Origin of the sequence: Rhizobium sp. 1399 (assembly GCF_031455475.1) — a bacterium.
Lineage (GTDB): Bacteria > Pseudomonadota > Alphaproteobacteria > Rhizobiales > Rhizobiaceae > Rhizobium.
This window is the reverse complement of the sequence record NZ_JAVDSU010000007.1, coordinates 280,437-338,107: the sequence shown is the minus strand read 5'-3', so window position 1 is coordinate 338,107 and position 57,671 is coordinate 280,437. Positions and strand designations below refer to the sequence as shown.

51 protein-coding genes (2 of these 51 cut by a window edge) are annotated in these 57,671 nt (G+C 59.8%); 37 read left to right on the top strand and 14 right to left on the bottom strand.

Features of this window, described 5'->3' with window-relative positions; all coding sequences use genetic code 11:
• The 13 genes from J2X71_RS23125 to J2X71_RS23065 all read left to right on the top strand — a co-directional run.
• Nucleotides 1-111 carry the 3' end of a dipeptidase gene (locus J2X71_RS23125; protein WP_310385433.1) on the top strand. Its footprint begins 948 nt before the window's first position, so the window shows 111 of its 1,059 coding nt (coding positions 949-1,059); its start codon lies off the left edge, out of view; it ends in the stop codon at nt 109-111.
• Nucleotides 112-155: 44 nt separating this feature from the next.
• Complete coding sequence (locus J2X71_RS23120) at nt 156-1,796, top strand: ABC transporter substrate-binding protein (protein ID WP_310385431.1); 1,641 nt, start codon at nt 156-158, stop codon at nt 1,794-1,796.
• A gap of 21 nt (nt 1,797-1,817) precedes the next feature.
• Nucleotides 1,818-2,885 (top strand): ABC transporter permease, encoded by a 1,068-nt coding sequence (locus J2X71_RS23115; RefSeq protein WP_113319862.1) that lies wholly within the window; start codon nt 1,818-1,820, stop codon nt 2,883-2,885.
• Complete coding sequence (locus J2X71_RS23110) at nt 2,882-3,817, top strand: ABC transporter permease (RefSeq protein ID WP_310385427.1); 936 nt, start codon at nt 2,882-2,884, stop codon at nt 3,815-3,817. The genes J2X71_RS23115 and J2X71_RS23110 overlap by 4 nt, the downstream gene beginning before the upstream one ends.
• Complete coding sequence (locus J2X71_RS23105) at nt 3,814-4,647, top strand: ABC transporter ATP-binding protein (RefSeq protein ID WP_310385425.1); 834 nt, start codon at nt 3,814-3,816, stop codon at nt 4,645-4,647. Before J2X71_RS23110 ends, J2X71_RS23105 begins: the two co-directional genes overlap by 4 nt.
• A complete protein-coding gene (locus J2X71_RS23100) occupies nt 4,644-5,393 on the top strand; it encodes an ABC transporter ATP-binding protein (RefSeq protein WP_310385423.1) in 750 nt (249 codons plus the stop codon). Before J2X71_RS23105 ends, J2X71_RS23100 begins: the two co-directional genes overlap by 4 nt.
• Nucleotides 5,394-5,555: 162 nt before the next feature.
• Complete coding sequence (locus J2X71_RS23095; RefSeq protein WP_310385421.1) at nt 5,556-5,744, top strand: hypothetical protein; 189 nt, start codon at nt 5,556-5,558, stop codon at nt 5,742-5,744.
• Between the two features lie 132 nt (nt 5,745-5,876).
• Nucleotides 5,877-6,041, top strand: coding sequence for a hypothetical protein (locus tag J2X71_RS23090; RefSeq protein WP_310385419.1), 165 nt, complete (start codon nt 5,877-5,879; stop codon nt 6,039-6,041).
• 550 nt (nt 6,042-6,591) lie between these two features.
• Nucleotides 6,592-15,111, top strand: a complete 8,520-nt coding sequence (locus J2X71_RS23085; protein WP_310385417.1) for a GH36-type glycosyl hydrolase domain-containing protein — start codon at nt 6,592-6,594, stop codon at nt 15,109-15,111.
• A gap of 81 nt (nt 15,112-15,192) precedes the next feature.
• A complete protein-coding gene (locus J2X71_RS23080; protein ID WP_310385415.1) occupies nt 15,193-16,425 on the top strand; it encodes an OpgC domain-containing protein in 1,233 nt (410 codons plus the stop codon).
• A 236-nt stretch (nt 16,426-16,661) separates the two neighbouring features.
• A complete protein-coding gene (locus tag J2X71_RS23075; RefSeq protein WP_310385413.1) occupies nt 16,662-17,432 on the top strand; it encodes a hydratase in 771 nt (256 codons plus the stop codon).
• Between the two features lie 28 nt (nt 17,433-17,460).
• The gene (locus J2X71_RS23070; protein WP_310385411.1) at nt 17,461-17,619 is read left to right on the top strand and encodes a hypothetical protein; all 159 of its coding nucleotides are present in this window, start codon (nt 17,461-17,463) and stop codon (nt 17,617-17,619) included.
• Entirely contained in the window at nt 17,619-17,858 is a 240-nt protein-coding gene (locus J2X71_RS23065; RefSeq protein WP_113319854.1) for a hypothetical protein, read from the top strand. The genes J2X71_RS23070 and J2X71_RS23065 overlap by 1 nt, the downstream gene beginning before the upstream one ends.
• Before the next feature lie 137 nt (nt 17,859-17,995).
• On the opposite strand, the gene J2X71_RS23060 is transcribed toward J2X71_RS23065, so the two are convergent.
• Nucleotides 17,996-19,759: a glucan ABC transporter ATP-binding protein/ permease gene (locus tag J2X71_RS23060; RefSeq protein ID WP_113319853.1), complete on the bottom strand. Its 1,764-nt coding sequence runs from the start codon at nt 19,757-19,759 to the stop codon at nt 17,996-17,998.
• Nucleotides 19,760-20,079: 320 nt separating this feature from the next.
• Here J2X71_RS23060 and J2X71_RS23055 point away from each other — a divergent pair, with 320 nt between their 5' ends.
• The 3 genes from J2X71_RS23055 (at nt 20,080) to J2X71_RS23045 (ending at nt 25,142) form a co-directional block, all read left to right on the top strand.
• The gene (locus J2X71_RS23055; RefSeq protein ID WP_113319852.1) at nt 20,080-20,820 is read left to right on the top strand and encodes a LuxR family transcriptional regulator; all 741 of its coding nucleotides are present in this window, start codon (nt 20,080-20,082) and stop codon (nt 20,818-20,820) included.
• 117 nt (nt 20,821-20,937) lie between these two features.
• Nucleotides 20,938-24,402: a pyruvate carboxylase gene (gene pyc / locus J2X71_RS23050; protein ID WP_310385406.1), complete on the top strand. Its 3,465-nt coding sequence runs from the start codon at nt 20,938-20,940 to the stop codon at nt 24,400-24,402.
• A gap of 167 nt (nt 24,403-24,569) precedes the next feature.
• Nucleotides 24,570-25,142: an NAD(P)H-dependent oxidoreductase gene (locus J2X71_RS23045; RefSeq protein WP_310385404.1), complete on the top strand. Its 573-nt coding sequence runs from the start codon at nt 24,570-24,572 to the stop codon at nt 25,140-25,142.
• A 42-nt stretch (nt 25,143-25,184) separates the two neighbouring features.
• On the opposite strand, the gene J2X71_RS23040 is transcribed toward J2X71_RS23045, so the two are convergent.
• The 4 genes from J2X71_RS23040 to J2X71_RS23025 all read right to left on the bottom strand — a co-directional run bounded on the left by J2X71_RS23040 (nt 25,185) and on the right by J2X71_RS23025 (nt 28,525).
• Nucleotides 25,185-25,946 (bottom strand): amino acid ABC transporter ATP-binding protein, encoded by a 762-nt coding sequence (locus J2X71_RS23040; RefSeq protein WP_113183627.1) that lies wholly within the window; start codon nt 25,944-25,946, stop codon nt 25,185-25,187.
• The gene (locus tag J2X71_RS23035) at nt 25,943-26,623 is read right to left on the bottom strand and encodes an amino acid ABC transporter permease (protein WP_007827548.1); all 681 of its coding nucleotides are present in this window, start codon (nt 26,621-26,623) and stop codon (nt 25,943-25,945) included. Before J2X71_RS23035 ends, J2X71_RS23040 begins: the two co-directional genes overlap by 4 nt.
• Before the next feature lie 104 nt (nt 26,624-26,727).
• Nucleotides 26,728-27,501 carry an amino acid ABC transporter substrate-binding protein gene (locus J2X71_RS23030; protein WP_310385398.1) on the bottom strand — a complete coding sequence of 258 codons (774 nt, stop codon included), beginning with the start codon at nt 27,499-27,501 and terminating at the stop codon, nt 26,728-26,730.
• Between the two features lie 154 nt (nt 27,502-27,655).
• Entirely contained in the window at nt 27,656-28,525 is an 870-nt protein-coding gene (locus J2X71_RS23025; RefSeq protein ID WP_310385396.1) for a DMT family transporter, read from the bottom strand.
• 209 nt (nt 28,526-28,734) lie between these two features.
• On the opposite strand from J2X71_RS23025, the gene J2X71_RS23020 reads away from it, so the two are divergent.
• From J2X71_RS23020 to ispG, 3 genes are all read left to right on the top strand, one after another.
• Nucleotides 28,735-29,511 carry a DeoR/GlpR family DNA-binding transcription regulator gene (locus J2X71_RS23020; RefSeq protein WP_310385394.1) on the top strand — a complete coding sequence of 259 codons (777 nt, stop codon included), beginning with the start codon at nt 28,735-28,737 and terminating at the stop codon, nt 29,509-29,511.
• A gap of 61 nt (nt 29,512-29,572) precedes the next feature.
• Complete coding sequence (locus tag J2X71_RS23015) at nt 29,573-30,766, top strand: MFS transporter (protein ID WP_310385392.1); 1,194 nt, start codon at nt 29,573-29,575, stop codon at nt 30,764-30,766.
• Between the two features lie 95 nt (nt 30,767-30,861).
• Nucleotides 30,862-32,109: a flavodoxin-dependent (E)-4-hydroxy-3-methylbut-2-enyl-diphosphate synthase gene (ispG, locus tag J2X71_RS23010; protein ID WP_007827555.1), complete on the top strand. Its 1,248-nt coding sequence runs from the start codon at nt 30,862-30,864 to the stop codon at nt 32,107-32,109.
• Between the two features lie 60 nt (nt 32,110-32,169).
• Here ispG and J2X71_RS23005 read toward each other — a convergent pair whose 3' ends face one another.
• A complete protein-coding gene (locus tag J2X71_RS23005) occupies nt 32,170-33,084 on the bottom strand; it encodes a farnesyl diphosphate synthase (protein ID WP_310385390.1) in 915 nt (304 codons plus the stop codon).
• Nucleotides 33,085-33,218: 134 nt separating this feature from the next.
• On the opposite strand from J2X71_RS23005, the gene mtgA reads away from it, so the two are divergent.
• From mtgA to J2X71_RS22980, 5 genes are all read left to right on the top strand, one after another.
• Complete coding sequence (gene mtgA / locus J2X71_RS23000) at nt 33,219-33,956, top strand: monofunctional biosynthetic peptidoglycan transglycosylase (RefSeq protein WP_310385387.1); 738 nt, start codon at nt 33,219-33,221, stop codon at nt 33,954-33,956.
• A 95-nt stretch (nt 33,957-34,051) separates the two neighbouring features.
• On the top strand, nt 34,052-34,774 hold the full coding sequence (locus J2X71_RS22995; RefSeq protein WP_310385385.1) for a DUF1868 domain-containing protein: 723 nt from the start codon (nt 34,052-34,054) through the stop codon (nt 34,772-34,774).
• Nucleotides 34,775-34,786: 12 nt separating this feature from the next.
• Nucleotides 34,787-35,434 carry a glutathione S-transferase family protein gene (locus J2X71_RS22990; RefSeq protein WP_310385383.1) on the top strand — a complete coding sequence of 216 codons (648 nt, stop codon included), beginning with the start codon at nt 34,787-34,789 and terminating at the stop codon, nt 35,432-35,434.
• A gap of 155 nt (nt 35,435-35,589) precedes the next feature.
• A complete protein-coding gene (rpmF, locus tag J2X71_RS22985) occupies nt 35,590-35,775 on the top strand; it encodes a 50S ribosomal protein L32 (RefSeq protein WP_003543812.1) in 186 nt (61 codons plus the stop codon).
• 146 nt (nt 35,776-35,921) lie between these two features.
• On the top strand, nt 35,922-36,329 hold the full coding sequence (locus J2X71_RS22980) for a hypothetical protein (RefSeq protein ID WP_007827565.1): 408 nt from the start codon (nt 35,922-35,924) through the stop codon (nt 36,327-36,329).
• On the opposite strand, the gene phaR is transcribed toward J2X71_RS22980, so the two are convergent.
• On the bottom strand, nt 36,324-36,896 hold the full coding sequence (gene phaR / locus J2X71_RS22975) for a polyhydroxyalkanoate synthesis repressor PhaR (RefSeq protein WP_007827566.1): 573 nt from the start codon (nt 36,894-36,896) through the stop codon (nt 36,324-36,326). The genes J2X71_RS22980 and phaR overlap by 6 nt on opposite strands.
• 233 nt (nt 36,897-37,129) lie before the next feature.
• Between phaR and J2X71_RS22970 the strand changes: the two genes are divergently transcribed.
• Together J2X71_RS22970 and J2X71_RS22965 are read left to right on the top strand one after the other, a co-directional pair.
• Complete coding sequence (locus J2X71_RS22970; protein ID WP_310385229.1) at nt 37,130-38,311, top strand: acetyl-CoA C-acetyltransferase; 1,182 nt, start codon at nt 37,130-37,132, stop codon at nt 38,309-38,311.
• Between the two features lie 67 nt (nt 38,312-38,378).
• Entirely contained in the window at nt 38,379-39,104 is a 726-nt protein-coding gene (locus J2X71_RS22965) for a beta-ketoacyl-ACP reductase (RefSeq protein ID WP_310385227.1), read from the top strand.
• Nucleotides 39,105-39,106: 2 nt separating this feature from the next.
• On the opposite strand, the gene J2X71_RS22960 is transcribed toward J2X71_RS22965, so the two are convergent.
• The 4 genes from J2X71_RS22960 to J2X71_RS22945 form a co-directional block, all read right to left on the bottom strand.
• On the bottom strand, nt 39,107-39,232 hold the full coding sequence (locus J2X71_RS22960) for a hypothetical protein (RefSeq protein WP_310385225.1): 126 nt from the start codon (nt 39,230-39,232) through the stop codon (nt 39,107-39,109).
• A 66-nt stretch (nt 39,233-39,298) separates the two neighbouring features.
• Nucleotides 39,299-39,445, bottom strand: coding sequence for a hypothetical protein (locus tag J2X71_RS22955; RefSeq protein ID WP_310385223.1), 147 nt, complete (start codon nt 39,443-39,445; stop codon nt 39,299-39,301).
• 194 nt (nt 39,446-39,639) lie between these two features.
• Nucleotides 39,640-39,894, bottom strand: coding sequence for a YMGG-like glycine zipper-containing protein (locus J2X71_RS22950; RefSeq protein ID WP_310385221.1), 255 nt, complete (start codon nt 39,892-39,894; stop codon nt 39,640-39,642).
• A gap of 25 nt (nt 39,895-39,919) precedes the next feature.
• A complete protein-coding gene (locus tag J2X71_RS22945; RefSeq protein ID WP_007825451.1) occupies nt 39,920-40,075 on the bottom strand; it encodes a DUF3309 family protein in 156 nt (51 codons plus the stop codon).
• A gap of 860 nt (nt 40,076-40,935) precedes the next feature.
• On the opposite strand from J2X71_RS22945, the gene J2X71_RS22940 reads away from it, so the two are divergent.
• The 5 genes from J2X71_RS22940 (at nt 40,936) to J2X71_RS22920 (ending at nt 47,219) form a co-directional block, all read left to right on the top strand.
• The gene (locus J2X71_RS22940; protein ID WP_310385218.1) at nt 40,936-44,064 is read left to right on the top strand and encodes a helicase-related protein; all 3,129 of its coding nucleotides are present in this window, start codon (nt 40,936-40,938) and stop codon (nt 44,062-44,064) included.
• 2 nt (nt 44,065-44,066) lie between these two features.
• On the top strand, nt 44,067-44,471 hold the full coding sequence (locus tag J2X71_RS22935) for an RNA-binding S4 domain-containing protein (RefSeq protein WP_310385216.1): 405 nt from the start codon (nt 44,067-44,069) through the stop codon (nt 44,469-44,471).
• A gap of 195 nt (nt 44,472-44,666) precedes the next feature.
• Nucleotides 44,667-45,005 (top strand): ferredoxin FdxA, encoded by a 339-nt coding sequence (gene fdxA / locus J2X71_RS22930; RefSeq protein WP_007825445.1) that lies wholly within the window; start codon nt 44,667-44,669, stop codon nt 45,003-45,005.
• A 397-nt stretch (nt 45,006-45,402) separates the two neighbouring features.
• The gene (locus tag J2X71_RS22925) at nt 45,403-45,975 is read left to right on the top strand and encodes a CarD family transcriptional regulator (protein ID WP_007825443.1); all 573 of its coding nucleotides are present in this window, start codon (nt 45,403-45,405) and stop codon (nt 45,973-45,975) included.
• Between the two features lie 380 nt (nt 45,976-46,355).
• Entirely contained in the window at nt 46,356-47,219 is an 864-nt protein-coding gene (locus J2X71_RS22920) for an RNA polymerase factor sigma-32 (protein ID WP_007825441.1), read from the top strand.
• Between the two features lie 53 nt (nt 47,220-47,272).
• Here J2X71_RS22920 and J2X71_RS22915 read toward each other — a convergent pair whose 3' ends face one another.
• A complete protein-coding gene (locus J2X71_RS22915) occupies nt 47,273-48,817 on the bottom strand; it encodes a M48 family metalloprotease (protein WP_310385213.1) in 1,545 nt (514 codons plus the stop codon).
• Between the two features lie 382 nt (nt 48,818-49,199).
• Complete coding sequence (locus J2X71_RS22910) at nt 49,200-50,744, bottom strand: MDR family MFS transporter (RefSeq protein ID WP_310385211.1); 1,545 nt, start codon at nt 50,742-50,744, stop codon at nt 49,200-49,202.
• Nucleotides 50,745-50,861: 117 nt separating this feature from the next.
• Between J2X71_RS22910 and J2X71_RS22905 the strand changes: the two genes are divergently transcribed.
• The 6 genes from J2X71_RS22905 to J2X71_RS22880 all read left to right on the top strand — a co-directional run bounded on the left by J2X71_RS22905 (nt 50,862) and on the right by J2X71_RS22880 (nt 56,057).
• Entirely contained in the window at nt 50,862-51,386 is a 525-nt protein-coding gene (locus tag J2X71_RS22905; protein WP_113319833.1) for a MarR family winged helix-turn-helix transcriptional regulator, read from the top strand.
• Nucleotides 51,387-51,478: 92 nt separating this feature from the next.
• A complete protein-coding gene (locus tag J2X71_RS22900; RefSeq protein WP_310385210.1) occupies nt 51,479-52,153 on the top strand; it encodes an OmpW family protein in 675 nt (224 codons plus the stop codon).
• Nucleotides 52,154-52,282: 129 nt separating this feature from the next.
• The gene (locus tag J2X71_RS22895; protein WP_310385208.1) at nt 52,283-52,933 is read left to right on the top strand and encodes a thiamine diphosphokinase; all 651 of its coding nucleotides are present in this window, start codon (nt 52,283-52,285) and stop codon (nt 52,931-52,933) included.
• Nucleotides 52,934-52,936: 3 nt separating this feature from the next.
• On the top strand, nt 52,937-54,763 hold the full coding sequence (locus J2X71_RS22890; RefSeq protein ID WP_310385206.1) for an ABC-F family ATP-binding cassette domain-containing protein: 1,827 nt from the start codon (nt 52,937-52,939) through the stop codon (nt 54,761-54,763).
• Nucleotides 54,764-54,867: 104 nt separating this feature from the next.
• Nucleotides 54,868-55,266, top strand: coding sequence for a VOC family protein (locus tag J2X71_RS22885; RefSeq protein WP_007825426.1), 399 nt, complete (start codon nt 54,868-54,870; stop codon nt 55,264-55,266).
• Nucleotides 55,267-55,427: 161 nt separating this feature from the next.
• Nucleotides 55,428-56,057: a DUF5666 domain-containing protein gene (locus J2X71_RS22880; RefSeq protein ID WP_310385203.1), complete on the top strand. Its 630-nt coding sequence runs from the start codon at nt 55,428-55,430 to the stop codon at nt 56,055-56,057.
• Nucleotides 56,058-56,112: 55 nt separating this feature from the next.
• Here the strand turns inward: J2X71_RS22880 and J2X71_RS22875 are convergent, their stop codons facing one another.
• Nucleotides 56,113-57,671 carry the 3' portion of an ABC transporter ATP-binding protein/permease gene (locus J2X71_RS22875; RefSeq protein ID WP_310385201.1) on the bottom strand. It continues 283 nt past the right edge of the window, so the window shows 1,559 of its 1,842 coding nt (coding positions 284-1,842); its start codon lies beyond the right edge, outside the window; its stop codon occupies nt 56,113-56,115.

The following is a 57,671-nucleotide window of genomic DNA, read 5'->3' as shown; positions in this document are numbered from 1 at the left end:
CTGATTGCCGCTCTCCGGCAAGCTGGCTATGGTGAGGAGGACTTGACCAAAATGGCCAGCGAAAACTGGCTTCGCATTCTGGCTTCGGCGTGGAGGGAAGAGGACGCCTGAAACCAAATAATACTTAGTAATCAATCAAAACAGGGGAACAAACCATGATGATTACCAAACTCAACCGCAGCTTCCGCCTTCTTTCCGCAGGGGCTGCCCTTTCGCTCCTGATGGTAGCAGCGCCCGCTGCCTTCGCAGAGACGCCAAAGGACACGCTCGTTGAAGGTTTTGCCATCGATGACATCATCACGATGGATCCGGGCGAAGCTTTCGAGCTTTCGACTGCGGAAGTCACCAGCAACACCTACAGCCTGCTTGTTCGTCTCGACATGAACGACACGTCAAAGATCAAGGGGGATCTCGCCGACAGCTGGACGGTTTCCGATGACGGCCTGACCTATACGTTCAAGTTGAAGCCGGGTCTGAAGTTTGCTTCCGGCAACCCGATTACCGCCGAAGACGTTGCCTGGTCCTTCGAGCGTGCCGTCAAGCTCGACAAGAGCCCGGCCTTCATTCTCACCCAGTTCGGCTTGACCGGCGACAACGTCACCGAAAAGGCAAAGGCCGTCGATCCGACCACCTTCACCTTCACTGTCGACAAGGCCTATGCGCCGAGCTTCGTACTGAACTGCCTGACGGCAACGGTGGCTTCTGTCGTCGACAAGAAGCTAGTTCTCGATCATGTGAAACCGGTCACCGTCGATGCCGACCACAAATACGACAACGACTTCGGCAACGAGTGGCTGAAGACGAATTATGCCGGCTCCGGCGCTTACAAGCTGCGTGAGTGGCGCGCCAACGAAGTCGTCGTCATGGAGCGTAACGACAATTATTACGGCGAGAAGGCAAAGCTTAATCGCGTCATTTACCGCTACATGAAGGAAAGCTCCGCTCAGCGCCTGGCGCTTGAGGCCGGTGATATCGATATCGCCCGCAACCTGGAGCCCGGTGACCTCGACGCCGTGACCAAAAATGCGGATCTGGCGACGACCAATGCGCCGAAGAGCACGGTCTATTATGTCAGCCTTAACGGGAAGAACGAGAATCTGAAGAAGCCTGAGGTCCAGGAAGCCTTCAAATATCTGGTCGACTACGATGCAATCGGCGCGACCCTCATCAAGGGCATCGGCGAGATCCACCAGACTTTCCTGCCGACCGGCCAGCTCGGTGCGCTGAATGAGAACCCCTACAAGCTCGATGTTGCCAAGGCGAAGGAACTGCTCGCCAAGGCCGGCCTGCCGGATGGTTTCTCGGTCACCATGGATGTGCGCAACACGCAGCCGGTCACCGGCATTGCCGAATCCATGCAACAGACACTCGCCCAGGCCGGCGTGAAGATGGAAATCATCCCCGGTGACGGCAAGCAGACGTTGACCAAGTACCGCGCTCGCACGCACGATATATATATCGGCCAGTGGGGCTCGGACTATTTCGACCCGAACTCCAACGCCGACACGTTCACATCCAACCCGGACAATTCCGACGCCGGTACGGTGAAGACGCTCGCATGGCGCAATACCTGGGAAGCGCCCGAGCTCGACAAGGAAACGAAGGCTGCCCTTCTTGAACGTGACGCCGCTAAGCGTGCGGCCATGTATGAGGATGTCCAGAAAAAGTTCCTGGCCAACAGCCCCTTCGTCGTCATCTTCCAGCAGATCGAAGTGGCTGGCTATCGCAAGAGCCTCAAGGACTTCAAGCTGGGTCCCAGCTTCGACACGAACTATGTAGGCCCGATCTCGAAGTGATGAGCCGGCTAGGCTGATCCAGTGAGCATCGTCGAAACAAGACAGGAGGCGCGGCCCCGCAAGGGCCGTGCACTCTCCTTTGCGAAGGCGCTGGGGCGTTTCCTCTTCGCCGCCGCCACCACCTATCTCGGCCTTCTGGCCGTCACCTTCTTCATCGGCCGCGTTGTGCCGATCGATCCCGTGCTCGCCATACTCGGCGACCGCGCGCCGACCCATGTCGTGGAGCGAGTCCGCCGCGAGATGGGCTTTGACCTGCCGCTCTACGAGCAGTTCTATATCTATCTAAAAGGCATCCTTTCCGGTGATTTCGGCAATTCCGTCCTGACCACCAATCCGGTCATGGTCGATATTCGCCGCGTCTTCCCTGCGACGCTGGAACTTGCGACCGTCGGCACGATCATCGGCTCTGTTGTCGGTGTGCCGCTTGGCGTTCTCGCTGCCGTGCGCCGCGGCAGCATTGCCGACCAGGTCGTGCGCGTCATCGGCCTCGTCGGCTATTCGGTGCCGATCTTCTGGCTGGCGCTGATCTCGCTCGTCATCTTCTATGCGCGGCTGCGCTGGGTGGCTTTCCCCGGCCGTATCGACATCGTCTATGAGTACAGTTTTACGCCGGTCACCGGCTTCTATCTCCTCGATAGTGCCTGGCAGGGGCAGTGGGATGTTTTCTATGACGTCTTCCGCCACATCATCCTGCCGGCCTCGCTGCTGGGCTATTTCTCGCTCGCCTATATCAGCCGTATGACCCGCAGCTTCATGCTGAACGAGTTGTCGCAGGAATATGTGGTGGCAGCCCGCGCCAAGGGCCTATCGGAAACGCGGGTGATCTGGGGTCATGCGCTGAGAAATGCGGCGGTGCCGCTCGTCACCGTCATAGCGCTTTCCTATGCGGGCCTGCTTGAAGGCTCGGTGCTGACGGAAACGGTCTTCTCCTGGCCGGGCATCGGCCTCTACATCACCAACTCGCTGCAAAACGCCGACATGAACGCCGTACTTGGCGGCACGATCGTCATCGGCACGGTCTTTGTCGGCATCAACCTTATTTCCGATCTTCTCTATCGGATACTCGACCCGAGGACGCGCAACCGATGACGGTTCCGACCACGCCTTCCACGCCCTTGAGCCGCCGTGACTGGTTGCTGTCCGACCGGCCGCAGTCACGCATGCAGGCCCGGCTCGGCCGCGCCTACGTTACCTGGCGGCAGTTTACGGCAAACCGGCTTGCCGTCGTCGGCCTGCTGATCATCGTGGCGCTGCTACTGATTGCTGCCTTTGCCAATCTGATCGCCACCCACAATCCCGTTGTCGGCGATCTCATGAATGCCCGCCTGCTGCCGCCCGGCAGCGCCGGCTATCTGCTCGGCACCGACGATCAGGGCCGCGATATCTTCTCACGCCTCGTTTATGGCTCGCGGCTGACATTGCTGGTGGTCGTGCTGGTCGCCATCATCTCCGCGCCTGTTGGACTCATCGTCGGCACTGTGTCGGGCTATGCCGGAGGATGGGTGGATGCGACGCTGATGCGTATCACCGATATCTTCCTTGCCTTCCCGAAGCTCGTGCTGGCGCTTGCCTTCGTCGCAGCCCTCGGGCCCGGCATCCAGAACGCCATCATCGCCATCGCCATCACCTCCTGGCCACCTTATGCGCGCATCGCCCGCGCCGAAACACTAACGGTCCGGCGCTCCGACTATATCTCGGCGGTCAAGCTGATGGGCGCCTCGCCGCTGCGCATCATTATCAGGCATGTCATGCCGCTTTGCATCTCCTCGCTGATCGTGCGCGTGACGCTCGACATGGCGGGCATCATCCTCACGGCCGCCGGCCTCGGCTTCCTCGGCCTCGGCGCACAGCCGCCACTGCCGGAATGGGGTGCAATGATCGCCTCCGGGCGCCGCTTCATCCTCGACCAGTGGTGGGTCGCGGCCATGCCCGGCATTGCCATCCTCGTCGTCAGCCTCGGCTTCAACCTGTTGGGTGACGGCCTGCGCGATGCGCTCGATCCGAAGGAGGCCGGCCAATGAGCTCGCTTCTGACCGTCGAAAACCTGCGTGTCAGCTATCCGACCCGCACCGGTGTTATCGAGGCCGTGCGCGGCGTGTCTTTCATGCTCGGCAAGGAGCGTCTCGGCATCGTCGGCGAATCTGGCTCCGGCAAGTCGCAGACCGGCCGCGCCATCATGGGGCTGACACCGACGCACGGTGTGGTCACCGCCGACACGCTGGATTTCAGCGGCCTCGATCTCCTCAAGGCTTCGGCTGCCGAACGGCGCAGGCTGCGCGGCAAACGTATCGCCATGATCCTGCAGGATCCGAAATATTCGCTCGATCCCGTCATGACCATCGGCAAGCAGATCTGCGAAACATTGCGCACTCATGAGAAGGTCGGCAAAGGCGAGGCGCGAGACCGTGCGCTCGACATGCTGGAAGCGGTACAGATCCGCGATCCCAACCGCGTCTTCGATCTTTATCCGCATGAGGTTTCGGGTGGCATGGGCCAGCGCGCGATGATCGCCATGATGTTGATCGCCGGCCCGGAGCTGCTGATCGCCGACGAACCCACTTCGGCCCTCGACGTAACAGTCCAGCTCGATGTCTTGAGGATCATGGACCGGCTGGTGTCCGAGCGCGGCATGGGGCTGATCTTCGTCTCCCACGATCTGAGGCTCGTCTCCTCTTTCTGCGACCGTGTCATCGTCATGTATGCCGGTCGTATTGTCGAAGAGATCGCCGCATCCGAGCTTCGCAACGCGAAGCATCCCTATACGCAGGGCCTGCTGAATTGCATGCCGCAGATCGGTGAAGACAGGCATCCGCTGCCGGTTCTCGACCGCAAGCCGGAGTGGGCTCTATGAGTACGGCGCTGTCTGCAGACCATCTGGGTGTCGTCTACGACCATTTCCATGCGTTGAAGGATGTGAGCGTTTCCATCGAAAGCGGCGAATCCTTCGGCCTTGTCGGTGAGTCCGGCTCGGGCAAGTCGACGCTGCTGCGCGCGGTCGCCGGGCTTGCGCCTGTCAGCGAGGGAGCGATCCGCATTCATGGCGAGCCGCTGAAAGGCTCGAAACGTAGCAAAGGCTTCTATCGAAGCGTCCAGATGGTCTTCCAGGATCCCTACGGTTCGCTGCATCCTCGCCAGACCGTCGACCGGCTGCTGCTGGAGCCGCTCGCCATTCACGGCATTAGCGACAGCGAGAAACGCATCGCCCGGGCGCTCGACGAAGTCGGGCTCGGCAATGGTTTTCGCTTCCGCTACCCGCATCAGCTTTCCGGAGGCCAGCGGCAGCGTGTGGCGATCGCCCGCGCATTGATTGTCGAACCATCCATCCTGCTGCTCGATGAGCCGACATCGGCGCTCGACGCCTCCGTACAGGCGGAGGTTCTCAATCTCCTTGAGCAGATCCGGCGGGACCGGAAACTGACATTCGTCATGGTCAGCCACGATCTTGGGGTCATCACCCATATGTGCAAGAGGCTTGCCGTGATGCGCGGCGGTGCTGTTGTTGAACGGCTGACATCGGCCGAACTTGCCGCCGGGAGCGTTCACGAGGAGTACACGCGAAATTTGATGATCGCGAGCAAAGGTTTCGTGAAGGCTTGAAAGCCAATATTTTCAAGCCTTTGAAAATTCTCGCATGCTGTCGGCGTTAAGGATAATGTTTCCCTAAAACACGACCATTCGACTAGACTATTGACAGCTGCCTTAGTTCTGTCATGATCCCGTTAACGACCGTTAGCTTTCGTGATCGATGGAGGTTGAGGCATGTTCTTTCTCGGTGGGATGACCATGGGTTACCTCGATCCTCCTGTTAAGGTCGAGCGGAGGGATACCACCTCCGTGACTATCCCGGCGGAAAAGGATCGCCGGTTGATCGAAACATCCCCCAATGCACCCCAGAGCGACAGCGCCGTCGAGCGTTCCTGGATCTGGGCATGGCGCACGCTCTGCTGAGTTGACGCCTGGGTGGATTTTCTCTTCCGTCTGCTCTGGACGGAATTTTATCTCTACCTACCTTATAGGGAATATAAGAATATAAATGCGAGCTGGCAATTCGGCCGCAAAACAAACAGGCGGAGGCGACACATGGCAAATCTGGGTATTTCACATACTCATGTGAACCAGTACGGATCCGTACCGGCAAAGAAGCCGGTCACCACGCGGCACAGAATCCAGACCGCGATCCATGCAACATTTTTTACGGCGGCATTCCTTTTTGTCGTCGCTATGGTTTGCGGCATCGTCGGCTGACGCCTGCGCGTTCGAGGCGCTAACTGATGGCGCCTATTTGATTGAATATTTTCCTGTCCGGAACAATTGGGATGCGCTGGCATTCTCCTGACACTTCGGTGTTGTTCAGGGAGAGAGTGTTATGAAAGGCATCTTGCGGTATCCCAATCCCCATCATCCTTCTTTACCTGTTCCACGCAGTCTAGCCCATTCCGGAAAGTAGGCGTGAGGCGCTGATAGTGCCGTGAACGCCGTGCGAGGCGCATGGATATGTCTATGCGCCTTTTTCACGCCGGCGGAAGGGCAGCGGAGAAACAGTTCCTTTGACTTGAATTATCGCAAGAATGTCCAACTTTCCCGGGTGGCTTCGCAGGGAGGGCATAAGTCGGCCATGAGCGGTCGCAAAGTTACGTCCGAAGCCGGTCGGTCCGTTGCTCCAGAGCGCGCCGACCGTCCGTTTATCTTGCTTTTCCCGACTTCGAAGATGATCGGCCCGTTCATGCGAGAGTCATCATAAGCAATGCAGAACCTAGCCGAAATCATAACGTCGTTTGGATCCAGAACCGAACCCATGGCCATTTCAAGTCCGTCTCCGAGCCCGCCGCACGAGCCTGAGAACAAGCAGATCGACCACAGTGATTCGATCCGCTCAACTTATCTGTCCAACGAGGACATCAGGGCCATGGGCGAAAGCGTCGCCTGCGGCACCGTGAGCGAGTTGCCAGGCTTCGCAGCGTTCGATTTCTTCGCGCGCCACAAGGAAAATGAGAAGGAAATCCTGCGCGTCTACCGCACGACTGCGACCGATGCCGAGGCCGGGGAGGCGATCACGCCGGCTGCCGAATGGCTGCTGGACAATCACTACATCGTCGAGGAGGCAATTCAGGAAGTCCGCCGCGACTTTCCGCGCCGGTTCTATCAAGAGCTACCACTCATGAAAGTCAGCGGCGTCGAAATCCCGCGCACGCTCGTATTGGCCTGGCTCTATGTCGCCCATACTCACGGCACTATTTCACAGGAAAGCCTGACAGCACTGGTCGACGGCTTCCAGCAGCACGAAACCCTCAAGATTGGTGAGCTCTGGGCGCTGCCGTCGCTGGTGCGCTACGTGCTGGTTGAAAACCTCCGTCGTATTTCGAGCCGCGTCGAGCGCAGCCGCCGCCTGCGCCGTCGCGCCAACGAGGCCGCCAACGAATTGGTGCGTCTCGCCGACACCGCAAAGGCTGCCGCCTATCTGAAGACGCTGGAAGAGCTTGCTGAGGATAACACTTTCTCGACCCAATTCCTCTACCGCATGCGTGATGGTTCGCAGACTTCGAGCCTGGCGATCTCCTGGCTCGACGAGCGCTTGGAAAAGCTTGGGCGTGACAGCGAGGAAGCGATGATGGCGGAGCATAGCCGCCTCTCCGCCGGCAATGTCACGATGGGTAACATCATCCGCAGCCTGCGCGAGATCAACGATGCGGAGTGGTCGGTCTGGGTCGAGCAGGTCAGCCACGTCGACAGGCTGCTCTGGGATCAGTCCCAATACGGTGCTCTCGATTCCGGTTCGCGCAACAGCTATCGCCGGCAGATCGAAAGGCTTGCCAGGCGCTCGCCGCTGAGCGAGGTGCAAATCGCCCAGCTTGCTGTCGATATGGTGTCTGAGGCCAGGCTTTCCGATGAGCCGCGGCCGCATGAGCCTGATATTGGGGGCTTCATTGCGGGCGCTCAACGCCTAAAATTCGAAGAGCGCGCAGACTACCGCCCGACGTTGGCGCAGCACGTCATTCGCGCGGTGCGCAAATTCAATTGGATGGCGATCGCCATTCCGGTCGCGCTGATCACGATCATCGCCATCGGGATCGTCGGCGGGTTCATGGCCAATGCCGGCATGGGATCGGTTGAAATCGCGCTGCTGCTCATCCTGTTCGCGTTGCCGGCCTCGGAAGGTGCGAGCGGGCTTTTCAACACTGTTCTCTCTTTCTTCGTCACGCCGGCGCGGCTTGTCGGTTATGAGTTCAAACAGGGCATTCCGGAGGATGCGCGCACGCTCCTCGTCGTGCCGTGCCTGATTTCTGATCGCGATAGCGTCGATGAGATGGTCCGTAATCTCGAGGTCCATTATCTCGCCAATCCGCGCGGCGAGATCTATTTCGCGCTGCTCAGCGACTGGCCGGATAGCGAGGTTGAGGAAACTTCCGCCGATCTCGAAGTGTTGGAATATGCACGCCGGGAGGTCGCTAATCTCTCAGCCCGCTATGCCCATGACGGCAAGACGCGCTTCTATCTGCTGCATCGCCGCCGCCTCTACAATCCATCTGAAGGGGTGTGGATGGGCTGGGAGCGCAAGCGCGGCAAGCTGCACGAGTTGAACCTGCTGCTGCGCGGCGACCGCGATACGACCTATCTGCCAGGCGCCAACACCGTGCCGGCCGACATAGAATATGTCATGACGCTCGATGCCGATACGCGCCTGATGCGCGATACCGTCACGAAACTCGTCGGCAAGCTCCATCATCCGATCAACCGCCCGGTCATTAACCCGGAAAGCGGGCGTGTCGAAAGCGGCTACGGCATTCTGCAGCCGCGCGTCACACCGTCGCTGACGACGGGCAAGGATGCGTCAGTCTTTCAACGCGTCTTTTCGATCAATCGCGGTCTCGATCCCTATGTTTTCACGGTTTCGGATGTCTATCAGGATCTTGCCGGCGAAGGCACATTCACCGGCAAGGGCCTCTATCATGTCGATGCCTTCGAGGCTTCACTGAAGGGGCGTATCGAGGAGAATTCGGTGCTCAGCCATGACCTTCTCGAAGGTTCGATGGCACGTTGCGCACTCGTCACCGATCTCGAACTCGTCGAGGACTTTCCGGTACGCTACGAGGTCGAAACCTCGCGCCAGCATCGCTGGGTGCGCGGCGATTGGCAGCTTCTGCCCTATATGTTCAGTCCGAAACACGGCGTCACCGCGCTCGGGCGCTGGAAGATGTTCGACAATCTGCGCCGGTCGCTGACACCGATCGCCTGGTTCCTCGCTTCCGTGCTCGGCTGGTATCTGATGGAGCCATTTGGGGCGCTGATCTGGCAGATCCTGCTGATTTTCTGCCTGTTCGTGGCGCCAACCCTTTCGCTCATCAATGGCATCATTCCGCGCAGCAGCGATATTGTCGCCAGTGCCCATCTTTATACTGTCTGGTCGGATATTGCGGCTGCCGATGCCCAGGTGGCGCTGCGCATCATCTTCATCGCCGACACCGTCAGCATGATGGTGGATGCGATCGGCCGATCGCTCTATCGTCTCTTCGTCAGCCGCAAGTTGCTCTTGCAGTGGCGCACTGCGGCCAGCGTCGGGGCCGGCAGGCAGGGTACCATCCTCTCCTATTATAGAGCGATGTGGCATGCTCCGGTTCTGGCTATTCTGTCGGTCGCTTTCGCCGCGTTGTCGGGAAATGACTCATTCCTCGTCGGCGTTCCCTTTGCGCTCCTCTGGATCTGTTCGCCCGTCGTCGCCTGGTACGTAAGCCAGTCGGCCGAGACGGAAGACCGGCTCGACGTGCCGGATGGGGTCTCCAGCGAGCTGCGCAAGATCGCGCGCCGCACCTGGCGCTACTTCGAAACCTTCACGACGGCGGAGCAGAACTATCTGCCGCCCGACAACGTCCAGGAAACGCCCCACGTCATCGTGGCGACGCGCACTTCGCCCACAAATATTGGCGTCTATCTCCTGTCCGTCATTTCCGGCCGCCATTTCGGCTGGTTCTCCTTCGAGGAGACGATCGAGCGCCTGGAGCAGACAATCGCCACGGTCGACCGAATGGAAAAATTCCGTGGCCATCTCTTCAACTGGTATCACACCGATACGCTGCAGACGCTTGGACCTCGCTACGTTTCGGCGGTCGACAGCGGCAATCTCGCCGGTCACCTGATTGCCATTTCCTCGGCCTGCCGCGACTGGGCGGAAGCACCCTCAGCACATGTCCAGGGCAATCTCGACGGTGTTGGTGACACGGCCGGCATTCTTGGTGAAGTGCTTGCCGACCTGCCTGACGACCGCAAGACCGTGCGGCCGCTGCGCCGCCGTCTGGAAGAGCGTATTGCCGGTTTCCAGAATGCGCTTGCCGCTGTCAAGCGCGAGCACGAATTTGCCTCGATCCGTGTCATCAACCTTGCCGTTCTGGCGCGCGACATCCAGCACCTTGCCGGCAACCTGCATCACGAGGTGAAGTCGAAGCAGACGGAAGAGGTCACGTTGTGGGCGGCCTCGCTGGTCAAGGTCTGCGAGGCACATATCTCCGATAGTACCTTCGACCTTTCCAATATCGATGCGTTGCGCCCCCGTCTGGTCGCGCTCCGCGACAAGGCCCGCGATCTCGCATTTTCGATGGATTTCGGCTTTCTATTCCGTCCGGAGCGTCGCCTGCTGTCGATCGGGTATCGCGTGGAAAGCGGCGAGCTCGATGCGGCCTGCTACGATCTTCTGGCCTCGGAATGTCGGCTAACCTCGCTCTTCGGTATTGCTAAGGGCGACCTGCCGACGGAGCATTGGTACAAGCTTGGCCGCCAGGTTGTTCCGGTCGGCTCTCGGGGCGTGCTGGTTTCGTGGTCCGGCTCGATGTTTGAGTATCTGATGCCCCCGCTCGTCATGCAGGAGCGCGGCGGAGGCATCCTTAATCAGACCAACAATCTCGTCATTGTCGAACAGATGAACCATGCCCGTAAGCTCGGTACGCCCTGGGGCATTTCGGAAGCGGCCTTCAATGCCCGCGACCATAACCTCAACTATCAGTACACGAACTTCGGCGTGCCGACGCTCGGCCTCAAGCGCGGTCTCGGCCACAATGCCGTCATCGCACCTTATGCATCGCTGCTCGCCAGCCAATATGACCCGGAAGCATCGCTCGAAAACCTGCAGAGGCTTCGCAAGCTCGGCGCTCTCGGCAAGTTCGGCTTTCACGACGCCGTCGACTTCACGCCGACACGCGTACCTGAGGGCAAGACGTGTGCAGTTGTCTACAACTACTACGCCCACCATCACGGCATGTCGATCGCGGCCGTCGCCAACGTCGCCTTCAACGGCCATCTGCGTGAACTGTTCCACTCGGATCCGGTCATCGAAGCGGCCGAACTGCTGCTGCAGGAAAAAGCGCCGCGCGACATCCCGGTCATGAGCGGCAAGGATGAATCCGATACACCCGCCAGCATCCAGGACGAGTTGATGCGGCCCGTCATCCGTAAAATCGCCGATCCTGCATCGCGCGAACGAGAGCTCGTCTTCCTGTCGAACGGCCATTATTCCCTGATGCTGACGGCAACGGGCGCGGGTTATGCCCGCTGGAACGGTCTATCCGTCTCCCGCTGGAAGCCAGATCCGACCGAAGACCGCTGGGGCAATTTCATCTTCCTGCGCGATACGGTGACCAATGAATGGTGGTCGGCAACATCAGAGCCGAAGAGCGTGGAGGGCGAAACGGTTCGAGTGGAATTTGCTGACGAGAAGGCCGTGTTCAGCAAGGTTCTTGGCGAACTTATGAGTGAGGTTGAATGTATCGTTGCCACCGAGCATGATGCGGAAGCCCGCCGCCTGACACTGTTCAACATAGGTGCGGAAGATCGCTTCGTCGAAGTGACGTCCTATCTAGAACCGGTCATCACATCCGACGACACGGACAACGCGCACCCGGCTTTCGCCCGCATGTTCGTCAAAACGGAGATCGACACGCGCGGCGACGTCATCCGCGCCGAGCGCAACAAGCGTGATCCGAACGAAGCGAATATGAGTATCGCACATCTGATCGTCGACAACGCCGGGAATACGCGACATACGGAATTCGAAACCGAGCGGAGGACGTTCATCGGTCGTGGCCGCAGCCTTTCGAATGCTGCTGCTTTTGATCCGGGTGCCAGCCTTTCCGGCACCGATGGTTTCACGCTGGATCCTGTCCTGTCGTTGCGCCGGACTGTGCGCGTGCCGGCTGGCAAGAAGGTCAGCGTGATCTTCTGGACGATTGCAGCACCTAGCCGTGCCGAGGTGGATAAGGCCATCGATCGCTATCGCCATCCGGATGCCTTCAACCACGAACTCATCCAGGCCTGGACGCGTACACAGGTGCAGATGCGCCATGTCGGTGTCAGTTCGCAGCAGGCGGCAGCGTTCCAGTATCTCGGCCGCTATCTTGTCTATCCCGACATGCAGCTTCGCGGCGACTATGGCGCCGTCCGGGCCGGCATGCAGTCGCAGTCGGCGCTCTGGCCGCTGGCGATTTCGGGCGATTTCCCGATCTTCACGCTGCGCATCGATGACGAAATGGATCTCGAAATCGCCCGCGAAGCGCTGCTGGCGCAGGAATATCTGCGTTCACGCGGGGTGACCGCCGATCTCGTCATCATGAACGAACGGGCCTCTTCCTATGCACAGGATATGCAGCACGCGCTCGACGCCATGTGCGAGGGCGTGCGCCGCATGGGCCAGGCCGATGGTCTGCGCCAGCACATCTTCGCAGTCCGTAAGGATCTAATGGAAGAGGGCACCTATCAGGCACTGATCGCCGCCTCGCGCGTAACGCTGCATGCGAAGAACGGTAAGGTGGTTGATCAGATCAACCGCGCCCGCCTGCTGTTTACCCCTGTCAAGGAGGAGCCAGAGGACACGGAGACGCCGGTCAAGCGCATACCGCCTCTACCTGCCCCGGCTATCAAGACTATTGCCATTGAGGAGGAAGGCGATCTCGACTTCTGGAATGGCATCGGTGGCTTTGCCCGCGACGGCCGTGAATATGTCGTGCGCCTGCCGGGCGGACAGGCGACGCCGCAGCCTTGGATCAATGTCATCTCGAATGACCGGTTCGGCTTCCATGTATCGGCGGAAGGTGCCGGTTTCACCTGGAGCGTCAATTCGCGTGATTACCAGCTCACCTCCTGGTCGAACGATGCAGTCATCAACCGTTCCGGCGAAGCCCTCTACATAGCGGACCTCGAAAGTGGCGCGGTCATGACGCCGTTTGCAGGGCTCTCCCGTCGCAACGATATCAGCTTCGAAGCGCGCCACGGTCTCGGTTACTCTACTTTCTCCAGCACGCAGCACGAGATCGCGCTGGAAGTGACGCAGACCGTGCATCGCGAGAAGCCGGTGAAGCTGCAGCGCCTGCGTCTGCGTAACACCGGTTCGGCAAGCCGCAAGCTCAGGCTCTACGCATATGTGGAATGGGTCCTTGGGAATAATCCGCAGAAGACCGCCTCTTTCATCCTGTCGAAACGTGACGAAGAGACAGGCGCGCTGTTTGCGACGAACCCCTACAGCATCGACTATTCGGGTCGCACCGCCTTCCTCGCCGTAAGCGAGACGGTTTCGAGTTTCTCGGCAAGCCGTCGCGAGTTCATCGGCAAGAGCGGGACGATTGAGGCGCCTGTCGCCGTGACTGCAGCCGCTGCTCTTTCCGGCTCCACGGATCTTGAAGGCGATCCAGCGGCGATCCTTGCGATCGATATCGAGCTCGGCGCTGACGAAGCGCGCGACGTCACTTTCTTCCTGGGTGATGCGTCCACCGAAGAGGAGGCGCGCGCCCTGCTTGCCGATATCAGAAAGGCCTCGTTCGATGAAGCGGTGCAGGCGAACCGGGGCTTTTGGCAGGAGTTCACCGGCAAGCTGCAGATCTCGACGCCGGATCAAGGCATGAACAACCTCGTCAATACCTGGCTGCCCTATCAGAGCCTCGGCTGCCGCATCATGGCCCGGACGGCCTTCTACCAGGCGAGCGGCGCCTTCGGCTTCCGCGACCAGTTGCAGGATACGCTCGCCTTCGTGCTGCAGGAGCCTGCGCTTGCGCGAGGCCAGATCATCAATGCGGCCTCGCGCCAGTTCCGCGAGGGGGACGTACAGCACTGGTGGCTGCCGGGGACGGGAGCCGGCGTACGCACCATGATCTCCGACGATGTCGTGTGGCTCGCCTATGCGATCGATCATTATTGCCGTGTCAGCGGTGACAAGAGCGTACTCGACGAGCAGCTTGCCTTCCTCGAAGGTCCGGCGCTGCTGGAGGGTCAGCATGACTCCTTCTTCAAGCCGGAAATATCCGAGGATACGGTAAGCATCTATGAACATGCAGCCCGGGCGATCGATCTCGCCATTGCTCGCAAGGGAACGAACGGCCTGCCGCTCTTCCTCGGTGGCGACTGGAATGACGGGATGAATCGCGTCGGCATCGGCGGCAGTGGCACGAGTGTCTGGCTTGGCTGGTTCCTTGCCGGCACATTGCGCTCTTTCATACCGTATGCCGAAGACCGGGGCGACAAGGCCCGTGCGAAGCGCTGGAAGGCTCATCTCATCGAACTCAAGAAGGCGCTCGAAAGCGCTGCCTGGGACGGCGATTATTACCGCCGTGGCACTTTCGATGACGGCACGCCGCTCGGTTCGAAGGAGAGCCTGGAATGCCAGATCGATTCGATTGCACAGTCCTGGAGCGTGCTCTCAGGTGAAGGTGATCCGAAGCGGGCCATCAAGGCGATGGATGCGGTGCTCGACCGGCTGGTTGACGAAGATGCACGGATCATCCGCCTCTTCACACCGCCTTTTGAAAGGTCGCTAAAGGATCCAGGCTATATCAAGGCCTATCCGCCGGGCGTTCGCGAGAATGGTGGCCAGTACACACACGCCTCGACCTGGGTGGTCATGGCGCTGGCGGAATTGAAGCGGGGTGACGATGCCCTGCGTTGCTTCCAGATCCTCAATCCGATCACCCATTCGCTGGACAAGGCGGCGGCCGAACGGTATCGCGTCGAGCCCTATGTCGTGGCGGCTGATGTCTATGGCCATGCGCCCTATGTCGGGCGCGGTGGCTGGACCTGGTACACCGGCTCGGCCGGCTGGCTCTACCGCGCGGCGGTGGAAGGTATCCTCGGTATCCGGCTAAAGGGTGGACAACTTTTTGTGAACCCGTCGCTCCCTTCCAATTGGGACGGGTTTGCGGCAGAGATCGAACGCGACGGAAGCAAATACCGCATTTCGGTCTCAAAAGCGTCCAATGCTGAAGGCTACACTCTGTCGATAAACGGCAGCGAAGTCGCCAATCCCCACGAGGGATATCCGGTCGGACAACAGCAATCTCCAAGCTGATTTTCCGGCGATTCGCGCGGCCAAAGGGGGAACCCTTTTGGCCGGCGTAGCGTTTGCAAAACGGATAACAGGAGAGACACCATGGCAGGTATGCCGACCAAAGCCATTGGCGCCCAACGAAGTTCCATATCAGTGGCGGCGTCCAAGCGTGATACGAGGCTCGATGTGATTCGTGGTCTCGCGCTCATCACGATCTTCATCAATCACGTTCCGGGGCAAATCTTCGAATATATCACGACCAAGAATTTCGGCTTTTCCGATGCCGCCGAAGCCTTCGTGCTGATCTCGGGCATTGCAGTCGGTCTTGCCTATGGCTCGCGCTTCAAGGCGGGAAAGCGACTGGAAATGGCGATCAAGGCGGCAAAGCGTGCCTTCACGCTTTATCTTGCCCATATGATCACCACTTTCGTGACGCTTGCGCTGTTCATCTGCGGCGCCTGGTTGTTCCACCGGCCGGGGCTATTGGTCGAGATTAATATTCTGGCGGTGCTGATGAACCTGAAGGAGGGCATTCCCGCCCTGCTCTTGCTCGGCCATCAGATCGGCTACAACAATATCCTGCCGATGTATGGCGCACTGATGCTGATGGTGCCACTTATCCTGCTGCTGAACGAGAAGAGCGCGTTGCTGGCGCTTGCGGTTTCCGGAACGGTCTGGCTGCTCGCCGGCATTTACCAGATCGCGCCGCAGAACATGCTTTTCGAGGGCGACTGGTTCCTCAATCCCTTCTCCTGGCAGTTCCTGTTCACGATCGGCATCGTGTCGATGATGCATGTCAAGCGCGGCGGCACGCTTCCCCACCATCCGCTGCTTTTCGCGCTGGCACTCGGCTATGTCGTGCTCTCCTTCATCTGGGTGACGGCGCGTCTTTGGGATATCGGAAACTATCTTGCAGCACTTGGCCTGCCTGCCGTGCTGACCGGCTTCGACAAGACATTCCTGTCGCTGCCGCGCCTCCTGCATGTGCTGGCGCTCGCCTATCTGGTGATCAATATTCCGACGGTGTCCCAGGCTTTCCGCCGCCCGGCCGATCATCCGCTGACGATCCTCGGCCGGCACTCGCTCAATATCTTTGTCGCCGGCACCATCCTGGCGATGGTCGGGCAGGTGCTGCTCTACATTACCAACCGTGACCAGATCATCGGTCCGATCTTCGTGCTTGTCGGCATCGCCGCCCAGTTCGCCTATGCCTATCATCTCGAATACAAGCGCGAACAGGAAAACACTCGGCCTCTTGCCAGCGGCGGCGCCATTCCGGTGCCCGTCCGCATCAGCCGTGGAGTGGACGCCTATAGCCAGGGCAAGCGCAAATAGGCAGACTTCCTTAAGGAATACGGAGCCGGCGGTCGAAGAGGCCGCCGGCTTTTTCGCCGAGCGTTGGGTGGTTACGCCTTGACGCAGTTGTTCCAGGTGGAATGCGCAGCCGCAAGCGGGACCTCCGGGATCACTATGAGATTTTGATCTTTTAGCCGTTCATCACGAATGGAACGGCTACGCGCCTCGCTCCATTTTGGCTTCCTGAGGCAATGCCAATGATAGGGAGCACGAAGATGTACTTCGAACTCAAGGACGCCACAGCCGATATCCTCGCCAAGAGCCGTCGGCATAACGAACTCTGCGATCTTCCGCTTGACCTGATCTCCTCCAAACGTGAGGCCTATGACATTCAGGCGATTGCGCAGGATGCGCTGGGTTTCGAGCGCAAGGGCTATGCGCTCGTCGGCACGAGCGAGGAATCGCGCCACACTCTCGGTCTTGCAAAGTCGATCTATTCCGAAATTCCTGCTTCCGCACTGTTTGCCGGCACGAAGGAATTCCGGCTGCCGCAAGGCACCATCGGTGTCCAGTGTGAGCTGGTTTTCACGATGCTGCGGTCTTATCCGGATATCGGAGAGCCGATCAACCTCGACAGTGCTGCTGAAGCGGTGCTCGATTGTCGCCCGGCCGTCGGCATTCTCGGCCGGCGCACGCGGCGGGTCTTCACGGGAGATTACGCAGCGATCGCCGACTTCGGCCTACATGTCGCAACCCTGTGCGGTGATCATACCGGAGCGCTGACATCAGCCGATCTTGCCAGCATCGATATTACAACCTTCCTGTTCAAGCAGACGGTCTTTTCGGGGACATCCGCATCGGTCATGGGCAATCCGCTCAATGCCGTCGTCTGGCTGACAAACCAACTTTCGGCGAACGGCAGGCAGCTTCAGGCCAACGATATCGTTGCGACGGGATCGTGCACCACCATTCTTCAGGTTTGGCCCGGCCAGCATCTGGCGGCTGATTTCGGACCGCTTGGACAGGTCGAATGCATCTTTGCGTGACACGCATTTCAAACGGAAAGGACAAGGTATGAGGTCGCAGCGAAAGCCATTCATTGTCGAGATCAAGAAGACGAAACAGTTCTGCCGCAAGCCGGTTCCGGCTGAGGCCAATCGCCCGGACGCAGCGATGAAGACAGGGACAAAGACGGCTGTCGGCCTGGCCATCCGGAGCGAGGGGCGCGCCTGATGGTTAGTCGCAACATTCCTCACGAATATTTCCTGCTTGATGCCGCGAAGGCAGACGGCCCTGTGGTCGGTCATCTTCGCGGCAAACCGATTTCTGCCGTGGTCATCGACCGGAACGGTGGCTGCTATCGGTTTGTCGGCGTTGCCGCCAGAGATGGCCGCGGCAGACTTGATGTCATGTCGCTCAAACAGGGCGAATGGATCCTTGCACCTGACCTCGTCTATGCAGAAGCGGCTTAGAGACTCTACGGATCAATCCTTACCGATGATGAGAACAAGCGGGTCTGCCCACAGCGATTCACAGGGAATCCCGCGCAACAAAAAAGGCCGGAAGAGCGATGCCCTTCCGGCCTTTTGTCGTGTCCTTGCGAAGCCGATCAGGCAGCTTCGGTCGTATGGGCCTTGCGGACTTCGTCGTCAGTCAGGATGCCGCTGGCGCGGAGCAGAGCGGCGAAGCGGCCGTTCGAGTGGCTGAGCTCATCGAAGCTGCCGTGCTCGACGATGCGGCCGTTATCCAGGAACAGCACCATATCCGCCTCGCGGACCGTCGAGAGACGGTGGGCGATGATGAAGGTGGTGCGGTTCTGACGCAGGTTGTCGATCGCCGCCTTGACGCGGGCTTCCGTCTCGACGTCGAGAGCGGAGGTCGCCTCGTCCAGCACCAGGATCGGCGCATCCTTAAGAATGGCGCGGGCGATCGCGATACGCTGGCGTTCACCGCCGGAGAGCTTGTTGCCGCGCTCGCCGACATGGGTGTCGTACTGCTCGTCGCGGTTCTCGATGAAGTCGGCAGCGGCAGCCGCTTCGGCGGCGCGGCGCATATCCTCTTCCGAAGCGTTCTCGCGGCCGAGGCGGATGTTGTCGCTGATCGAGCGGTTCAACAGGCCCGCGTCCTGGAAGACGGTGGCGATATAGCGGCGCAGCGACTTGCGCGTGACCTTGCTGATATCGTGGCCGTCGACGAGGATCTGGCCGCCCTGCGGGTCATAGACGCGCTGGAGCAGGTTGACGAGCGTCGTCTTGCCAGCGCCGGTCGGGCCGACGATCGCAACCGTCTGGCCGGCCTTCACCTTGAAGGAGACGTTGTGCAGGCCCTGCGAGCTGTTGGCGAAGCCGAAGGAGACGTCGTTGAACTCGACATCACCCTTGACGTCCTTGATCTCGCCGTTTCCGGCCGGCTCTTCGCGTTCGCGGACGGAATCTTCCAGATTGTAGAAGTCTTCCAGCTTCGAACGGGCTTCGAAAATCTGCGTGGCGAACTGACGCATCAGGTCAAGGCGGGCAATCAGCAGGTTGGCGAAGCCAATGAAGGCGATAACGTCGCCGACGCGCAGTTCGCCGTTCTGGACGAGCACGGTGCCGATGACGAGCACGACCATCATGGCGATCGTCGAGGCCATGCGGTTCAGCGCGCTCGCAAGCGCCCACCAGTCGAGTACCGGATACTGCGCCTGCAGCAGGCGATCGGCGAAGGACTTCAGCGCACGCGTCTCGGCATCGATGCGGTTGTAGCTATGGAGAACCGAGACGTTGCTGATGGAATCGCTGACATGGCCGAAGACGGTATGATAGTGGTTTTCGACCGAAGCCTGGCCGTCCTTGGTGCGGCTCATGACCACACGGCCGATGATCCAATAGGCGATACCGAGCACGATCAGGACTGCGGAGAGACGCAGATCCATGGACATTGCGGTCGGGATGAGCAGACCAAGCGCAATGACCGTCGAAAGATGGTTGCGCATGAACTCCAGCCACAGGCCGAACAGAGTTTCGCAAGCGCGCAGCAGCGTGTGCAGCGCGTTGGATGTGCCCCGCTGGTGGTGCCAGGAAAGCGGCATGGAGATGATGCGGCCGAATGCCTCGGTCAGAAGCGTCGCGCGGCGGCCATGGGCCAACCTGTCGGCTTCGCGTGCCACGAGGACGAACGCTATGGTGTTGAAGACGGCAAACGCCGCCCACATCATGAGGATCGGCTTGACCTCGCCCTTGCCGGAAATCGCATCGATGATACGGCCGAACAGTATCGGCTCGGCGATGGTGATGGCCGCCAATACGATATTCGCGATAACGACGAGGGATACGCGGAGCTTGTAGGCGCCAAGATAGCGCAGAGCCCTTGCATAGACCTTGAATAACGACACGTCGGGACCTCTTTTGCATCTGCGAAAAAACGGGATGATGCGATGCTACAAAGATCTACCTGAACCGACGATTAACGGGATATTCAGGTTTGGAATCCGGCTTCGAAATTCGCGCGTACGGTGCGATCGCTCAGTGCGATAAGTGACCATAGTTTCGAAATTGTTGCTTAGGCATACATCGCGACAATTTGCGCTTGCATTCCCTGGAGCGTCTAGCGCACCATCCAGTTTGTGAACTGCAATTTTTTAATAAAGACCGTTCAGCGGCGGGTTATCAGGCCTGCTCCGGCGGCCTCGTTGGTCCGGGCAAGGGGCATTTTGTGCAAATTCATTCTTTAATTCAATTACTTGTGATTCTAGAGGAACATTCCGACAGCGAAAGCGCGATCGAAGAACTCGACAAGGTGATCCGCGCGAGCGGATTCGATTTCTATGGTCTGCTTCGCCACCCCAAGCAGGGAGACAACCCATGGAGTGTGACTATGGCCAGCCGGTGGCCGGACAGATGGTCACACGTCTATGCAGTGAAAAAATATGTGCTCGTCGATCCGACCGTGCGGTATCTTGCACATGCGCAGCGGCCCTTCCGCTGGCGCGACAGCATGGCCGCTTTTAGGGCCGACCCGCATCAGCGCCGCATGGAGCAGATGATGGTCGATGCCTTCGGCCATGGGCTGGAAGACGGCTATGTCTTCCCGATCTATGGACGAAACGGCATCTTGGGCAGCCTCAGCCTCGGCGGTAAGCCCGTCGAGCTTTCACCGGCTGAAATCTCGCTTTTCGAGGCGATCGCCCGCAAAACCTTCTGGCGGCTGCTCGATCTGCAGGGCGAAGCTGCGACGCTGGAAACGGTGCCGATAACCGACACACAGCTGACCCGGCGCGAAATGGAAATCCTGCATTATCTCGCCGAGGGTATGACCTCGATGGAAATCAGCAAGCATCTGAAGATCTCCAATCATACGGTCGACTGGTACATGAACGGTCTGCAGGATAAGCTGAAGGCCAAGAACCGGCAGCAGGCGGTGGCGCTTGCTTTCCGGTATGGTTTGATTACCTGAGATCTAAGAAATTCTATTTCGTCGAGACGAGGGAAATTGAACTTTCTGTAACAGCACGTTAAGAATTCTCTTCGCGGGTGCAGCATGGCCCGTTTTTCGTGCTTTGAGGAGAGTACATTGCCCATATCGAAGATCCTTGTCGCCAACCGTTCCGAAATCGCCATCCGCGTCTTCCGCGCGGCCAATGAGCTCGGAATAAAAACGGTCGCGATATGGGCTGAGGAAGACAAGCTGGCGCTGCACCGCTTTAAGGCCGATGAGAGCTATCAAGTCGGCCGCGGCCCGCATCTCGCCCGTGATCTCGGCCCGATCGAAAGCTATCTTTCGATCGACGAAGTGATCCGTGTCGCCAAGCTTTCCGGCGCCGACGCCATTCATCCGGGCTACGGTCTGCTTTCGGAAAGCCCCGAATTCGTCGATGCCTGCAACGCCGCAGGCATCACCTTCATCGGCCCGAGGGCCGATACTATGCGTCAGCTCGGCAACAAGGTGGCAGCGCGCAATCTCGCCATTTCGGTCGGCGTTCCGGTCGTTCCGGCGACTGAGCCGCTGCCTGACGATATGGCGGAAGTTGCCAAGATGGCTGCCGCGATCGGCTATCCCGTGATGCTGAAGGCGTCCTGGGGCGGCGGCGGTCGCGGCATGCGCGTCATCCGCTCCAAAGCAGATCTCGCTCGCGAGGTAACCGAGGCCAAGCGCGAGGCGATGGCTGCCTTCGGCAAGGACGAAGTCTATCTCGAAAAGCTCGTCGAGCGCGCCCGCCACGTCGAAAGCCAGATTCTTGGCGATACACACGGCAATGTCGTGCATCTCTTCGAGCGCGACTGCTCTATTCAGCGCCGTAACCAAAAGGTCGTCGAGCGCGCGCCCGCCCCATATCTGTCGGAAGCGCAGCGTCAGGAACTTGCAGCCTATTCGCTGAAGATCGCGCAGGCGACGAATTATGTCGGCGCCGGCACTGTCGAATACCTGATGGATGCCGATACCGGCAAATTCTACTTCATCGAAGTCAATCCGCGCATCCAGGTCGAGCATACGGTCACCGAAGTCGTGACCGGCATCGATATCGTCAAGGCACAGATCCATATCCTCGACGGTTTCGCGATCGGCACTGAGGAATCCGGCGTGCCGAAGCAGGCGGATATCCGCCTCAACGGCCATGCGCTGCAGTGCCGTATCACGACGGAAGATCCGGAGCACAATTTCATTCCGGACTATGGCCGCATCACTGCCTATCGCTCGGCATCGGGCTTCGGCATTCGCCTCGACGGCGGCACGTCCTATACCGGCGCGATCATCACCCGCTACTACGACCCGTTGCTGGTGAAGGTGACGGCTTGGGCGCCGAACCCGCTGGAGGCGATTTCGCGCATGGACCGCGCACTGCGCGAATTCCGTATTCGTGGTGTTGCCACCAACCTGACCTTCCTGGAAGCGATCATTACGCATCCGAAGTTCAGAGATAACACCTATACGACCCGTTTCATCGACACCACGCCTGAGCTCTTCCAGCAGGTCAAGCGCCAGGACCGTGCCACCAAGCTTTTGACCTATCTCGCCGATGTCACCGTCAACGGGCATCCCGAGGCAAAGGATCGCCCACGGCCATCGGAGGATGCCGCCAAGCCGGTCGTACCCTACGCAGACGGCGGCAAGATCCCCGATGGTACGAAGCAGCTTCTCGACCAGCTCGGTCCGAAGAAATTCGGCGAGTGGATGCGCGAGCAGAAGCAGGTGCTGCTGACCGATACGACAATGCGCGACGGTCACCAGTCACTGCTCGCCACCCGCATGCGCACCTATGACATTGCCAAGATCGCCGGCACCTATGCGCATGCGCTGCCAAATCTCTTGTCGCTGGAATGTTGGGGTGGTGCGACTTTCGACGTCTCCATGCGCTTTCTGACCGAGGATCCATGGGAGCGTCTGGGGCTGATCCGCGAGGGAGCTCCCAACCTGCTGCTGCAGATGCTGCTGCGCGGCGCGAACGGCGTCGGCTACAAGAACTACCCCGATAATGTCGTCAAATACTTCGTCCGACAGGCCGCCAAGGGCGGTATCGATCTCTTCCGTGTCTTCGACTGCCTGAACTGGGTAGAGAATATGCGCGTGTCGATGGACGCCGTTGCCGAGGAGAACAAGCTCTGCGAAGCGGCGATCTGCTATACGGGCGATATCCTCAATTCGGCGCGACCGAAGTATGACCTGAAATATTATACGGATCTTGCCGTCGAGCTCGAAAAGGCCGGCGCGCATATCATCGCGCTGAAGGACATGGCGGGCCTCCTGAAGCCGGCCGCGGCCAAGGTGCTGTTCAAGGCGCTGCGCGAAGCGACCAGCCTGCCGATCCACTTCCACACGCATGATACGTCGGGCATTGCCGCGGCCACGGTTCTTGCTGCCGTGGATGCAGGCGTCGATGCCGTCGATGCAGCGATGGATGCACTGTCAGGCAATACCTCGCAGCCCTGCCTGGGTTCCATCGTCGAAGCGCTGCGTGGCTCCGAGCGCGATCCGGGCCTCGATCCGGAATGGATCCGCCGCATCTCTTTCTATTGGGAAGCGGTTCGCAATCAATATGCGGCCTTCGAGAGTGACCTCAAGGGACCTGCTTCGGAAGTCTACCTGCACGAAATGCCGGGCGGCCAGTTCACCAACCTCAAGGAACAGGCCCGTTCGCTAGGGCTCGAGACCCGCTGGCACCAGGTGGCGCAGGCCTATGCCGACGCCAACCAGATGTTCGGCGATATCGTCAAGGTGACGCCGTCGTCCAAGGTCGTTGGCGATATGGCGCTGATGATGGTGAGCCAAGACCTGACGGTTGCCGATGTGGTCAGCGCTGAGAAAGAAGTTTCTTTCCCGGAATCGGTCGTCTCGATGCTGAAGGGCGATCTCGGCCAGCCTCCGTCAGGATGGCCGGAAGCGCTGCAGAAGAAGGCTCTGAAGGGAGAGCAACCTTATACGGTGCGCCCCGGCTCGCTGCTTGACGATGCCGACCTCGACGCGGAGCGCAAGGCGATCGAGACCAAGCTGGAGCGTGAAGTCAGCGACTTCGAGTTTGCCTCCTACCTGATGTATCCGAAGGTCTTCACCGATTTCGCATTGGCTGCGGACACTTATGGTCCGGTCTCGGTGCTGCCGACGCCCTCCTATTTCTACGGCCTCAAGGATGGCGAAGAGCTGTTTGCCGATATCGAAAAGGGCAAGACGCTGGTCATCGTGAACCAGGCGATGAGCGGCACCGATAGCCAGGGCATGGTCACCGTCTTCTTCGAACTCAATGGCCAACCGCGCCGCATCAAGGTGCCGGATCGGGCGCACGGCGCTTCGGGGGCTGCGGCCCGCCGCAAGGCGGAAGCCGGCAATGCCGTCCATGTCGGGGCGCCGATGCCAGGCGTCATCTCGCGTGTCTTCATTGCGCCTGGCCAGGTCGTCAGTGCCGGTGACGTACTCGTCTCCATCGAGGCGATGAAGATGGAAACGGCGCTGCATGCGGAAAAGGACGGCACGATTTCGGAAGTCCTGGTCAAGGCCGGCGACCAGATCGACGCCAAGGATCTGCTCGTCGTCTATGCCGGTTAAGAAGACGACGGACGATCGTTTCCGGCATCACCCGATTGTGTACGATAGTGTCGTTAAAAAGCTGATTTTTCTATGAGTTAGCAGCCTTCTCGCCTTGCCGGGCGAGGAGGCTTTCTCATAGACTTCGGCTCCCATCACCGCCCCCAAGATCAATCAGGGATCATCTCATGAGCAAGTTGAAGATTGCCGTCATCGTTGGCAGCACGCGTATTGGCCGTTTCGCTGAACATCCGGCCAAGTGGATCGCCGAGCTCGTCGACCAGCGTTCCGATCTCGAAGTCGAGGTTCTCGATCTTCTCGACTACCCGATGCATTTCTTCGGCGAAGCGCGCGCCACCACGGCGGAAAGCGAAACCGCCGAGCGCTGGAAGAAGAAGCTGCGCGAATTCGACGGCTTCATCTTCACGGTCGCCGAATATAACCATGCTCCGACGGCTGTTCTGAAAAACGCGATCGATCTCGGCGAATTCATCCATAAGCCGGTCGGCTTCGTCGGTTACGGCGGCGTCGGTGGCGCACGCGCCGTCGAGCAGCTTCGTCTGGTCTTCGTCGAAATGAGTGCAGCTTCTGTCAGGACGGGGGTACACATCGCGTTCAGCGAATATCTTGCCGTTCTGAAGGAAGGCAGGAGCCTCGGCGATTACGCGCATCTGAACGAAGCTGCCAAGAACCTGCTCGATCAGCTGACCTGGTGGGGAAATGCGCTGAAGGCAGCACGTGCCGTCGTCACTGCCGCCTGATCGGAATTTCCGTATGCCGGGATTTCGCATCCCGGCATCGCCTCAAATATCGTAGGTATGAGCGGCGTTGATGGTAGAGATGAAGCGCTTGGTGCGCTCCTTCTCCGGCGTATTGAAGATCGCTCTGGCGCTGCCGGTTTCCACCACGCTGCCGGCCTCCAGAAAAACCACGTCATTGGCAATCTTGGAGGCGAGGCGAAGATCATGGGTCGCCATGACCATGGTCGTGCCTTCCCTGGCAAGCTGACCCAGCACATCCACCACTTCCGCTGACAGTTCCGGATCAAGCGCAGACGTCGGCTCGTCGCAGAGCAATACGCGCGGCGAAGGCGCAAGAGCGCGGGCGATCGCCACGCGCTGCTGCTGGCCGCCGGAGAGCGTCGAGGGCCAGGCATCGGTCTTGTGTGCCATGCCGACCTTGGTCAGCAGCTCCATGGCGCGTTCGCGCGCCTTTTCCCTTGGCCATTTCAGGACTGTGACCAGACCTTCCATGACGTTTTCGATCGCCGTCTGATGCGGAAAGAGCTGAAAGTTCTGGAACACCATGCCGGTCTGACGACGGATCTTCTGGATTGCCTGCCAGCCCACACGCTTGCCGGGCGTGAAAGAGAGCGTTTCTTCGCCGAGGCGAATGGTGCCTACGGTCGGGATCTCCAGGAGATTGATGCAGCGGAGCAGGGTGCTCTTGCCGCCGCCGGAGGGGCCGACGAGGGCGGTGACGCTGCCTTCCGGGATGCGGATGCTGATGTCCTTCAAGATGACGGCGTCGCCGAAGCGCTTTTCGATATTGGAAAGCTCGATCATGCATTTGCCTCCAGCATCCCGCCGTAACGGGCGAACCGGCGCTCCAGCCGCTGCTGCAGCGTCGAGAGTACGGAGCTCAAGGCGAGATAGATCAGCGCCGCCTCAATATAAAGGATCAGCGGTTCGTAGGTGGTCGCGACGATGCGCTGTGCGGCCTGGAAGAGCTCGGGCACTGTGATGGCAGCTGCGAGCGAGGTATCCTTGACCAGTGAAATGAAGGTATTAGACAGGGGCGGTACTGCGACGCGGGCCGCCTGCGGCAGGATGGTGCGGCTCATGGCCTGGCGCCAGCTCATGCCGATCGAATAGGCCGCTTCCCATTGGCCCTTTGGCACAGAGGAGATGACGGCGCGGATGATTTCGGAGCTGTAGGCGCCGATATTCAGCGTGAAGCCGATGAGCGCTGCCGGAAAGGCGTCGAGCAGAATGCCGATGCTGGGCAGGCCATAAAAGATCACGAAGAGCTGGACGAGCAGCGGCGTGCCGCGGATGACCCAGACATAGAAGCGCGCGATGGCTGCGACGGGCTCAGGGCCGAAGAGGCGGGCGATCGCGGTGATCAGGCCCAGGATCAGTCCAAAGGCGAAGGAAAGCAGGGTCAAGGGGATGGTGAAGATCAGCCCCGCCCAGAGGAGCGAGGGAAGCGATTCCGCCATCAGTTGGAGCCAGTGCGGCAAGGGCGTGTCCTCAAGAAAAGACGCGTCCGGCGAGTGTTCGCCGGACGCTTTCTCATGCAGCTATAAATGATATGGCGGCAGCGCGAAACCGCCGGTGTCAGGACTTACTTCGAAACGTCCTGGCCGAAATACTTGTCGGCGATCTTCTTGTAGGTGCCATCAGCCTTGATATCGGCGAGCGCCTTGTTGATCGCGTCGAGCAGTTCCGGCTCGCCCTTGCGGATGATGATGCCGGAATAGTCGGCATTTTCCTGCTGGGCCACGATCTTCACTGGAGCGTCCGGCTTGTGCTTCTTGAAGTCCAGGAAGGAGAGGCTGTCGTTGATCGTTGCGTCGGCGCGCTTCGTCAGGACGAGCTGGATCGACTGATCGAAGCCGTCGGTGCCGACGAGTTCGGCGCCCGCTTCCGTGGCGATCTTGCCGAAGTTGCTGGTCAGCGACTGGGCGGACTTCTTGCCCTTGAGATCGGCGAAGGTCTTGATGCTGTCGTCGCCGTCGCGAACGATCAGTACGGCCTTCGACGCGATATAGGGTTCGGAGAAGTCGTACTTCTGCTTGCGCGCGTCGGTGATACCGACCTGGTTGATGACGGTGTCATAACGCTTGGCGTCGAGGCCGGCGATCAGGCCGTCCCATTTGCCTTCGATGAATTCCGCCTTGACGCCGAGCTTGGCGGCCACCGCTTCGCCGATCTCGACGTCGAAGCCGACGAGCTTGCCGCTTTCGTCATGATAGGTGAAGGGCGCATAGGTGCCTTCCGTGCCGATCTTGAAGACGCCGGCAGACTTGATGGCGCTGAGGTTTTCGCCGGCATGGGCGGGCAGCAGGGCTGCAGCCTGAATGAGGGCGGCGGCGGCGACGGTTTTCAACCAGTTCATTGTTCTATCCATCCTTGGGAAGATTGTGTTCGGATGGTCGATACATCGCAGAAAATTGCGGTATCGAAAGCGTAGAAAACTGCAAATAAAAGCGGCAACTGCGAATATTTTTCTCAAGCTGCCACTCTGACCACGAATCTGGCTGAAACCGGTATCAGGCCACGGCGCGACGACGCAATTTTTCGCTGACGATGATGATCAAGCCCGCGCCAAGAATCATCACCGCACCGACGACGACATTCTGCGTGGGTACATCAGCCCAAATCAGATAGCCGAGGATGAAGGCCCAGACGAGCGATGTATATTCGAAGGGCGCGAGCACCGACACTGGAGCCTGACGCATGCCTTCAAAGAGGGCGAACTGGGCGCAGCCGGCGACGACACCGGTGCCGATGAGCAGGGCGAGTTGCGTGAGAGTTGGGGTCTGCCAGGTGTAGATCACGGCAATACCGGTCATTATGAGGAAGAAGACGTTGGAGACCGCAAGCTGGATGATAGTCTTCTCATGCAGCGAGGTTTTGCGCAGCAATACCATGGCGGAAGCCCAGAGCACGGCTGCCTGCAGCGCCAGATAGACCGGCCAGGAGATCGTGAGCCCGACGGGATTGCTGGCGATGAGCACACCGACGAAGCCGACACCGACCGCTAGCCAACGGGCGGGGGTGACCTCTTCCTTCAGGATGAACCAGGCGAGCAAGGTGCCGACGACAGGCGCTGCGTAATAGAGCGTCGTGACCTCGGCGAGCTGCAGATGACTTGCGGCCGTGTAGTATGAAAGCCATGCACAGAGCAGAAGGATGCTGCGGGCAATCATCGGCTTGATGATCGGCGAGGTGATCGCCTGATGCACAAGTTTGCTGCGGCCATAGGCGAGGCAGCCGAGAAGGATGGTGAGGCTGCGGAAGAACAGGATCTGCCAAACGGGAATGCTCGCCGTCAAAACCTTGACGATCGCATCATGGAAAGTGAACGCCATATAGGCGGCGGTCGTGAGCAGGATGCCCAGGCTGACGGAGTTTTTCACGGGATGTACCAGAGGCGGGCTATGCCGGCGGGAATCGGGAATGCCTGATCGATAGTCCTGCCCCCGGAGACGGTCAATATGCGAGATTTCGCCCTGGTCGTGGAGCTTTGTTTCAGAGCGTCAGAAAACGTGTGATCGTGCATGTTGCGTGCACGTTTATCAGTGTTTATGCATGATTTCAGATTTTGAAGGGTTGATCCGGTATAAACATGCAAGATTTCCTGTTGCGGGAACGCCAGACTGTCATTTCCGAGCGACTGAAGACGCATGGCCGCGTGCTGGCTGCAGAACTGGCACTCGAATTCGGCGTCTCGGAGGATACGGTGCGGCGCGATCTGCGCGAGATGGCGGCGGCAGGGCTCTGTGAGAGGGTATATGGCGGAGCGCTGCCGATTTCGCCGGCGCACGGAAGTCTGACCCAGCGCATGAGCTTTGCTGCCGACCGGAAACAGGCGCTGGCCCGCGCCGCGGCAGAGGAAATCGTCGCAGGTACGACGGTATTCTTCGATGCCGGCAGCACCAATCTGGCGATTGCCAATGCTCTGCCGGCCGATCTTCCGTTGACCGCTGCCACAAACGCGCCGGCGATTGCCGCGGCCCTGATCGAGAAGCCCGGTGTCAACGTGATCCTGATCGGTGGTCTGGTCGACCGCCAGACCGGCGGATCGCTTGGCGCAAAGGCCTTGCGGGACATGGAGCAGCTTTCGCCTGACCTTTGCATCCTGGGCGCCTGCGGCGTCGATATCGAGGCGGGACTGACGACTTTCGGCTTCGAGGATGCGGAGTTCAAGAGGTTCGCCACGTCGAGGAGCAAACGGGTGCTGGTAGCGGCGACGTCGGAAAAATTCGGTACGGCTGCGCCACACAGCGTTCTGCCGGTCGCGCATTGCGAATGCCTTGTCGTCGAGCACGATGCGGATGCCGCCATGCTCGAACAATACCGTGCACGCGGGTGCCGGACGATCATTGCGGACAAGACGGCTTGAGACCGTTCCGCCTTTTACGGGGATCGGGCAGGCAAGCCCGATCAAGAGGAAAGACAAGGAAATGGATAACAATGTGAGTGCAGCGCCGTGGGTACGGAGCGGCTTCATTACCAGGAGCAGAGCAGCGGTCTCGCTGCTCTTTCTCATGAATGGTTTCGTCGTCGGCTGCTGGGCGCCGAAGATTCCCGACTTTGCCGAGCGGCTGGGACTCACCAAGTTCGAGCTTGGGCTGATGATCCTCGTCTTCGGTTTCGGCTCGCTGGTCATGATGCCAATCGCCGGCGCGCAGATCGCCAAGCATGGTTCACGCGTTGTCGTGCGGGTGCTCGCCGTCTGTTTGCTGCCAATGCTTCTGGCGCTGACGCTGGCTCCCAACGTCATCATAGGGGCGATCTCGCTCTTCCTATTCGGCGGTTTCATGGGCGCGATGGACGTGGCAATGAACGCCAATGCCGTGGCGGTGGAAAAATCCATGCGCCGCGCGATCATGTCATCCTGCCATGCGTTCTGGAGCCTTGGCGGCCTGATCGGCTCCGGCCTTGGCGGCCTGGTGATCTCCAGGCTCGGCATTCTCGGCCACGCGGAACTGGCGACCGTGCTGGCCGCTGTTTTCCTTGCCGTTGCCTGGCCGATGGTTCTGGCCGATCCGCCGCATCCCGATACCAAGAAGGAGAAAACGAAGCTGCCGATGGTGCCGCTGCCGTGGCTGCTCGGTGTTATGGCGCTGTTCTGCATGGTGCCGGAAGGTGCTGTCCTCGACTGGGGGGCGCTTTATCTCAGGCAGGAAATGGGTGCGTCGGTCGCCCTCTCCGGCCTCGGCTTCGCGGCCTTCTCGGCGGCTATGGCGACCATGCGCTTTGCCGGCGATCTGGTCCGCGATCGTCTCGGCGGGGTCAAGACGCTGCGCATCTGCACGCTCTTTGCCATCGTCGGCATGCTGCTTGCGAGCCTTGCGCCTAATGCCGAAATCGCCATCATCGGCTTCGCGCTTTGCGGTATTGGTATTTCGAACATGGTGCCGATCGCCTTTTCGGCAGCGGGCAACATCCCCGGTCTGAAGCCCGGCATCGGCATCTCCGTCGTCACGACCCTGGGCTATTCCGGCATGCTGGTGGCGCCTTCTGTGATCGGCTTCGTGGCCGAGCATGTGGGCTTTGCGGCCGTCTTTATGGCGTTGCCGGTGCTGCTGCTCGTGGTTCTCGCATTCTCCAGGCTCGCGCAATATGCCGACGGGGTCTCGGGCGGCGGCCACTGAGCCGCCTCCAAACAAAAGTGATATACGGGGCGGTTGACAAGCTCGCGGGCTTGATCCACCTGAAAGGCTCTGTTTTCCGGGTGTAAGAGCTCTTTATGTCTGCTTTCGATTTCGATCCGAAACCGCGCCGCGCTTCCGTTGCCGTCGATGTCGGCGGTGTCATCGTCGGCGGCGGTGCGCCGGTCGTCGTGCAATCCATGACCAACACCGATACGGCGGATGTGGATTCCACGGTTGCGCAGGTGGCTGCACTCCATCGCGCCGGTTCGGAGCTGGTACGCATCACCGTCGACCGCGACGAAAGTGCTGCCGCCGTGCCGAAGATCCGCGAGCGGCTGCTGCGCCTCGGCATGGATGTGCCGCTGATCGGCGATTTCCACTATATCGGCCACAAGCTGCTTGCCGATCATCCGGCCTGCGCCGAAGCGCTGGCGAAATATCGCATCAACCCCGGCAATGTCGGTTTCAAGGACAAGAAGGACAAGCAGTTCGCCGAAATCATCGAGATGGCGATCCGCTATAACAAACCGGTGCGCATCGGTGTCAACTGGGGTTCGCTGGACCAGGAACTGCTGACGCAGCTGATGGACAAGAACCAGGCCGAAGGATCGCCGCTTTCGGCCCGGCAGGTGACGCACGAGGCGATCGTGCAGTCGGCGTTGCTGTCTGCCCAGCTTGCCGAAGAGATCGGCCTGCCGCGCAACCGCATCATCCTGTCGGCCAAGGTCAGCCAGGTCCAGGATCTGATCGCCGTCAATTCCATGCTCGCCGAACGCTCCAACCATGCGCTGCATCTCGGCCTGACCGAAGCCGGCATGGGCACCAAGGGCATCGTCGCCTCTTCGGCTGCCATGGGCTATGTGCTGCAGAACGGCATCGGCGATACGATCCGCATTTCGCTGACGCCGGAGCCGAATGGTGACCGCACCCGCGAGGTGCAAGTGGCGCAGGAACTGCTGCAGGTCATGGGTTTCCGCCAGTTTGTGCCGGTCGTCGCGGCCTGTCCCGGCTGTGGGCGCACGACCTCGACGGTATTCCAGGAGCTCGCGCAGAACATCCAGAACGACATCCGCAAGAATATGCCGATCTGGCGTGAGAAATATCCGGGTGTGGAAGCACTCAATGTCGCCGTCATGGGCTGTATCGTCAATGGACCGGGCGAAAGCAAACATGCCGATATCGGCATTTCGCTTCCCGGCACCGGCGAGACGCCGGCTGCCCCCGTCTTCATCGACGGCAAGAAGGCCCTGACGCTGCGCGGCCCAAATATCGCCTCGGATTTCGAGGCGCTCGTCATCGACTATATCGAGAAGCGTTTCGGCCAGAAGACGGCAGCGGAGTAATCACTCCGCTTTTCGACGACCTCCTGCAGCAGGGCTGGATAGTCCCGCCCTTCCCCTGTCTCAGCTCTTGCGTTCGGCCACGAACTGGGCCGTGGCGATCAACACTGCGGCGCGTTCACCATAGGGGGCGAGCAGCTCTTCCGCGTCCTCGACATGCTGACGCAGCCGCTTCTCCGCCCATTCCATGCCGTGAAGTGCCACCAGCGTTCCCTTGCCGCGGGCGGCATCCTTGCCGGTCGCCTTGCCCATCGTCTGGGCATCAGAGATCAGGTCGAGAATATCGTCGGCAAGCTGGAAGGCGAGGCCGATCTTTTCGCCGAAGCGGCGCAGGCGCTGCCGGTCTTCGGCCGAAGCGCCGGCAATGATGGCGCCGGCCTCGCAGGCGAAGCGGATCAGTGCACCCGTCTTCATCGCCTGCAGACGAATGATGCCGGCTTCATCGGGCGCCTGCTTTTCCGCCGCAAGATCAAGGGCCTGTCCGCCGGCCATGCCGCCGAGGCCAGCGGCGCGGGCGATCGCCAGAACGAGTTCTGTCTTGCTGCGGTCCGGCAGGTCGGTTTCCGGCGCGGCGATGATGTCGAACGCGTAGGTCAGCAGGCTGTCGCCCGCCAGAATGGCGGTCGCTTCGTCGAATTTGATGTGTACGGTCGGCTTGCCGCGGCGCAGGTCGTCGTCGTCCATAGCCGGCAGATCGTCGTGAACGAGTGAATAGCTATGGATGCATTCGAGTGCCGCGCCGACGCGAAGTGCTGCCTGCCTGTTGCCGCCGAGAAGTGCTGCGCTCTCGATGACAAGGAAGGGGCGCAGGCGTTTGCCGCCATTCAGGACGGCGTAGTGCATGGCGCTTCGCAGAAGATCGGGACGGGCGATCTCGTCGGACAGCATGGCAGGAGCGAGCAGCAGATCGAGCAGCCCCTCGATCTCGGCGGCGCTGTTTTTCAACCGTGTCTCGAATGTTTCCCGCTTAGCGTCCATCCGCGCTCTTTGGCACGGCAGAACGGCTGCTGGCAACGGAATTGTCGATCACCGCGTCAAGATTTCCGCTGCACTCTGGCAATGACGGTTTTCAGGCGGTATGACAACGACAAGGGCGAAATCGGACTGGGACATTGGATATAGCGCCGCAGACAGAGGAGAGCGTCGATGCGCCGGTTCGCCGGCGCTGGGTTGGAGACCGCCAGGTGCTGAAGCGCATTGTTCTTGCCGTTCTGGCGGTGCTGCTTTTGCCCTATGTGCTGATCCTTCTCTATCTGCTGCCCTTCATCCATCCGGTTTCGACGCTGATGCTGCGCGACCTCGTGCTTCTGCGTGGTTATGACCGGCGGTGGGTGTCGATCGACGATGTTGCGCCTGTGCTCGTGCAATCGGTGATGATGTCGGAAGACGGGCAATATTGCTTCCACGGCGGTGTCGATTGGGGCGAGATGCGGATGCTGGTCGAGGATACGCTGAAGGGCCAGGAGACGCGTGGCGGCAGCACCATTCCCATGCAGACGGCGAAGAACCTGTTCCTCTGGAACAGCCGCTCCTTCATCCGCAAGGGATTGGAACTGCCGCTGGCTGTCGGCTCCGATTTCGTCTGGTCGAAGCGGCGGCTGATGGAGATTTATCTCAACATCGCCGAATGGGGGCCAGGCATTTACGGTATCGAGGCGGCTGCGCAATATCACTTCAAGGTGCCTGCCTCGAAGCTTACGCGCCGCCAGGCATCGTTGCTTGCGGTTTCGCTGCCGAACCCGATCGATCGCAATGCCGGAAAACCCGGACGAGGGCTGCGCAGGCTTGCAGCGCTCATCGAACGGCGGGCGCAGGGCTCGGGCGATTACATCAAGTGCATCTATGATTGAATCAGAACTTGTCGTTGGAAGCGGCAAGCGTCATCTGACATTCTTGATCCTGCCATATGGGCGAATGCATCAGCAATCAAAGCCCCGAGTCGCCCATGACCACCACGACACTTTCGCCCGAGCTTCTCCAGTATTCGAAGACCCATAATCCGGCTCCGCCGCGGCATCTCGGCTCCCGCTACCAGAAGCTCGGCGGCTTCCTGCCCGAGCGGGGCAACACGATCGTCTGCCATCCCCCGAGGGGCTCACGAACGCAGCAGGTGCTGATCGAAGCGCGTGAGAGATATCTGGCGATGCCCGAGGCACCACAATTCATCTTCACGCCAATCACCAGCCTCCATATGACGCTTTTTGAAGGCGTGATCGAGACCGGCCGCAAGGAGAACCATTGGCCTGATAATATTCCGCTCGATACGCCGATCGATGACATGACAGAGCTCCTGGGCGCGCGGCTCGAAGGCTTCAAGATGTTCGATCCCTTCAAGGTCGCGATCGTCGAAGCCCGTCCGTCCGGCCTACTCCTCGAGGGTGCGACAGAGGATGACCGCAAGGTTATGCGCGCCTGGCGCGACGCATTCGCCGATCTCCTGGGTTACCGTCAGCCCCACCATGAGAATTACAAGTTCCACATGACCTTCACCTATGCGATCGAGCGGCTGGAAGACGAGGCGCTGCCGCGCTGGCAGGCAATGCTTGACGAGGTGACAGAGGATATCCGCAGCAGGGCGCCGGTACTGGAACTCAACCCGCCGGCCTTCTGCGTGTTCGAGGATATGAACCACTTCCACGAACTGCTGATCTTCGATTTCGAACCCTGACAGGAACACACCATGGACAAGCTGACGCTCTATATCGCCAACAAGAACTACTCTTCCTGGTCCTTCCGGCCGTGGATGGCGCTGACGGGCGTCGGCATCGATTTCGAAGAGGTGCTGATCCCCTTCGATTATCCAAACGGCAATCCCAATATCAAGGCGGTCTCTCCGAGCGGCCATGTGCCCCTGCTGCAGCACGGTGCGCTGAAGATCTGGGAATCCTTCGCGATCATCGAATATGTAGCCGAGCTTTACCCAGATGCCGGGTTGCTGCCGAAGGATCGCGCCGAGCGGGCGCTCGCCCGTTCGGCCTCCATGGAGATGATGTCGAGCTTCCGGGCGCTGCGCAGCGCCTGCCCGATGAATATTCGCCGGCCGAAGGGCAAGATCGCGCTGCCTGACGGCATCTCTGCCGATATCAGTCGCATCGAGACAATCTGGCGCGACCTGCTGCAGAAATCCGGTGGACCGTTCCTCTTCGGTGCATTCAGCGGAGCGGATGCGATGTTTGCGCCCGTCGTCAATCGCTTCGATATCTATGATCTCGTCAGCAGCGCCGATATACTGGCTTACATGAACACGATGAAGGCGCATCCGGCTTGGCGGAAGTGGGAAGAAGCAGCCCGCGCCGAGCCGTGGATCGTACCGGAAGACGAAGTCTAAGCGGAGAATCAGAGGCATCGCAAAAAATACATATGGGGACTGGTCAAGGCCGCGCCTTGCATGTATAAGCGCGCAAAATTCCGAAATCGCGACATGTCCGTTTCGGCCGCCAGTCTGGCCGTGGGAATGTTTTGCCCGCAAGTGGAGTAAGAGAAATGGCTGTACCGAAGAGAAAAACGAGCCCGTCCAAGCGCGGCATGCGCCGTTCGGCTGATGCGCTGAAGGCTCCGACCTATGTCGAAGACAAGAACTCCGGCGAACTGCGCCGCCCGCACCATATCGATCTGAAGACCGGTATGTACCGTGGCCGCCAGGTTCTGACGCCGAAGGAAAGCGCATAATTCTTTATGCGGTTTTGTCCTATGAAGGTTTTGAAGGCTGGCTCTATGCCGGCCTTTTTCTTTTCAGGATATTATAATCTTCAGTGCCTTGAAGTGACACGGTGATGTCAGGCAGTATTCCCTAGAGATCAGGGAGATTTTTCTGCATGATTACCGCAATGCCGCTGATGGTTATTCCATTTATTCTTTACAATCTGGCGATGCTGGGCCTGATGGGCGGCGGCGGAATTCCCTCGCTACAGCACGATGTGATCGTGCTGTCGATGCTTTCGGGCGCAATCTGGAGCATGGCGCTCGGCGATCTTTTCATCGTCGTGGCGCTCGTTGTACTCTTCTTCGAGATCCTGAAGGCGACCCGGAACGCTTCCGGCAACCTCATCAACCATATGCTGTCGATGCTGGTCTTCATCGCCTTCCTGGTCGAGTTTCTTCTCGTCCAGGATGCGGCGACCCAGGTCTTCTTCATCCTGATGACCATTGCGCTGATCGACGTGATCGGCGGCTTTGCGGTGTCGATCCGCAGCGCCGGCCGGGACGTTTCGATCGGCCTATAGGTTGTCGAGCTTGTTCTGCAGTGCGCGAAGCTGTTCCTTCAGCTCGTCGATGTCCTTCGCCTCTGCCTTGCGGCTTTCCTTGGGCGGCGGCGTCATGAAGGGCGAGAACATCTGCATGGCCTGCTGGAACATCTCGGTATTCCGGCGGACCTGCTCCTCGACCATTTGCATGGGAAGCTGCAGGTTCTTGCCGAGCGGCGTTTCGCCGAAGGCACGGTTCACCTGCTCACGGATCTGCGACTGTTGTTCCGTGAAGGCTCGCATGGAATGTTCCAGGAAGCTCGGAACGACCATCTGCATCTGGTCGCCGTAGTAGGTGATCAGCTGACGCAGGAAGGAGATCGGAAGCAGCGTGTTGCCGGTCTTCGATTCCTGCTCGAAAATAATCTGGGTCAGTACCGAATGTGTGATGTCGTCACCGCTTTTGGCGTCCTGGACGACAAAATCCTCCCCCTTCTTCACCATCTCCGCCAGGTCTTCCAGCGTCACATAGGTGCTGGTGCCTGTATTATAGAGGCGGCGATTGGCATATTTCTTAATTACGATCTGACCCTCAGTCTTCGCCATATCAGTCTCCCGAACCCCGTCTGATTGTATGGATACTCCTCCACCAGAGACTGTAGACGCAAAAGAAGGGCGGTGACAATCTCTTTGTGCGATGCGGCAAGCCCTTTCCCTGTACGGATAAATCCATTTGAGGGCGCTGCAGCAAATGGTGGAATAGTCTTGGCATTTGACTTGCGCCTGCAGCTTTGTCAGTTTCCACTTATATGTGTGACGAGAAACGAGGAAACCACCCCATGAGCAGTTCATCCGTCGTCATCGCCAGCGCAGCGCGCACCGCTGTCGGTTCCTTCAACGGTGCTTTCGGCACAATTCCCGCTCACGAGCTCGGCGCAGCCGCCATCAAGGGCGCGCTGGAGCGGGCAGGTGTCTCCCCTGAAGACGTGGACGAGGTCATCCTTGGCCAGGTCCTGCAGGCCGGCGAGGGCCAGAACCCCGCTCGCCAGGCGGCGATGAAGGCCGGTGTACCCAAGGAGGCGACGGCCTGGAGCGTCAACCAGCTCTGCGGTTCCGGCCTGCGTGCCGTTGCCCTCGGCATGCAGCAGATCGCGCTCGGTGATGCGAAGATCATCGTCGCCGGCGGTCAGGAATCCATGTCGATGGCGCCACACGCGGCGCATTTGCGCGGCGGTGTGAAGATGGGCGACATGAAGATGATCGACATCATGATCAAGGACGGTCTAACCGATGCCTTTTACGGCTATCACATGGGCGTTACTGCAGAAAATATCGCACGCCAATGGCAGCTTTCGCGCGACGACCAGGACCAGTTCGCCGTCGGATCGCAGAACAAGGCAGAAGCCGCGCAGAAGGCTGGCCGCTTCCGGGATGAAATCGTTCCCTTCATCATTCAGGGCCGCAAGGGTGATGTAACCGTCGATGCCGACGAATATATCCGTCACGGCGCGACGCTGGAGGCCATGGGCAAGCTGCGACCCGCCTTCGACAAGGATGGCACGGTGACCGCGGCGAATGCCTCCGGTCTCAACGACGGCGCTGCCGCAGCCGTGCTGATGAGCGAAGCGGAAGCGTCGCGTCGCGGCATCCAGCCGCTTGCCCGCATCGTTTCCTGGGCAACAGCCGGTGTCGATCCGCAAGTTATGGGGACCGGCCCGATCCCTGCTTCCCGCAAGGCGCTGGAAAAGGCCGGCTGGTCCGTCGCCGATCTAGACCTCGTCGAGGCCAATGAAGCCTTCGCGGCCCAAGCCTGCGCCGTGAACAAGGATCTCGGCTGGGATCCTGATATCGTCAACGTCAATGGCGGCGCGATCGCGATCGGTCATCCGATCGGCGCTTCGGGTGCGCGAGTTCTCAACACGCTCCTCTTCGAAATGAAGCGCCGCGGCGCCAAAAAGGGTCTCGCCACGCTTTGCATCGGCGGCGGCATGGGTGTCGCGATGTGCTTCGAGGCAATGTAAATAGCGTACAATGCATGTTTCTTGAGGCCCGCCCGAGAGCGGGCTGACAATAACTGGGGAGCGGAACATGAGCAGAGTGGCTTTGGTCACTGGTGGTACGCGCGGCATTGGCGCGGCAATTTCGATGGCTCTAAAGAATGCCGGCTATAAGGTTGCTGCCAACTACGCCGGCAATGATGAAAAGGCCAAGGCATTTCATAATGTTACCGGCGTGCCCGTCTTCAAGTGGGACGTGTCCGACTATCTTGCCTGCGGCGAAGGTATTGCGAGGGTCCAGGCTGAACTCGGCCCGGTCGAGATCCTCGTCAACAATGCCGGCATCACGCGCGATGCGATGTTTCACAAGATGACGCCGCAGCAGTGGCATGAGGTGATCAATACCAACCTCACCGGCCTCTTCAACATGACGCACCATGTGTGGAGCGGCATGCGTGACCGCAGCTTCGGCCGCATCGTCAATATCTCCTCCATCAACGGCCAGAAGGGCCAGATGGGGCAGGTGAACTATTCTGCCGCAAAAGCCGGCGACCTCGGGTTTACCAAGGCGCTTGCCCAGGAAGGTGCGGTCAAGGACATCACCGTCAACGCCATCTGCCCCGGTTATATCGGGACGGAGATGGTGCTTGCCGTGCCGGAAAAGGTGATGAATGAGAAGATCATTCCGCAAATCCCGGTCGGGCGCCTCGGCGAACCCGAGGAGATCGCGCGCTGCGTGACCTTCCTCGTTTCCGACGATGCCGGTTTCATTACCGGTTCGACGTTGACGGCCAATGGCGGTCAGTTCTTCGTCTGAACCTATTTCTTCTGGCTGTGGACGTAGTTGCTCGGGAAGCTGCCGGCACTGTCATAGGGGCCGGCAGACGCTCCATAAGCCGCGAGGGCAATGGTGATGAGGGCTGCGATCGCGATGATCTTGTTCATGGTCGTGTCTCCCTGCGGACGGGCGCGCGTATAGTTGACGACACGCGGTTCGGTTCATTGATGGAGTCAGGCGTTCGGATGACGCCGTCTATTGGCTTTGACGGGCACTTTCTGGAAGGCGCGGTCCTGCTTGCGGAGGGCAGCGACTGCCGTCGTGAGGAAAGCCGAGGCGATCAGGACGGCGACGGCGGAATTCAGGAAAATCTGGGCCATGGTAGCGTTCCTTTTCATTCAGGGGCGGCACATGCTCTGCCCTTGTGATGTTGAAAAGGAATATGCGCTTGGTCCTGTTGGCGCGGTAGATTTGCCTTCAGCGACCGATCGTCAACGCGGCGTTGACGACAAAAGCGGGCAAGAAAAACGGGCGCTGAAGCGCCCGTTCAAAATTTCCGATGGGCCGATGCTGATTAGCGGCAACGCGCTTCGTAGCGGCGACCGTAGCGGTCGCGATAGATGCAGTAGCCGCGGCGTTCAACCGACTGGCCGATCAGTGCGCCTGTCAGACCGCCGGCGACTGCGCCGACTGCCGCGCCACCCCAGCTGTTGCTGACGGCGCCGCCGATGATGGCGCCCGTGCCCGCACCAATCGCCGTGCCCTGCTCCGTCGGGGTGCAGGAGGCGAGAGCGCCAATGAGAGCGCAGCTAAGAACAATCCTTTTCATGTCTAACTCCCCAGGTTACCGGCCTTTAAATTCGGCCCATCAGTACAAGAATGATAATGATGACGAGAACTAACCCCAAACCACCGGAAGGTCCATAGCCCCAGCCGCGGCTATAACCCCAATTCGGCAAGGCGCCGACCAATAACAGAATAAGGATAATAAGAAGTATCGTGCCAAGCATGGTGTTTGTCCTGCCTCATTCTCATTTCGACTGGACTAGAAACCCGCATCCGCGATTTTTGTTCCCGGCTAAAACTCTCAGAATATCACGGCGGCGTTATCACCCATTGCGACAGAAGCCGAATTTAGCCGGTTCCTTCGAAAGCAAGTCGGCGAAGTGCTATCTAGTATTTTCCGGGTATGGTTAAAATTCTCTTTGAATACAATATGTTGCGGTGAACAAAACAGGAAAATGAACATGTCTCCGATTCGTCGGCGATTCGTTCCGGCTTTGATCAGCCATGACTTTCATCGGCCTACCGGCACCGGCCTGCTTAAGGCTCCGTAAATTCGGCATGCAAAAGATTAATGCGATCCGACAGCTCGGAATGGCTGCGGCAAACCCAGAACCCGTATCTTGGGATCGGTGGCGAAAACGCCACAAGATCTCGCCGTGAACGAAAGGGGAAAACCTCGAGATCGGCGATTCGTCTCCGATTCGTTCCGGCTTTGGTCGAAGCGTTAATTTCGGGCTTGACCTTTGCGCCTTTACGATGCGGCAAGAAGCGTTAATCGCGGTTGCCAGCATTTGTTCTCAGGCGAGTCTGCAGATTCAGCATCTAGTGTAAAAAAGCGATTCAAAATCAATACTTAGCCGTGAACAAAAGCTGAATCCGCCGGAGTCAGCGATTCGTCTCCGATTCGTTCTCAAGCTGTTCCGAATCTTAAATCAAGGACTTAGCGGGCTGTGACTTCCGTGCTCAATCCCAAGTCTATTTCAAATCTGCCCTTGCGTTTGAAGCTTCGGCTGTCCATGTGTTCTGTGCCTCATTCGCAGCTCCGACTTGACCCTGGGGCGTCACCGCCTCACTTGCATGGAATATGACCCTGACTTCGCAGCCGATGATACTGAGCGGGCGCGGCGTGACCGCGGTGCTCGGGCCGACCAATACCGGCAAGACCCATTATGCGATCGAACGCATGGTGGCGCATGGGACGGGTGTCATCGGCCTGCCGCTCCGCCTGCTGGCGCGCGAAGTCTATACGCGCGTGGTCGAAAAGGTCGGCGCCCACAACGTGGCGCTGGTGACCGGCGAAGAAAAGATCTCGCCGCCGAATGCGCGTTTCTCGGTCTGTACGGTCGAAGCGATGCCACGGGAAACCAAGGCAGCCTTCGTCGCCATCGATGAAGTGCAGCTCGCGGGAGATCTCGAGCGCGGCCATATTTTTACAGACCGCATCCTGCATCTGCGCGGGCGCGAGGAGACGCTTCTGCTGGGTGCTGCCACCATGCGGCCGATCCTGCAGCAGCTTCTGCCGGGGATTACGGTCACGGAGCGGCCGCGGCTTTCCCACCTTCTCTATGCCGGGCAGAAGAAGATCACCCGGCTGCCGCAGCGTTCGGCAATCGTCGCCTTCTCGGCGGACGAAGTTTATGCGATCGCGGAACTGATCCGGCGCCAGCGCGGCGGTGCGGCTGTCGTGCTCGGAGCGCTCAGCCCCCGCACCCGCAATGCGCAGGTAGCGCTCTATCAGGAGGGCGACGTCGAATATCTCGTCGCGACCGATGCGATCGGCATGGGTCTCAATCTCGATGTCGACCATGTGGCCTTCGCGCAGGACCGGAAGTTCGACGGGTATCAATTCCGCAACCTCAACCCCGGCGAACTCGGCCAGATCGCTGGCCGCGCCGGCCGTCATGTGCGTGACGGAACCTTTGGAGTAACCGGCCAGGTTTCACCCTTCGACGAGGAACTCGTGCAACGCATCGAGGGCCATGAGTTCGACAATATCAAGGTTCTGCAGTGGCGTACCAAGGATCTCGATTTTTCCTCGATACAGTCCCTGCGGGCAAGCCTTGAGACCGGCCCCCGCGTGCCGGGTCTGACCCGGGCGCTGCCGGCAGTCGACCAGCAAGCGCTCGAACATTTGTCGCGCTATCCGGAAATTATTGATCTCGCTAGCACGCCGGCGCGGGTCGAAAAGCTCTGGGAGGCTTGCGCTCTGCCGGACTATCGGCGCATAACGCCTGCGCAACATGCCGATCTTATTTCTACCCTCTTTTCCGATCTAGTGCGCTATGGCACGGTGAACGAGCAGTTTCTAGCCGAACAGGTTCACCGTTCGGATCGGACAGATGGAGAAATTGACACGCTTTCGGCGCGAATCGCGCAGATAAGAACCTGGACCTATGTATCGAATCGGCCCGGCTGGCTTGCCGATCCGACACACTGGCAGGAAAAGACGCGGGAAATCGAAGATCGATTGTCCGATGCGTTACATGAAAGGTTGACGAAACGCTTTGTTGATCGCAGGACATCTGTGCTCATGAAGCGCCTGAGAGAGAATGCGATGCTGGAAGCTGAAATCAGTGTGAATGGCGATGTCTTTGTTGAAGGACATCATGTGGGGCAGTTGACCGGGTTCCGTTTCACGCCTGTTGGGGGAACGGACGGGCCGGATGCCAAGGCGGTTCAGGCTGCGTCGCAGAAGGCGCTTGCTCTCGAATTCGAAGCTCGTGCCGCACGCTTGCATGCCGCAGGCAATGCCGATCTGGCGATCGGATCGGATGGACTCGTCCGGTGGCTCGGCGATCCTGTCGGCCGCCTTTCGGGCAGCGATCATGTGATGCGTCCGCGTGTCATCCTGCTTGCCGACGAGCAGCTCACGGGCAATGCGCGTGACCATGTCGCCGCCCGTATCGAGCGCTTCGTCAATCATCATATCAGCACGGTGCTGAAGCCGCTCGACGACCTGTCGCGCGCCGAAGACCTGCAGGGCCTTGCCAAGGGGCTTGCCTTCCAGCTCGTCGAGAATCTCGGCGTGCTCTTCCGCCGCGACGTGACGGAAGAAGTGAAGTCTCTGGATCAGGATGCGCGCGCTTCCATGCGCCGATACGGCATTCGCTTCGGCGCTTATCATATCTTCGTGCCTGCGCTTCTGAAGCCGGCGCCGGCGGAGCTCATCACCCTCCTCTGGGCACTGAAGAATGACGGTCTCGACAAGCCGGGCTACGGCGATCTCATTCCGGTGCTCGCCGCCGGCCGTACCTCTGTGGTCACCGATCCGAGCTTCGAGCGTATGTTCTACAAGCTCGCGGGCTTCCGTTTCCTCGGCAAGCGCGCCGTGCGCATCGACATCCTGGAGCGTCTTGCCGACCTCATCCGTCCGCTCCTGCAGTGGAAGCCGGGTCAAGGCACGCGTCCCGAAGGCGCCTATGACGGTCGCCGTTTCACGACGACGACGGCGATGCTATCCATTCTCGGCGCGACGCTCGAAGACATGGAAGAGATTCTCAAGGGTCTCGGCTACCGCGCCGATGCCGTGAAGGCCGAAGAGGCAGCCGCATTCCTCGCAACGCAGGATGTAGCATCCGCTCCGGCTGCAGCGGTGACTGAGGCTGCAGCAGAGGAAACGGCTGAAAAGGCCGACCACGATGACGCAGACGGCGCTTCGGAAGAAACGCCCGCTGTCGAAGCCGCACCTGTAGCTGAGGAAACGCCTGCAGTTACCGAAGACTCGGCTGAGGCGGGCGAAGCTGCAGAGCCGAAGCCGGTTCTCCTGTGGCGCCTCGGTGGCCGCAACGAAAACCAGCGCCAGGCGCGCGGCCATGGCGACCGCCGCGGCGGACAGGGCCAAGGCCAGGGTCAGGACCGCGGTGAGCGCAACAATCGCCGCCAGGGCGGTGGCGAAGGTGGCGAGAGCCGGGATGGTAATCGCAACAACAACCGCAACCGGGATGGCAATCGTGACGGTAACCGGGAAGGCGGCAATCGTGACGGCGGCAATCGTGATGGGGGCAGGCCTCAGCACGCGCGTAATGACCGCAACGAGCAGCGCGGCGACCGGCAGGACCGCAAGGATCGTGGCGATCGCAACGACCGCAACAACAACCGCGGCAATTCGCAGCCGCTGCGCTTCGAGGCCAAGCCGCCGCGCAAGGAGAAGCCGATCGATCCGGATTCGCCGTTTGCCAAGCTTGCAGCGCTCAAGGAGCAGATGAAGAAGTAGTCATGAGCGGAGAGACACAGCCAGGGAGCGGTTCGCGCCAGCGCATCGACAAATGGCTGTTCTTCGCACGTATGGTGAAATCGCGCTCGCTGGCGCAGAGCCATATCCAATCCGGTCACGTCAGCATCAATGGCGCACGCTGTGCGCAGCCGAGCCAGATGGTCAAGGTGGGCGATCGCGTTGAGCTGAGGCTGGAGCGGCGGGATGTCATTCTCGTTGTCCGGCTGCCGGGCGAGCGGCGCGGACCCTATGAGGAGGCGAAGCTGCTCTATGAGGATCTGTCGCCGCCTCCGGATGTGGCAAAACGCCTCACGCCCTATGAGCTGGCTATTCGGGCCACCGGCTCCGGAAGACCGACGAAAAAGGAGCGGCGCGCAATCGACAGGCTGATGTCGGATGAGGATTAGAAAACTCTTCCTGCCGTCAGCTTTTCGAAGATCGTTTGTCCTTGAAATCCTGCTGTAAAGCCGATACGTGACACACAACCTGCCGGGTAGCGTGCTTGCCTTCCCAAGCCTGTCCACGCTTTCTCTCCGGCTTAGGGGACAGGCGCGACGTTCCAGGTTGCCCGGCCCCGCCCGCGTGGAATCCTGGAGTTCTTCATGACCTATGTCGTGACCGACAATTGCATTCGCTGCAAATATACCGACTGTGTTGAAGTCTGCCCCGTCGACTGTTTCTACGAGGGCGAGAATTTCCTCGTCATCCATCCCGATGAGTGCATCGATTGCGGTGTTTGCGAGCCGGAATGTCCGGCCGAGGCGATTAAGCCCGATACCGAACCGGGTCTCGACAAGTGGCTGAAGATTAACGCTGAATATGCGAGCATCTGGCCGAATATCACGGTCAAGAAAGAGCCGATGGCCGAGGCCAAGGAGATGGACGGCGAGACCGGAAAATTCGAGAAATACTTCTCGGAAAAGCCCGGCAGCGGCGACTGAAAATTTCGACGTGCGGTGCCGATGAAACCGGGTTCAGCCGCAGGTTAAACGTTTCAAATTACGCGTGAGTCACATGGGGGCTATGTGTTGCCCACATGACTCACGTTAAGCAAATTATTGATTTCCTCATATTTTTGTGATACGTTCACCACACTGTTCCATTTGTGGCATGACGCATGCCCAAAACCATCACGAAAGTAAAACAAATCCGTACGCGGTTTCCGTGACATATCAATAACTTGAGCTGTCGGATCCCAAGATCGCGCGCAAGGATACCTTTTGCTTCTGTCTGGTGGAACCAGAGTGAAGTCACCCGACGGATTTAACCGTCTCATCCGGGCCTGACTGACCCGGCTCCGGCCGCCGCCGGTAGCGTAACAGGGAGTTTTTGATTAGAATGACCACCCAGCAGAAAAAACCTTCTACCGCACGTCACGGCTTCAAGACTGGTGAATCGATCGTGTACCCCGCACATGGCGTCGGTACCATCACGGCTATCGAAGAGCAAGAAGTCGCCGGCATGAAGCTTGAACTTTTCGTCATCGATTTCGAAAAGGACAAGATGCGGCTGAAGGTCCCGGTCGCGAAGGCCATGAGCATTGGCATGCGTAAGCTTTCCGAGACCGATTTCGTCGAGCGCGCCCTCAAGGTCGTGCAGGGCAAGGCTCGCGTCAAGCGCACCATGTGGTCCCGTCGCGCTCAGGAATATGATGCCAAGATCAATTCCGGCGACCTGATTTCCATCGCAGAGGTCGTTCGCGATCTTTATCGTGCCGAGAACCAGCCGGAACAGTCCTATTCCGAGCGTCAGCTCTATGAGGCTGCTCTTGACCGCATGGCTCGCGAAATCGCTGCCGTCAACAAAATGTCTGAAACCGAAGCAGTTCGCCTCGTCGAGACCAATCTCAACAAGGGTCCGAAGCGTGGCAAGGTAATCGAAGAAGACGACTCGCAGGACGAAGCCGCTTAATAGCGCATTGTTTTTGCTGATGAAAAAACCCGGCCTTGGTGCCGGGTTTTTTATTGGAACTTTTTCGCCGCTACGACGTTCATACACAGTAGTGCGGACATGACCGGAGCCCATAAAGCTCGGTTTGACTTCCGCCGAAGCTGTCAACGTTCGATGAGGAGAGGATCATGATTTCCAGAATTTGCCTTTCCGGCAATCTCAAGAAACAGATCCAATCCTGCCGTCTTGGCGGCACATGACGAGAGATAGGGCCTCCTCCTGAAAAGTCCAGGAGGAGGCCTTTATGCATTCAAGACCCTAGTTTGCTCCGGCGCAGCGATGTTCCGGAAACGATGTTTGCTTGTTCATTTTTAGGCACGTGGCCCATTTAGGAGAGCGATATGAAGAACATGTCTGCAGATCGGCGCATGATCAAAATAGCAATGGCGGCTCCCTATCTTGCCCGTGAAGAAGAGCATAACCTGGCCATTCGTTGGAAAGATCATGAAGACCGCGGCGCCCGCAACCAGATCGCCATGGCGCATATGCGCCTCGTCATTTCCATGGCAGGCAAGTTCCGCAATTTCGGCCTGCCGATGAGCGATCTCGTACAGGAAGGTTATGTCGGGCTTCTGGAGGCCGCGGCCCGGTTCGAACCGGCGCGCGATGTGCGCTTTTCCACGTATGCAAGCTGGTGGATCCGCGCCTCGATCCAGGACTATATCCTACGCAATTGGTCGATCGTGCGCGGCGGTACGAGTTCGGCGCAGAAGGCACTTTTCTTCAATCTGCGGCGCCTGCGCGCCAAACTTGCCAAGGGCGATACGCAGCTGACACTGCAATCCATTCATCAGGAAATCGCGGCTGCCCTCGGTGTCAGCCTTGCTGACGTGCAGACCATGGATGCGCGCCTTTCCGGCAACGACGCCTCGCTGCAGGCGCCTTCCGTATCGGGTGATGCCGACAGTGCAGAAAAGATGGATTTCCTCGTCAGCGACGAACCGCTGCCGGATGAGCAGGTCTCGAACATGATCGACGGCGAACGCCGTCGCGTCTGGCTTGCCTCTGCCCTCAAGCATCTCAATGAGCGTGAAATGAAGATCATCAGCGCGCGCCGGCTGGCTGAAGACGGGGCGACACTCGAAGAGCTCGGCGCCGACCTCGGCATTTCCAAAGAGCGCGTGCGCCAGATCGAAAGCCGGGCGATGGAAAAGCTTCGTACGGCGCTCGTCAGCGCCGATCCGCACATGGCAGCCTATGCCTGACAGGAATTACTCCCCAGCAGCACAGACTGGCCCGGCATAAGCCGGGCCTTCTTTTATTCGGAGATAATCTTCACGCGGTCGCCGGGAGAAACGGCAGCGCCCGTCGGCAGGGCGTTGATCAGTTTGAAGAGATCGAGCTTGCGATCGGTACCCATCATGCGGGAAGCGAGCGTGGTGATGTTCTCGCCAGGGCGGACTGTGACCACCCGCACGCGAAGCGGCTTCAGCGAAGCGGCTTCGTCCGGCGTCATACGGCGGAAGCTTGCGCGCAGAACGTCTGCCGTCGGCTCCAGCGACGGGCTGCCTTTCGGCACCGCCGTCAGGAAGCGGAAGATCTGATTGTTGTTTCTGATGACCGTGACATCGAAGTCCCAGCGGTCGGCAGTGGCGCGCGCGGTCGCAGCCTCCATGCCATTGACGTTGATCGGCTGGATGGTCGAGGGATCGAGGCCGGTAACCCAGCCACTGGAAATGTAATTCGTCAGGCTCTGGTTCTGGTTGTCGGCCACGCCGTCAAAGCGGATGGCGATATCGTTCGGGCCGGTTGCCATGACAGCTTCGACCTTGTTGTCGATGCTGAAGTCGGGCGGCACGTCGAAGCGGATGCCGAGGCCGCCGTGCAGGAAGGTCTGGCCGCGTACATAGCCCTCTTCCGGGCTGTCGCCGTAGAGAAGGCCGTCGATGCCATCGAGATAGTAGTCACGGCCTTTATCACCGACGGAGCCTTCCTGGCCGAAGGCGCGAGCGTGGGTGCGGGCAAGCTCGATGCGCTGGGCGGAATTCGGATGGCTCGACAGGAAGTCCAGGCTCTGGTCGGCCTCGGGATCGACCGACATGAAGCGGCTGTAAGCGGCCATGGAGTCGAGGAAACGGGCTGCGGCATAAGGATCATAGCCGGCTTCACCGAGCATGCGTACGCCGATGACGTCGGCCTGCAGTTCCTGCTGACGAGAGAAGGCGGCCAGACGCAGCTTGCCTCGGGCAAGCGCCTGTTTGCCGGCTATATCGCTAGACAGCACTTCGGCGACGACACGGCTGGCAATGACTTCCGCCTCTTCACGCTTCTGCCGCTCGATGCCATGGTTTGCGGTGACGTGGCCCATCTCGTGTGACAGCACGGCCGCGACTTCCGAGGCATCGTTGGCGAGAGCCAGCAGGCCGCGGGTGACATAGAGATAACCGCCCGGCAGCGCGAACGCGTTGATAGCGGGCGAGTTCAGGATGGTGATGCGATAGGACTGGCTCGGATTTTCCGAGACGGCCGTCAGCGCGCCGGCGATGCGGGCGACGAGGCGCTCGGTCTTGGCGTCCTTATACTCGCCGCCATAACTTGCAACGATGCGCGGATGCTCGCGGGCGCCCATGGCGGCGCGCGGGTCGTTCTTCTGCACTTCATCGACGATTTGCGGATTGGACGAAGGGCCCACGGTCGGCTGATAGGATTGTTGGATCAACGACTCGCAGCCGTTCAGCGCAACGGCGCAGGCCGACAGCAGCAGGAAACGGCGCGCCCAACGGCGCGGCGCGAAAAAGGCATCACTGGAAAGCGCGGGCGATTTCCACGTCGTCATGCTGTCCAGTCTGTCTCTCCGCACCATTTTAAGTCGCCGGTCTGCCGCATCTTCGGGCCGGCCGTTGCCAGAAAAATTCAATAGGCTTCCGCCTCGGTTCTCGCGCTGCACAATCGGCCGATCCAAGTCTTTGCTGTAGCCGATTTCCGCATGGGTTGCATAGCGAGACTCTATCTAAATGTGGCGCCGTTGCATTTCGGCAATGCCCCGCCTGTCGAGGCACTTCTCGCTCCGATGAAATTATGGCGAAAGTTCCATCGCGAGTGCAGATTCCGGCTGCACTGCGGAAAAAATCGGTCAGTACGGCGACCGATGCGGGCACGCGTAACATTCGCGCGAATAATACAATTAATGGTGGTGTTTTCGAGCCGACTAAATTGAAGAGGCGCGGAGGCCGCGCGCTCTGTGCTTACTCCGCGGCTTCGGCGGCGGCGGCGGTGGTCTGGCTGGTCTTCTGTTCGCCGGCGCGGGGGAGCTGCACCGGCTTCAGCATGATGGCGGCGATCAGACCGATCAAAGCGATGCCGCAGGAGGTCATGAACAGCGGCGAGAAGGCGGAGGCGTAAGCATTAGCCACCGCCTGACGGCTGGCTTCGGGAAGTGCTGCCATCATCTTCGGCGTCAGCTCCTCGATATTGGCCACCCCCGGGATTGAGGAGCCGAGCCTGCCGAGCTGCGATGCAATGATTGCACCGTAAATGGAGATGGCAATCGAGGCGCCGCCCATACGCGACAGCGTGACCGAGCCGGTCGCAGCACCCACATCGCGGGCCGGTGCGGCATTCTGAACGCCGATGACCGGAACCTGCTGGGCAAGGCCGATACCGATGCCGTGCAGCAGCATGATCGCGCCGATGAAGGCAATCGGTGTGCCGGCGTGAACCTGTGAGATCAGTGCAAAAGCGATGGCGCTGCAGGTGAGGCTGGCAATTGCGAAGGGCTTGTAGCGGCCTGTCTTCGAAATGATGCGGCCGGCATTCAGGGAGCCGCAGACGAGACCGCCTGTCAGCAGAATGAAGAGCAGACCGGCGCCCGACGGCGAAAGGCCTGTCGTCGTCTGAAGGAACAGCGCGAGGTAGTTGACCATGCCGATGGCGATTGCGCCGCCCATGATCGAGATTACCAGCAGCAGGCTGAAGGTGGAATTGCGGAAGAGCGCCAGCGGCACGATCGGCTCCGGCGCGCGACGTTCGACGAAAACCCAGGTGATGGCGCAAACGACACCGAAGGCGATTATGCCGATGCTCTGCGGCGAGATCAACGCACCGAAAAGCTCGCTGCTGTCGGTCGCAAGCACGATGCTGGTTGTCGTCAGCGCCAGCAGGAGTGCGCCGACATAGTCGATCTTCGGCCGGCGATGCGGCTTACGGTAAGGCAGCATGAAGGCGAGGCCGGTAAGCACGATGAAGCCGATCGGCACATTGACGAGGAAGATCGAGCGCCAGCCGAAGAGATCGCTCATCGTGCCGCCGAGGACCGGGCCGATGGCGCCGGAGGCCATCAGTACGAGGCTGGAATAGCTCTGGTAGCGGGCGCGTTCGCGCGGCTCGAAGAGGTCGGCATTGACGGCGAAAATCGAAACCATGATGCCGCCGCCGCCGAAGCCCTGCAGCACGCGGGCGGCAATCAGCGTGTTCATCGAGACGGCGAGACCGCAGACGGCGGAGCCCACCGTGAAGATCGCGATTGCCGTCATCATCACATATTTGCGTCCGAAGAGATCGCCGAGCTTGCCATAGAGCGGCATCACGGCGCTGAGCGCCAGCAGATAGGCCGAACCGATCCAGCCGAAGCGGTCCAGATGACCGAACTCGCCGACGATGGTCGGCAGTGCGGTGGAGACGATCTGGTTATCCAGCGTCGCCATGAACATGGCGGTCATCAGGAAGAAGAAGAGGATGAGCCGCCGACGGGGATCCGTTACGAGCGGTGCGGGGGCAAGTTGCATATCCATGGGATGGGCCATTCTCGTTATATGGATATATTATGTGCTAATGTCATATATTTGTCAAGGGCACATTATTGACATTGGCATATTTTATTTTGAGCTCCGGTCTGTTATGATTCCGTCATGAACGAGACCTTGACCAAGACAAGAACGACAGAGCTTGATGATCCTTTGGACAGTGTGCCGCGCATCGGCCGCACCATGACGCGCATGCGAATGATGACGGGCCGCCGGCTGATCGGCCGCCTGGCGATCCAGAGCGTGGCACCGGATCTGGAACTGTCTCATCTCGACGTACTCGATGCCGTGCGCCGCGCACAGGAAAATGGCGAGGTGACGGTCGGCGCCATTGCCGAGATGCTACGCATCGACCCGTCGAGGGCAAGCCGCGTCGTGTCCGATATGGTGGGCCGCAACGTCCTGCGCCGTGAGGCTTCGCAGGCGGATGCGCGACGTATCGTCGTCGTCATGACTCCGCTCGGGAAGGATCTGCTGGCGGAAATCCGGGCCCAGAAGCTCGCCTTCGTTTCCGAGGTTGTGCGGGACTGGCCACAGGAGGAGATCGACACTTTCTCGCTGCTGTTCGAGAAATTCATCGGCGGCTACGAGGCGATCTTCCTTTCGCGCGACAAGGATACGCCGGGCTAAGAAAATAGTCCGAGCGTTTGATCTCGCTCAAGCCGACCCATCCAAGGCAAGCCTAAGTCTCTCCTCGTTCGACGTCATCAGGAGAGATTCACATGAAACATCATCCGCTTCGGCTGAGGGGTATTTTTACCGCTATCGTTTTCGCATCCTTCGGGCATGCGGCGCTTTCGGCCGATCTGGCGCCTTCGGCGGGCTCGCCAATGGCGACGCAAAGCCCATGGCAGGTACGTCTTCGTGCGCTTGGCGTGATCACGCGCGACAACGGCTCAGTCGATGGGATTCCCGGATCCGATCTGTCCTATTCGGACACGGTGATTCCGGAAGTGGATATCTCCTATTTCTTCACCGACAATATTTCCGCCGAGCTCGTTCTCGGCACGACCTATGCCAATGTGCATGGCGAAGGCTCGATTGCCGGCCTCGGGGAAATCGGCAAGACGTGGCTGCTGCCGCCGACGCTGACGCTGCAATATCATTTCACCGATTTCGGTGCCTTCCAGCCCTATCTCGGTGCCGGTGTGAACTACACTGTCTTCTACAACCAGTCCGGCAAGAGCGCCGACAGCCTCGATGTGAAGAACACGTTCGGCGTCGCGCTGCAGGCCGGTTTCGACTACATGTTCGATGAGCATTGGGGTGCGAACCTGGATGTGAAGAAGATCTTCCTGCGTCCGGATTTCGATGCGACCGTCGGCGGTGCCGATGTCAGTGGCAAGGCGAAACTGGATCCCTGGCTGATCGGCGCCGGTGTCACCTATCGCTTCTAGAGCATTTGATTGACGCAATTCCGGTCGCAAAACCGTTGCATGCTTTTGCGGGAATTGCTTTGAGGGAAAGGCACCGGATATCCGGCGCCTCTTCCCCTTCACCCCCCGTTTGCGCTATGGGCAATGCCCATGAGCCAATCCACCTTCACCATCCTGCTCGGCGGGGCACTCAGCCTGACGGATCGTCTGCGCGACGCCGTGCGGGAAAGCCGGTTTATTGCGGCCGACGGCGGCATGCGGCATGCGACGGCCCTGGGCGTGGTGCCGGAACTGTGGGTTGGCGATTTCGATTCCACGCCGCCCGATCTCGACGGCGCTTTTCCCGATGTGCCACGCCAGCCCTATCCAGCCGCAAAGGCTGCGACGGATGGTGAAATTGCCGTTTCCGAGGCGATCGAACGTGGCGCCAAGCGCCTGATCCTTGCGGGTGCGCTGGGCGGTGAACGGTCCGACCACGCCTTGCAGCATCTGCTCTACGCCGTGGAGTTGGCGGAGGAAGGCTTCGACATGCTGCTGACCTCGGGCAGTGAGGAGGCCGTGCCTTTGCTTCCTGGCTCGCTGGAGATCGATCTTCCGCCGGGCAGCCTGTTTTCCGTGCCAGGCTTCAGCGAGCTGCGTGGCCTGTTCATCGAAAATGCCCGCTATCCGCTCGCCGACTTCCATTTGCCCTTCGGCTCGTCGCGCACCATTTCCAATGTGGCGGAAGGCCCCGTGCGCTTCTCGCTTGCCAGCGGCAGGGCCATCGTGCTCGCGCGGCCCTATGATCTTTCCGGAGTCTGATACTTGGCGCCTCCCATTCTGAAACTCGACGATATCTTCCTGAGCTTCGGCGGTGCACCGCTTCTGGCGGGGGCCGCCCTGCAGGTGGAGTCCGGCGACAAGATCTGTCTCGTGGGCCGCAACGGCTCGGGCAAATCGACGCTTCTGAAGATCGCCGCCGGCCTGGTCGACGCGCAGTCGGGTGAGGTCTTCCGCCATCCAGCGTCCACGGTGCGCTATCTGGAGCAGGCGCCGGATTTTGCCGACTTCCAGACCGTGCAGGCCTATGCCGAAGCCGGTCTCGGACCGGGCGATGATCCCTATCGTGTCAGCTACCTGCTCTCGCATCTCGGGCTGACCGGCGAGGAAAATCCTAAGAAGCTTTCTGGCGGCGAAGCGCGCCGCGCAGCACTTGCGCGCGTACTGGCGCCGGAGCCGGACATCCTGCTGCTCGACGAGCCAACCAACCATCTCGACCTGCCGACCATCGAGTGGCTGGAAGGCGAATTGCAGAAGACGCGCAGTGCGCTGGTGCTGATCTCACACGACCGCCGCTTCCTCGAAATGGTCTCGACGGCCACCGTCTGGCTTGACCGCGGCACGTCTCGCCGGCTCGACAAAGGCTTTGCGTTTTTCGAGGCATGGCGGGACCAGGTGCTGGAGGCAGAGGAGCTGGAGCAGCACAAGCTCGGCAAGGCGATCGAGCGGGAAGAACACTGGCTGCGCTATGGCGTGACGGCACGACGCAAGCGCAACATGCGCCGGCTCGGCGAGCTGCAGACGATGCGTTCGCAGTATCGTGGCCACAAAGGACCGCAGGGAACCGTGCAGGCAAGCGCTTCCGATGCGCAGGAATCCGGCAAGCTAGTGATCGAGGCTGACAAGATCACCAAGAGCTATGACGACCGGCCGATCGTCGCGCCGTTCTCGATCCGCGTGCATCGCGGCGATTGCATCGGTCTCGTTGGCCCGAACGGCGCCGGCAAGACGACGCTTTTGAAGATGCTGACCGGTCAGCTTGCGCCCGACAGCGGCACGGTGAAGCTCGGCACCAATCTTGATATCGCGACCCTCGACCAGAAGCGTGAGGATCTGAATCTCGACGATACGCTTGCCAACTACCTTACGGATGGGCGTGGTGAGAATCTGCTGGTCAATGGCGAGCAGCGGCATGTGACCGGCTATATGAAGGAATTCCTGTTCCAGCCGGAGCAGGCGCGCACGCCGATCAAGAATCTCTCCGGCGGCGAACGCGCCCGGCTGATGCTGGCGCGCATCCTGTCGCGGCCGACGAACCTGCTCATCCTCGACGAGCCGACCAACGATCTCGACATCGAGACGCTGGATCTCTTGCAGGAGATCGTCACGGGTTTTGCCGGCACCGTCATCCTCGTCAGCCACGATCGCGACTTCCTCGACCGGACTGTGACCTCGACGATTGCGCCAGCCAATCCGGAAGCGCCGGACGGGCGCTGGATCGAATATGCCGGCGGCTATTCCGACATGCTGGCGCAGCGCAAGGGTGCAGCCGAGGAGCGCCGCAGGGCCGAGAAGGCGGCGGAAAAGCCTAAGGCGCAGGAGACTACTGCGGCTGCTGCACCCTCTGCCTCGAAGGTCAAGCTCTCCTACAAGCAGAAATTCGCACTCGAAAACCTGCCGAAAGAAATGGCCAAGGCAGAGGCGGAGATCGGCAAGCGTGAGGAGAAGATGGCCGATCCGAACCTCTTCACCAAGGACCCGGCAACCTTCAACCGGCTGGCATCCGAGATGGAGAAGCTGCGCGAAAGCCTGACGAAGATGGAAGAGGAATGGCTGGAACTCGAAATGCTGCGCGAGGAGCTGGAAGGCTGATCCGATAAAAATTTCCTGAAATGTCGGATCGGGTGGTTTTTCTCCGTCCTTGGGCCGAACGTGATCAACGGCATGGTGCCGCCACGTCATAAGGGAGATTTTTCATGCGCATGATTTTCGTGAACCTGCCGGTCAAGGACCTCGTCAAGTCGAAGGAATTCTTCTCGGCGCTCGGCTTTTCCTACAATCCGAATTTTACCACAGACGATGCTGCCTGCATGATCGTCGAGGAAAACATCTATGTGATGCTGCTGACCCACGGTCATTTCCAGCAGTTCATCGAGGGCGATATCGCCGATACGACGAAGGGCAAGGAAGTGCTGACCTGCCTTTCGGCCGGCAGCCGCGATGAGGTGGATGACTACCTCAAGAAGGCGCTGGCAGCGGGCGGCAAGCCCTGGAAGCCGATCCTCGATATGGGGCCGATGTATGGATGCAGCTTCCAGGACCTCGACGGCCATGTCTGGGAAATCATGTACATGGACATGTCTGCTGCCGGTTGAGCCGGTCTTTTCAAAGGTCTTTCGCGGACTCCGGCGTCTGGAACCGGATTGTCGGGTTCCGCTTTCCTCACTTTTCCTTGATTCGCCCGCGCCGCGTCATGCGGCATAGAGTGCCGCTCAGCTGGGGATCGTGCCGATCAATGGCGACAAGGAAGAGTTACATGTCTTGCAAATCCTATACCAGAATATTGACGGCGCTTGCCGCCAGCGGCTTCGTCGTGCTTAGCCTTTCGCAGGCGGCGATTGCTCAGGAAAACCAACGCGTGCGCGTTCGTGGCACGATCGAGAGTCTCAACGGCGACACGCTAACCGTCAAGACCCGCGAGGGCAGCGATGCGACGGTGGCGCTCAAGTCCGGCTGGAAGGTCTCGGGTATCAGGAATGCTTCTGTCGATGATATCAAGGTCGGCGATTTCGTTGGTGTCGCCTCCTTGCCGAAGGGCACAGGTCCCGATGGCGCGATCGAGGTGCTGATCTTCCCGGCCGCGATGAAGGGCACCGGCGAAGGCAGCCGTCCGTGGGACGTGCAGCCGAACAGTTCGATGACCAATGCGACCGTCAGCAATGCGGTCAAGGCTGTTGACGGCCACACGATCACGCTCACCTATCAGGGCAAGGAAAAGACCATCTCGATTGCCGAGGGCACGCCGATCGTTACCTTTGCGCCGGCAACGAAAGATGATCTGAAGCCGGGCGCCGGCGTTATCGTCATGGCGGAAAGGGCAGCCGACGGCAGTATCTCGGCCGCTCAGGTCGCCGTCGGCATCAACGGCGTGATGCCGCCGATGTAAGCTCTCCTGGAGCAATTTCAGCCAAACCGCTGTGTATTTCTTCTACTGGAATTGATCAGAGCGCCGGGGCAGGAGCTGCCGCGGCGCTTGATCCTGCGACGGATGCTACCGGTTCTTCATCGGATTTCGAAGGCAGCGCCAGCAGATGCAATGTGCGCGGATGCAGCGCTTCCAGATAGGTCTCCGAGCGGCCGATATAGATCATGCCGGTGTCCGGCATCGTGGTAAGCAGCTTCGTCATAGTGCGCTGCCATTCCGGCTCCATGCCTTCGAGCACTTCGTCGAAGACGGCCCAGCGCGGCTTGACGAGGAGCAGGCGGGCAAAGCCGATTGCCTTCTGTTCATCGGCATCGAGAAGCTTGTCCCAGCGCGCGCGGCTATCGAGGCGGGCGACCAGCGAATGCAAGCCGGCAGCCTCAAGTGCGGCTTCGATGGCCGCGGTGTCATAGGCTTCGGGTTTTTGGGGGAATGCGATCGCCTCGCGCAGCGTTCCACCCGGTACATAGGCAACCTGGGGGATGAACAGGATGTCGTCAATCGGCGGCAGGCCTATTGTGCCTTTGCCGCAGGGCCAGAGGCCGGCCATGGCCTGAAAGAGCAGGCGGCGGTTCACGCTGTGATCGCCGTTGATCATGACCTTTTCGCCGGCCCTGATCGTCACATCCGTTTCGCGCATCTGGAAGCCGCCGCAATCGTCGATATCCTCGCCAAGCTTGGCAACGATGACGATATCCTTCAGCATCAGCCTGTCGGGCGCGGTTTCCTCGTAGACGATTGCGTCCTTCAAATCGAAGTCATCATCCATCTCCTGAAGCGCCTGGCGGAAATCGGTGACGCGCATCAGCGTGGCACGCCATTCGGCAATCGGGCCGAAGTTGGCGACATACCAGCGCAGCGCCGTATTGACCTGGTTGAAGGCGCCAACCGACATCATCAGCTGGCCGAATGTGAGGCCGCCGGAGAAATAGGCGGGGGCTGCAACAATGATCGGGATAACGATAACCAGCCAGCCATAACCCGCCGAGACCCAGGTCAGGTTGGTATTGGCCATGGCGAGCCGCTTGATGACGGTAAGGACGTTGCTGATATCGCCGTTGATGCGTTTGCGCTCGTTCTCTTCGCCACGCGCCACTGTTATCGCCGGCATGTTCTCGTTGGCATGCATCAGCGCAAAGCGCAGTTCGGCTTCCTTCGAGAATCGGTCGGCATTGAGCTTGACGAGCTTGCGGCCAACGACCTGGCTCAATAGTGAGGCCGATGCGGCGTAGAAGATCGCCGCCCAGACCATATAGCCGGGGATGGTGAAGCTGTGGCCGCTGATATGGAAGATAAAGCCGCTCGAAAGTTCCCACAAGACGCCGATGAAACTGACGAGCAGAATGGTCGATTGCAGGAGGCCGAGAGCGAGGTTGGTGGTGCTTTCGGCAAGATTGCGGGAATCTTCGTGAAGGCGCTGGTCCGGGTTAATGCCGAGGATGCCGATGGTGGAGAGCTTGAGGGCGCGCTTGCGCTCCAGCCACTGATCGACGAGATCGCGTGAGAGGCCTTCGCGCATGTAGAGGGCGGTCATCTGGTTCAGCCATGCCTGCAGCACGTTGAGCAGCAACAGCGCAC

Bases quoted from the DNA above. Each gene is read 5' to 3' on its own strand.
- J2X71_RS22955 (WP_310385223.1), bottom strand. From the start codon at position 39,445: ATGGCCCAGATTTTCCTGAATTCCGCCGTCGCCGTCCTGATCGCCTCG.
- J2X71_RS22940 (WP_310385218.1), top strand. From the start codon at position 40,936: ATGACCCTGACTTCGCAGCCGATGATACTGAGCGGGCGCGGCGTGACC.
- J2X71_RS23080 (WP_310385415.1), top strand. From the start codon at position 15,193: ATGGCAGGTATGCCGACCAAAGCCATTGGCGCCCAACGAAGTTCCATA.
- J2X71_RS22880 (WP_310385203.1), top strand. From the start codon at position 55,428: ATGTCTTGCAAATCCTATACCAGAATATTGACGGCGCTTGCCGCCAGC.
- J2X71_RS23015 (WP_310385392.1), top strand. From the start codon at position 29,573: ATGGATAACAATGTGAGTGCAGCGCCGTGGGTACGGAGCGGCTTCATT.
- J2X71_RS22925 (WP_007825443.1), top strand. From the start codon at position 45,403: ATGACCACCCAGCAGAAAAAACCTTCTACCGCACGTCACGGCTTCAAG.
- J2X71_RS22990 (WP_310385383.1), top strand. From the start codon at position 34,787: ATGGACAAGCTGACGCTCTATATCGCCAACAAGAACTACTCTTCCTGG.
- rpmF (WP_003543812.1), top strand. From the start codon at position 35,590: ATGGCTGTACCGAAGAGAAAAACGAGCCCGTCCAAGCGCGGCATGCGC.
- J2X71_RS22980 (WP_007827565.1), top strand. From the start codon at position 35,922: ATGATTACCGCAATGCCGCTGATGGTTATTCCATTTATTCTTTACAAT.
- J2X71_RS22920 (WP_007825441.1), top strand. From the start codon at position 46,356: ATGAAGAACATGTCTGCAGATCGGCGCATGATCAAAATAGCAATGGCG.
- J2X71_RS23075 (WP_310385413.1), top strand. From the start codon at position 16,662: ATGTACTTCGAACTCAAGGACGCCACAGCCGATATCCTCGCCAAGAGC.
- ispG (WP_007827555.1), top strand. From the start codon at position 30,862: ATGTCTGCTTTCGATTTCGATCCGAAACCGCGCCGCGCTTCCGTTGCC.
- J2X71_RS23045 (WP_310385404.1), top strand. From the start codon at position 24,570: ATGAGCAAGTTGAAGATTGCCGTCATCGTTGGCAGCACGCGTATTGGC.
- J2X71_RS23085 (WP_310385417.1), top strand. From the start codon at position 6,592: ATGGCCATTTCAAGTCCGTCTCCGAGCCCGCCGCACGAGCCTGAGAAC.
- J2X71_RS23095 (WP_310385421.1), top strand. From the start codon at position 5,556: ATGTTCTTTCTCGGTGGGATGACCATGGGTTACCTCGATCCTCCTGTT.
- J2X71_RS22995 (WP_310385385.1), top strand. From the start codon at position 34,052: ATGACCACCACGACACTTTCGCCCGAGCTTCTCCAGTATTCGAAGACC.
- fdxA (WP_007825445.1), top strand. From the start codon at position 44,667: ATGACCTATGTCGTGACCGACAATTGCATTCGCTGCAAATATACCGAC.
- J2X71_RS22970 (WP_310385229.1), top strand. From the start codon at position 37,130: ATGAGCAGTTCATCCGTCGTCATCGCCAGCGCAGCGCGCACCGCTGTC.
- J2X71_RS22910 (WP_310385211.1), bottom strand. From the start codon at position 50,744: ATGGATATGCAACTTGCCCCCGCACCGCTCGTAACGGATCCCCGTCGG.
- J2X71_RS22905 (WP_113319833.1), top strand. From the start codon at position 50,862: ATGAACGAGACCTTGACCAAGACAAGAACGACAGAGCTTGATGATCCT.
- J2X71_RS23100 (WP_310385423.1), top strand. From the start codon at position 4,644: ATGAGTACGGCGCTGTCTGCAGACCATCTGGGTGTCGTCTACGACCAT.
- J2X71_RS22900 (WP_310385210.1), top strand. From the start codon at position 51,479: ATGAAACATCATCCGCTTCGGCTGAGGGGTATTTTTACCGCTATCGTT.
- J2X71_RS23120 (WP_310385431.1), top strand. From the start codon at position 156: ATGATGATTACCAAACTCAACCGCAGCTTCCGCCTTCTTTCCGCAGGG.
- J2X71_RS23090 (WP_310385419.1), top strand. From the start codon at position 5,877: ATGGCAAATCTGGGTATTTCACATACTCATGTGAACCAGTACGGATCC.
- J2X71_RS23030 (WP_310385398.1), bottom strand. From the start codon at position 27,501: ATGAACTGGTTGAAAACCGTCGCCGCCGCCGCCCTCATTCAGGCTGCA.
- J2X71_RS22945 (WP_007825451.1), bottom strand. From the start codon at position 40,075: ATGCTTGGCACGATACTTCTTATTATCCTTATTCTGTTATTGGTCGGC.
- J2X71_RS22885 (WP_007825426.1), top strand. From the start codon at position 54,868: ATGCGCATGATTTTCGTGAACCTGCCGGTCAAGGACCTCGTCAAGTCG.
- J2X71_RS22950 (WP_310385221.1), bottom strand. From the start codon at position 39,894: ATGAAAAGGATTGTTCTTAGCTGCGCTCTCATTGGCGCTCTCGCCTCC.
- J2X71_RS23110 (WP_310385427.1), top strand. From the start codon at position 2,882: ATGACGGTTCCGACCACGCCTTCCACGCCCTTGAGCCGCCGTGACTGG.
- J2X71_RS23020 (WP_310385394.1), top strand. From the start codon at position 28,735: ATGCAAGATTTCCTGTTGCGGGAACGCCAGACTGTCATTTCCGAGCGA.
- J2X71_RS23005 (WP_310385390.1), bottom strand. From the start codon at position 33,084: ATGGACGCTAAGCGGGAAACATTCGAGACACGGTTGAAAAACAGCGCC.
- phaR (WP_007827566.1), bottom strand. From the start codon at position 36,896: ATGGCGAAGACTGAGGGTCAGATCGTAATTAAGAAATATGCCAATCGC.
- J2X71_RS23040 (WP_113183627.1), bottom strand. From the start codon at position 25,946: ATGATCGAGCTTTCCAATATCGAAAAGCGCTTCGGCGACGCCGTCATC.
- J2X71_RS22960 (WP_310385225.1), bottom strand. From the start codon at position 39,232: ATGAACAAGATCATCGCGATCGCAGCCCTCATCACCATTGCCCTCGCG.
- J2X71_RS22895 (WP_310385208.1), top strand. From the start codon at position 52,283: ATGAGCCAATCCACCTTCACCATCCTGCTCGGCGGGGCACTCAGCCTG.
- J2X71_RS23105 (WP_310385425.1), top strand. From the start codon at position 3,814: ATGAGCTCGCTTCTGACCGTCGAAAACCTGCGTGTCAGCTATCCGACC.
- J2X71_RS22935 (WP_310385216.1), top strand. From the start codon at position 44,067: ATGAGCGGAGAGACACAGCCAGGGAGCGGTTCGCGCCAGCGCATCGAC.
- J2X71_RS22965 (WP_310385227.1), top strand. From the start codon at position 38,379: ATGAGCAGAGTGGCTTTGGTCACTGGTGGTACGCGCGGCATTGGCGCG.
- J2X71_RS23070 (WP_310385411.1), top strand. From the start codon at position 17,461: ATGAGGTCGCAGCGAAAGCCATTCATTGTCGAGATCAAGAAGACGAAA.
- J2X71_RS22915 (WP_310385213.1), bottom strand. From the start codon at position 48,817: ATGGTGCGGAGAGACAGACTGGACAGCATGACGACGTGGAAATCGCCC.
- J2X71_RS23065 (WP_113319854.1), top strand. From the start codon at position 17,619: ATGGTTAGTCGCAACATTCCTCACGAATATTTCCTGCTTGATGCCGCG.